Below are 57,671 nucleotides of genomic sequence, written 5' to 3'. Positions count from 1 at the left end.
ACCGCCGCCAGGAACGGCTGTGGCATCTGGCCATTCCGCTGCTCATGAGTGGTTTGGGACTGGTAGTGGCGGGGAGTGTCCTGTCTCACGTGGCATTGGCTTTGCCGGCCATGTGCATGGCCGTCATCGGCGTGACGTCCGCCGCCCCGATCCTGTGGGCAATGCCGGAACAATATCTGCCGCCGCGCAACGTTGCGGCCGGAATTGCCCTGATCAACTCGGTTGGCAATATCGCCGGTATTGTGTCGCCTGCCGCGGTCGGCACGGTGCGCGACTTGACCGGCGATTTTCACTTGGCGCTTATAGCCTCGGGCGCGCCGATGGTCCTGGGCGCCCTCTGCATTCCATTCATGGCATTGAGCCAGTCGCGAAGGCTAGTGCCGCGGCCGCGGTGAAAACGTTGGCATGGGCATCTTCCTTGTCCGACTGGGCACGGGCAAGGGACGTTTCCGATGTGACCAGTTCGGTGTAAGTCCCAACACCATGACGATAAGCTTCCAAGGCGGAATCATAGGCCGTCTGGGCCGCCTTGGTGAGGACCACGGCGGCCTGGTATTCGGCGAAGCTGGTCGTCAGCGCGTCATAGGCATCGATCACTTGTTTGGACGCGGCGTCGCGGGTTCGGTCGAGTTCCCAATGGGCGGTGGCCAATTCGGAATTGGCTTGCGCCACCTTGGCGTCGCGTACGCCGCCGTCATAAAGCGGCAGACTGATCCTCAGCAGAATGGAGGAACCGGGAAGATTGACATTGCTGTAGGGACGGCCCTGCGAACTCAACTGGCCGATGTTTTCATAGATCTTGGTATCGATCCCCACGGTCGGATAGTAGGTGGCCTTCGCTGACCGAATGCGCCCCTCGGCAGCCCGAACCTTTCCCAAGGCGGCCAGCATGTCGGGACGGGCATTCAATGCCTCGTGGATCATCTGCTCGATATCCCCCGAGGGCAGCGCCGGCAACGGCAGTTCTGAACTGTCGGTGGTCTGCAGCGGCTCTGACGGCGGCAGGCCCAGGCTGACCATCAACGCCGTGTAGGCGGCGCGCTCCGCGCCACGCGCACGTTCCAGATTGAAGCGTGTCTGGGCCGTTTCCCGTTCCGCCTGATGCAAGGCCACCACGGTGGCCAGGCCGTTGCTCTGCTTCCCTTGGGTCGCTTCCTGCACCACCAGCGCGTTGTCCAAAGCCTTCTGCGCTACTTTGAGCCGGCCACGGGTGGCGCCGAGGGCGAAATAGTCGCGGCTCACTTCATAGATCAGCCGCTGGTGGACGCCGTTGAAGGCGACATTGGTGACGAACGAATTGGCTTTGGCCTCGTCAACGGCGCCGGCACGCTGACCGAAATCGAACAGCAGCCATTTGGCGGTCAGCGCCGGAACCAGCTCTCGGCTGTTGCTGGTGAAATACCCTTTCGGGATCAAAGACGTGGGGGCCGGCAGCGGCGTGTGCTGGATCCCGCCGATCGCCTCCGCCGAAATCTGCGGCAGGTAGGCGGCTTCGGCAAGGCCAACCCCCAACGCCGCCTGGCGGGCCCTTTCCCAGGCGATGCGCGTGTCGGGATTGTTCCGCTGGGAAAGGTCGATCAGGGCTGGCAGATCGTAGCGCCGGGAGGGATCGACCATCACCGGTGACGGAACGACATCCGCGGCTTCAGGGCGCACGGTTGGCCCTTGTGCCGGCTGGGCCGAATAATCCGTCGACAGCAGAATGGGGCGATCCGGACTGGACGGCGCCAAATCCAGCCTGTCGGTGGCACAGGCGGAAGCAAGAAGGGGACAGAGTAGAAGGGCGGTGCGGAGGTACAGCACGGCTGTTAACTCCTGGCGTCGGTTGCGAGGGCAATTTGCTGCAGGAGCAATTTGCGGGCTTGGAGCGGGACGCGGTCGTCCGCCGGGGGTGCGGCGAGCAGCCCCTCGAGATCCGCAGCCGCCTGTGACGGCGGTGGCTGGACAGGGGCGCCACCCGCAACCCGGTCGGCGCTGGCGATTAGCCAATCCGCAGCGGCGGCATCGGCTGGTGCGGCGGCGGGACTTGCGGCCTGATCGGCAATGGTGAAGGTCGCCGCGGCGATGCGGTCGAGGGAATCGAGGGTCATCACTTCATGATTCTGGAGAGCACGTTCCGGAAGCGCCTTCAGTTCAAACAAGGCAAGGCCCGAGAAGCGGTGGGCGGCTCCCAACGCCCGCAGCGCGGCGAGCCGGGTACCGGGGGCGCCGGAACTCAACAGTCGGGCCAAGGCGCGCAAGGCCTCGGCGATGGAGCTTCGGACCCGGTCCGTGGCACTGACCGGCCACAACAGGCTGAAGACGAGGGACATCACCACGTTGCCAAGCAGAATGCCGGCGATGCGGTCGCGCGGAATCGTGAGATCGGTTGACGGGGCATAGCCCTGCAGCACGGTGAGGAAGAAGGCGAAGGCCAACTGCATGCCGGCGTAGGAAAGCCTGTCGCTGCTGGTTGAGATCCAGGCACCCAGTGCGGAGCCACCCAGAATGAGCAGCGACAGCTGGCCGATGTCGGTCATATGAGGCAGGATGAACACCACGCACATCCCACCCAGCAGCCCACCCAGAATCGCTCCGCTGAGGCGTAGCGTCAGCTTGTGCATGGTTTCGCCCAGGCTTCCGAGGGCCACGAAAAAGCAGGTGGTGATCGCCGTATCGATGCCGGGCCAATCCACCAGATTATAAGCGACGTAGCAGACCATGGCGGCCAGGGTGGTCTTAAGGGCAAAGCGCCCATGCGACGGGTTGGTGAAGGCATCGCCTACAAAAAGGGGCTTCCGTTGCCTCGGCGCGGCCGCATTTATTGAGCCGCGCTGAGACAGGCCGTCGCGCAGCCGCATCATCGCCGTGCGGAACGCGATCACGACCGTGGTCGCTTCAGGCGTCAACTCCGGCGTGGGTATTGCCAGGGCGTGGGGGAAGGGGGCCGGCAGTGCCCCTCCGGATAGGAACGTCGCGCAGTCTTCCGCCACCGCCGCCAAGGGCAGCCGGATCGCGGCGGGTGTCTGCCGGGGCAGCAAGGGACAAAGGGCGAGCAGTTCCGCCACAGTCTCGATCAGCATGCTGTCCAGGGCGTCGCGCCCGTGCAGGCCCGGGTTCAAAAAGGCGGCCTTGTGGCGCACTTCCATCAGAGTGACCGCTTCCTCCCGTCGTTGCGCCAAGCCCGAGAAATCTCCGCATCGGAGCGCATCCGCCAAGGCCTTGAGCAAGTCGTGGGCGGAGCGCCGCGCCAGGCGCGCAGGATCCACCCCGATCAGCAGATTGACCAGGATGGTCGCCACGACCGGGATCATCACCACGACCCACAACCACAGCACGGTATGGGTCAATGCTTCGAGGTTAGGGATTTCGTCGATCAGGGTCTGGGACAGGACGAGCACGAAGCTCGCCAGGAACATCACCGGACCCAGCGTCATGACCCGCACCAGATACATGCCCACGAAGGTGCTCAACGCCATCAGCGGAATGCGCAGTGCCGGCTCCGACGCGTCGAAGACGTAAAACAGCAGTGACAGCCCGACGGCGATGGTGAACGCGAGCGCCGCCACCAAGCCGACCATCACCGTGCTCGCCGCCTCGCCGCCACTGACCAGGAATACGGCGTATGCCATGTAAGGCGTCAGCGGCACCTGGAAGATCTGACCAATGATCACGACGACCGTGCAGGTGACGGCAATACGGCAGACCTGGCTTATCCTTCCCGGCCGCGGCGCCAGCTCGGTGCGCAGGACGCCCAGCAGAGAGGACCGGTCAGCGACGGTCATGCCGCACCATGACTGTCACCGTTTCCCCGATACGCATGCGTGAGTCCGGTGGGGCGGTCAGGCGGATGCGGACAGGGAAACGCTGCGCCACCACCACCCAGCTGAGGGTTCGGCCCACCGTCGGCAGGGATGGGCCACCGCCGTCTTCGGGCCGGACGCCCCAGCCGATGCTGTCCACCTTGCCTTGCAGGGGATGGCCATTGTCCATCATCATCCAGATCGTGGCGTCGTCGCCGGCAGCGACGGCGGATAGCTCGGTCTCGCGGAAATTGGCCACCGCATACCATTCATCCGCCTTGACCAGGGTGAACAGCGGATGGCCGGCGACCGCATAGGCGCCATCGGCGATATCCAGCCCCACCACCAGCCCGTCGAACGGGGCCACCACCGTCGACAGCCTCAGGTCGCGTTCCGCCAGGGCTTCACTGGCTTCAGCGCCGGCGAGTTGTGCTTCGAGGCTGTCGGTGTCCCCCACCATCTGACGGGCCTGCTGGGCCTGCTGGGTGGCGGCGGTCAACGCTGCCGCAGCCGTCTGCACATTGGTGCGGGCCTCATCCACTTGCTGCGCGGTGACATAGCCCTTGCCGAGCAGCGGGGAAAGCCGGTCAAGCGTGTCCTGCGCCAATTTGTATTGGGTTCGGGCGCGCCCCACCTGGGTGGCGGCGGCATCGGCGCCGGATGACTGGCCCGCCACCTGCCGCCCCGTCAGCGCGATCTGCGCCTTGAGCGCCGCCACCTGCGCGCGCGCTTGGCGGAGCCTCAGCTCGAATGGCTCCGGGTCGATCACCACCAGAACCTGTCCCTTTGTGACGCGTTGGTTATCGCGCACCTTAAGGCTGAGGATACGTCCGCTGACTTCAGGGGCCAGCCCCGCGCTGTCGGCGTACAGGAACGCGTCGTGGGTGCGTGGCCGGCTGTCGATGCGCACAAGGACAGCCGCACCCAATCCAATGGCCAGCAGCACCACGACTGCCGCGAAGGCCTTTCCCAACAGCCGTTTGACGGCGCTGGGCGGCCGCGTTTCGGCTTCTAGTCCTGCCATAGCAGCCACACCGCGAAGGAGACGGCGACCGCCAGGATCAGATGGACGAGCAGGGCGGCCGGCACTGCGCGCGCGAGCCCGACCGCGGAAAGAATAAGTCGAACGGCCACGGAGGCGATGGCCCCGATCAGGAAGCAAATCATCCAGGACGGGAAGAACGAGCCCAGAATGCTTTGGGTCGGGGCGGTGTTGCAACTGGACAGGCAACCCGCCAGGAGCAAGGCGCCGGCGGGAACCAGCCAGCGGTCCGGGGCGCTACGGGGATGGGGCATCGTGGGAACCGGGGGGCGAGGTGAATATCCGGCCTAGAAGCTATTCGCTGTGATTTCCCCGGGATTGCACCCCGTTGCGCCGGCTTGGAAATCCTTGCTTGCGTGTGCCCAGGGCATGCGCCGCCGCCAGCAACAATAACTCTCAAAGCATGGCATTGGGCTGCAATCCATTTGGGCACGATGTCGCCAGCATGCGGCCGGCGCACCATCAGGGGATTTGCGATGACCGATACAGAACGCTGGCGTGAGGTTTTCGACGGCGGGTCGATTGAGGCGGAAAAGGAAAGCTTTCAGCGCTTCGCTGAAGTCTTCCAGTCAATCCAGGAAGCGACCCGGCGAAAGTTCGGATGGAGCCACCCCCAAAGAACGCTCCATGCGAAGCAGACAGCCGGGATCGAGGATGCCCGTCTGCTGATCGATGACGACGCGCCCGCCCGTTTCTGCCAGGGCTATGTCCAGGCGGGCAAGGAATTCGGGGCGACCGTCCGCTTCTCCAATGCCAGCGCGGCACACCTGCCTGACGCATCGCCGGATCTCAGGGGGGTGGCGCTTCGTGTCGCGATCCCTGGCGGCGGCTTCCACGATCTGCTCATGACGAGCTTCCCCGTGTCGCACGCCCGCAACGCGCGCCAGTTCGTCGAGTTCGCCATGATCGCCTCAAGCGGCGACAGGGCCACGTTGCCGGAGCGGCTGGTCGAGCATTTCGGGGCGGCTGAAACGAGGCGAATGCTGGAAAATATCCAGCAAGGCGCCCGCAAATCACCCGGGCTCGCCCGCGAACGGTTCTGGAGCCGCGGCGCCTATCTTTGGGGGGAGGCGGGCCCGGTTCGCTTCAACCTGCGGCCCTGGTCCGATGACGACGCCAAGCCCGCTGAAGTGGAGCCTGACGACCTCAATGCCGACTTCTCGGCGCGCCTGGCCCAGGGGCCAGTGAACTTTAAATTGGCGCTGCAATCCTTCGTCGATGAAGAACGCACACCAATAGAGGACGGCGCCGTCGAATGGCGTGAGGCCGTCACGCCATCCATCGACATCGCCACCCTCGTGATACCTGGACGCCCAAGCATCGATGCGGAGGCGGCCGCCAGGGTGGATGGCCTGGCCTTTAATCCATGGAACGCGCCCGAAGGCTTCCGGCCGCTTGGAAATCTTAATCGTGCCCGCGGTGCGGTTTATAGCGCCAGCGCCGCACTGTGGCGCAAGTGACTTCTTCTGCAGAGGAGTATTCCTGGAATGAGCAAGAAAGTAGCCCAGATCATCGTCGAAACCCTGGAGCAGGCAGGCGTCAAGAACTGCTATGGCGTCGTCGGCGATACTCTCAATCTGATCGCGCACAATATCTCCACCAGCTCGATCAGTTGGATTCACATGCGCCATGAGGAGGCCGGTGCCTTCGCGGCGCAGGGCGAAGCGCTGGTGACGGGCAGGCTCACCGCCATCGCCGGCAGCTGCGGCCCCGGTAGCCTCCACTTTATCAACGGGGTGGTGGAGGCCAACCGCAACCGGGCCCCGCTCATCGTCATCGCCACCCAGGTCGTCCGCGACGAGTTGGGGTTCGACTTTCCTCAGGAAGTCGACTTCAAGGCCATTTACGGCAGTTGCAGCGTATATTGTGACATGATTCTCACGCCCAACCAGGCCAGGCGCAAGACCGTCATGGCCTGTCAGGCCGCCTTGGCCAAGCGGGGCGTCGCAGTCTTGATCGTGCCGGTCGATATCTCGCATTCCGATGCGCATGACGATGTGCCCTATGCCGTCCATACCAGCGATCCGCTGGTCCGCCCGATCGACGCCGATCTTGATCGTGCCGCCGCCTTCCTCAATAGCGGGCAGAAGGTGGCGATCTACGGCGGGTCGGGCTGCCGTGATGCGCATGATGCGATCGTCCGCCTCGCTGGAATTCTCAAGGCGCCGATCGCTCATACGTCGCGGGGCAAGGACGCGCTGGCTTACGACAATCCCTACAACGTCGGCATGACGGGAATCATTGGGACTGAAGCGGGCTATCAGGCGCTTCATGACTGCGACACGCTACTGCTGCTGGGGGCGGATTTCGCCTGGCGCCAATTTTACCCCAAGCATGCGCGCATCGTTCAAATCGACCTTGATCCGACGCATCTCGGCCGCCGTCATCCTATTGCCCTCGGCTTGACCGGCGACATCAAGGCAACCGTCGAGGCGCTAATTCCCAGGGTCCAGGAGAAGACGGACACGCATTTCCTCGATCGCCTGGTGAAGCGTTACCATGAGGTGATCGCGTCACACGTGGCCAAGGCGGCGCCTAAGCGGCGTGACAGTATTTCGGGCATTCATCTCACGGAAGTCATCGACCGCATGGCGGCCGAAGACGCGCTCGTAACCGGTGACGACGGCACGCCGACCGTCTGGATGCACCGCTATTTTACCGCAACGGCACAGCGCCGCTTCTTTGGAAGTCTGCTGCACGGCACGATGGCATCGGCGATGCCCACCGCCCTGGGCTTGCAGAAGGCGGCGCCCGACCGGCAGGTCATAGCCCTGTCCGGAGATGGCGGGATCGCCATGCTGTTCGGCGATTTGCTGACGGCGGTCCAGGAAAAACTGCCAATCAAGATCGCCGTCTACGATAACGGCAAGCTAGGCTTCATTGACATTGAGCAGAAGTCGGAAGGCCTGCTGCCGCTTTATACCCACCTGCACAACCCGGATTTCGGGAAGGTGGCCGAGGCGATGGGATTGTGGGGACGAACCGTTTCCCGCGCCGATGAGCTGGAGGAGGCGGTCGGTTCATGGCTCGCCCATCCCGGACCCGCATTGCTCAACGTCAAGGTGGAAAGCATGACGTTGGTGATGCCGCCGGTCATCGAGTTCGGTCCGGCATATGGCATGGCGCTCTATTCCGCCCGGGCCATTCTGGATGGGCAGAGCCAGGACGTCATTGAGATGATCCAGGAGAACTTTCTCTGATTTTTGGGTGATCGACGTGCGCTTTCATTGAAAGCGCACGTCAAAAATCTCAACGTCTAACAGGGAATTCGTGCCAAGGCGTCCATCCGCTTCGATGGCGCGGGCCCGCCGAAGGGTGGCAATGAGAATTCCATTGAAAGAGGCATGGGCCGATAGAATGTCCGCCAGAACACCGGGGTGGACATGCCGCATCTGATAGTCGCAGCGGTGGGCAATTCCATCGTCGGCGATCAGCAGCCGTCGATGGGGGCACAATGGATCGGCGCGATGAGGCAAGTGAATATCCAATTGCCCCACGCCGGTGGCGACGGTTCTCGCGCCAGGGAGAAGCCCGGCGAAAGGGCCGGCGATGGCGTTCCATAAAACGTTTCCAATAAGGAACAACCTCTCGATCTCGTCGAGGGGGCGACCGTTGGCACTTCCTGCCAGAGTGGCGTCCGGGTAGTCCACGCCAGTGATCAAAGCGTCCCTCCTGCTCCGGATCTCGAGCCGGTTGGGGCGGTATAGGAAATAGCGGTCCGCGTCGGTAGAGCCGAATAATTTCAGGCTTGGACTGCGGGGGTCTCCTTCAATGGCGAATTCCCGCGACAACGGACGGCCACCGGAGGGGGACGCAGAGCCGGGCCCCAATAATGGGCCGCCGATCGAGACATGGGCGGAAAAGGCTGTCAGTCGGTTCCAACGTCCTTTACCCCCGTAGGATCGGAAGACGTCTGAAGCGAGAGGCATGATTGATTCCCGGACTATGACGTCGCGGCGAGTCTAAGTCCTGGAAAATCTCTCTTCTTGAAACTCAGTGCGTCAATTTGCACCACTTTGCTTAATCGGACTTACAAATTCGCAATAATTTCTCGCAACGCCAAACAAGCGTTTGCGAGAGCGAACAATGCATCATCCCGACGTAATTCCGACGGGACTGGAAAGATGACTCAGCTGACCGCCGCCGTTGTTCCCGCTACGCCACTGAACGGGCTCGGGGAAGAGGCCCTTGTTCATAGCTTGCTTGAGCTGTTGGAGCGTGCCGAAGGCGACGTGGATTGGGACCCGGAATCCGCCAAGCGCGCGATTAACAGGGCGTCTGATATTCTAAAAGTTGAACTGGAAAGAACCTCCGTCATGCATGGCATGGATGGCGGCGGGCTTGCGCCTTGGCAGGTCCGCCGGGTCACCGCTTACATGGAGGAGCATCTGTCGGAACATATCTCCGTCAAGAAGCTCGGTGAGGTCGCTCGCAGAAGTGCGTCGCACTTCTGCAGGGCATTCAAGCGTACGATGGGCGAGACGCCGTATAGCTTCATTACACGGCGGCGCTTGGCGCTGGCCCAGCGGATGATGTTGACCAGCGATGCGCCGCTCAGCGAGATCGCCGTTGCTTGCGGATTTTCCGACCAGTCTCACTTCACCAACCGCTTTCGCGGAGCGACAGGACAGAGTCCGGCGGCTTGGCGGCGTGAACGCCGTGAGCGCGCGGGCCGATTCAGAGAGCGCCCCCCAATCGCGTCGCGCCCCCAAGGGCCCCCTCAAGGGCCCCCTCAAGGGCCAACGCCTGACCAGCCTGATATCCCTGGGGACGTAGCGACATCGGAAGCGGCTGGGTCGATCTGCCGCCCGACGTAAGCAGATGCTCCGGCGCCAGCCGGCGCCGGTGGTCTGGTTCGATGTCGGCCACACGACCGGCCGTGATCGCCGTCATGGGGGCCGGCCAGCGCTTTCGAATTTGCATTCACGGCGGAACTGAAATCCGCGGCGGTGGTTTCAGCCCTGGATGACTGGGCCTTGCCGTCCATCATCGTGTCTGCGGTTTATCCCCCGGGGCGTATGCCCAGCGGCAAGGCAAGGGCCTTTGTCACCTTCGTGGACAACTACCTGCGGGAAGGGTGGCACGTGAGGCGACACCTTTGCGGTGAGCTGTGGAGCAGTGACGTGTTTGCGGTTGGGCGGTGGCGGAGGGGACGATATGCGACATCATGGAAACGCCGACGTCAGCCGGCGTGGATTGCTGCTGGGGGCGGCGGCGTCCGCCGCCTTGACGGCGACGCCGCGGCACGGCCAGGCTATGCCGGCTGACGGCGATGCGCCGCCGGCCCCCCATCCCGGTCCGGCGCCCGTCATGAATCCTGTAATGAATCGCGTGTCCCTTACCGTGAACGGCACGGCGCAGACGCTGGAGGTGGACACCCGCACCACCCTGCTCGACGCGCTACGGGAGCATCTGCACCTGACCGGCACCAAGAAAGGGTGCGACCATGGCCAATGCGGCGCTTGTACCGTCATCGTCGATGGCCGGCGCATCAATTCCTGCCTGACCCTGGCCATCATGCATGAGGGCGGCAGCGTCACGACGGTGGAAGGGCTGGGCACGCCGGCCAGGCTGCACCCCATGCAGGCCGCTTTCGTGAAGCATGACGGGTATCAGTGCGGTTACTGCACGCCGGGCCAAATCTGCTCCGCCGTCGCCGTGCTGGATGAGATCAAGGCCGGCATTCCAAGTCACGTCACCGCCAGCCTGACGGACGCCCCCCAGCCCACCCATGCCGAGATGCGGGAACGCATGAGCGGCAACATCTGCCGTTGCGGCGCCTATTCCAACATTCTGGACGCCATGACCGACGTGGCGGGCCAAAGGACGGCGGGCCAACAGAACGGGAGGGATCCGGCATGAAGCCCTTCACCTATGAGCGCGCCACGTCCCCGGCCGATGCCGCGGCCAAGGCGGCCAGCATACCGGGCGCCCGCTTCATCGCCGGCGGCACCAATCTTCTGGACCTGATGAAGCTGCAGATCGAGACGCCGGCCCATCTGATCGACTTGAACGGCCTGGGCCTGGACAAGATCGAGGATACGCCGGACGGCGGCCTGCGCATCGGGGCCCTGGTGCGCAACACCGACCTGGCTGCCGACATGCGGGTGCGCCGGCACTATGGCGTGCTAAGCCGGGCCCTGGTGGCCGGCGCCTCGGGCCAATTGCGCAACGTCGCCACCACCGCCGGCAACCTGCTGCAACGGACCCGCTGCCCCTACTTCTATGACCCCAACCAGCCCTGCAACAAGCGCCAGCCCGGCAGCGGCTGTTCCGCCATCGGCGGTGTCAGCCGCCAACTGGGGATCGTCGGCACCAGCGAGGCTTGCATCGCCACCCACCCCAGCGACATGGCCGTGGCCATGCGGGTGCTGGACGCGACCGTGGAAACGGTGCGGCCCGGCGGTGCTTTCCGCGCAATCCCCATTGCGGACTTGCACCGCTTGCCCGGCGATACGCCGCATGTGGAAACGACGCTGGAGCAAGGGGAACTGATCACGGCCGTGACCTTGCCCAAGCCGGTGGGCGGCGTGCAGCTGTATCACAAGGTGCGCGACCGCGCCTCCTACGCCTTCGCGCTGGTTTCCGTCGCCGCCATCATGCAGCCCGGCGACACCAACGGGATCGCATGGGGCCGGGTGGCGCTGGGCGGCGTGGCGCCCAAGCCCTGGCGGGTGGAGGCGGCGGAGGCGCACATGAAGCAAGGCGCCAAGGCGGTCACTGCCGGCCTGCTGGCCGATGCGCGTCCGACGGCCGACAACCGGTTCAAGATCAAGTTGGCCGAGCGCACGTTGGCCGCCGTCCTGACCGAGGCGAGGGGGTGAGGCCATGAAGTTCGACACACCCGCCGCCACCAACCCCATCGACCAGCTGAAGGTGGTGGGGAAGGCCACCGACCGCATCGACGGGCCGCTGAAGACAACCGGCACGGCCCCCTATGCCTATGAGCGGCATGACGTGGTGGCCAACCAGGCCTACGGGTTCATCCTGGGATCCGCCATCGCCAAGGGCCGCATCAGCCGCATGGACGTCGCCGCTGCCAAGGCCGCCCCCGGCGTCATTGCCGTCGTGACGGCGGAAAACGCGGGCGCGCTGGGCAAGGGCAAGTGGAATACCGCCGCCCTCCTGGGCGGGCCGGAAATCCAGCACTACCACCAGGCGGTGGCCCTGGTGGTGGCCGAGACGTTCGAGCAGGCGCGCGACGCCGCCAGCCTGATCAAGGTGGACTATCAGGCGGAGGCCGGGGCCTATGACCTGGCGGCTGCCCGGAGTGGCGCGACGGTGGCCAAGGGCGAACCGGACAGCACGGTGGGCGATTTCAACGGCGCCTACGCCGCGGCGCCGGTGCAGCTGGACGCCACGTACACGACGCCCGATCAAGGCCACGCGATGATGGAGCCGCACGCCACCATCGCTGCCTGGAATGGCGACAAGCTGACCCTGTGGACCGCCAATCAGATGATCAACTGGGGCGTCAAGGACGTCTCGCAAACCCTTAACATGCCGGAGGAAAATATCCGCCTGATCTCGCCCTACATCGGTGGCGGCTTCGGTGGCAAGCTGTTCGTGCGCAGTGACGCGCTGATGGCGGCCCTGGGCGCGAAGGCGGCGGGCCGGCCGGTGAAGGTGGCGCTGACCCGGCCCCTGATGTTCAACAACACCACCCATCGTCCGGCCACCATCCAGCGTATCCGCATCGGCACCACGCGTGAGGGCAGGATCACCGCCATCGGCCATGAAAGCTGGTCCGGCGATCTGCCCGGTGGCAAGCCGGAGACGGCGGTGCAGCAGACCCGCCTGCTTTACGCCGGGGCCAACCGCCTGACCGCCATGCGTCTGGCCGTGCTGGACCTTCCGGAGGGCAACGCCATGCGGGCCCCGGGGGAGGCTCCGGGCTTGATGGCCCTGGAGATCGCCATGGATGAAATGGCGGAAAAGCTGGGTATGGATCCCATCCAGTTCCGCATCCTGAACGACACGCAAGAGGATCCGGAAAAGCCAGGCCGCCCCTACTCGCAACGCCAGCTGGCGGAATGCCTGCGCCAGGGGGCGGAGCGCTTCGGCTGGGCCAAGCGCAGCCCAAAGCCCGCCAGCGTGCGCGAGGGCCGCTGGCTGGTGGGCGTGGGCGTGGCGGCGGGCTTCCGCAACAACCTGGTGACCAAATCCGCCGCCCGCGTGCGGCTGGATGGCCAGGGCATGGTGACGGTGGAAACGGACATGACCGACATCGGCACCGGCACCTACACCATCATCGCCCAGACGGCGGCGGAAACCATGGGCGTGCCGCTGGACAGGGTAGCGGTGCGCTTAGGCGACAGCAGCTTCCCCGTCTCCTGTGGCTCCGGCGGGCAGTGGGGCGCCAACAACTCGACGGCGGGCGTCTATGCCGCCTGTATGAAGCTGCGCCAGGCCGTGGCGCGCAAGCTGGGCTTCAACGCCGCCGAGCCACAATTCGCCGACGGCCATGTCTCATCCGGCGGGCACACCGTGCCGCTGGCCCAGGCGGCCAAGGATGGGGAACTGGTGGTGGAAGACCTGATCGAATATGGCGACCTGGACAAGAAGTACCAGCAATCCACCTTCGCCGGCCATTTCGTGGAGGTGGCGGTGGACGGCGCCACGGGTGAGATCCGGCTGCGCCGCATGCTGGCGGTCTGTGCCGCCGGACGCATTCTGAACCCCAAGTCGGCCCGCAGCCAGGTCATCGGCGCCATGACCATGGGGGCGGGGGCGGCCCTGATGGAGGAACTGGCGGTGGACAAGCGCCGGGGCTTCTTCGTCAACCATGACCTGGCGGGATACGAGGTACCGGTGCACGCCGACATCCCGCACCAGGAGGTGGTCTTCCTGGACGAGGTCGATCCCATCTCCTCCCCCATGAAGGCCAAGGGGGTGGGCGAGCTGGGGATCTGCGGCGTGGGGGCGGCGGTGGCCAACGCCGTCTACAACGCCACCGGCGTGCGCGTGCGCGACTATCCCATCACCCTGGACAAGATCCTGGACCATCTGCCGGAAATGACCTGAGGAAAGCGCCCCGTCCACCCCGGGCCTGTTGGGTGGACGACACGGCACCATAATAAGGCTGGGTCAGTGCTTCACCTTGGCGGCGGTCACCTCGATTTCCACCAGGGCGCCGGGCAGCACCAGGGCCGCCACCTTCACCGTGCTGCGTGCCGGCTTGTTGGGCTGGGCCACCGTGCCGAAGTACTGCGTCCAGGCGGCCTGCAGGCCGGCGAAGTCGATGTCGCCGCCCTTATTGGGGTCGCCCGCCAGGAAGACGTGCGCCTGCACCACGTCGCCCATGCCATAGCCCAGGCCTTCCAGCGTGGCCTTCAGCTTGCCCAGCACGCTCAGCGCCTGCGCCTGGGTGTCGCCATAGGCCTGGACGCTCCCCTTGGGGGCATTGGGATCGATGACGGAGGCCAGCGTGCCGCTGAGGTACACCGTCTCCGCCCCGGCGGGCACTGTGACGGCGGCGGCGATGGGGCTGTCGGCGTTGGGGCCTTGCGTGCGGACAATGCCGGTTTCGGCCAAAGCGGGCGTGGCGGCCAGCAGGACCAGGGCGGGCAGCAGGACGGACAGGCGCATCTTCTTGAATCTCCTTCCGAGTGTTGGCTAAGCCGGGCCGGGGCGGGGCCTTGCGACGTCGCAAGGCCCTCTTGACGTTTAGACGGCGGGCTCGTTGCCGAAGGCTGCGACCTCGGCCACCAGGCCAGTCACCGCCAGTCGCACCAGTTGGCCACCCTTTTCCGGCGTGGCCAGCGCGGGATCGGAGCCCATGCGGCCGTCCGGATGCCGGGCGCGGAAGTCCAGCGCCTCCCGGATGGGGCCGGAGCCGGCGATCTTGGGCGTGTACTCGGCCGTCTTGATGGCGTCCGGATACGCCCATTGCGTCACCGCGATTTCCGACGGGGTGGCGTGGCTGCCGTGGCCGGCGGGGAACAGCTGCTGAGCCAGGGCGTTGACGCCCGGCAGATCCCACCAGTTGCGCAGCTTTAGGGCGAAGCCGGCGCGGCGCTTGGCGAAGCTGGCCTCGGCATACAATTCGGAGAAGGCGGCCTCGATGGTGGCGACGTTGCCGCCATGGCCGTTCAGGAAATAGATCCGCTCGAAACCGTGGACGGCCAGGGACCGGACCCAGTCGCCGATCGCCGCCATGAAGGTGGAGGGGCGCAGGCTGATGGTGCCGGGGAAGCCCAGATGGTGCTGGGCCATGCCGATGTTGAAGGTGGGGCCCACCAGGATGTCGGCGCCGCCCTTGTGCGCCTCATGCGCGATGATCTCGGGACACAGCCAGTCCGTGCCCAGCAGGCCGGTGGGGCCATGCTGCTCGTTGGAGCCGATGGGAATGACAATGGTCTTGGAGCGTTCCAGGTGGCGCTCGGTCTCCGACCAGGTGGACAGGTGCAACAGCATGGGTTCGTTCCTCAAAGCCTTATTGGCCGCCACCATAGGAGGGGCCGCCGGCAAAGGCACCCCAAAAGCGCCCGAGGGAACCGCGGCACCACCTTGGCGGTTGGCAGGGGATGGGGGATGAACGCCGGGCGTGCTGGAGGGGGCTTGCCGGACGGAACCTGCTTTACGGATTTGCGCCATGCGACGGGCATTCAAGATAATCGGCTGGTCCCTGGGTGTGCTGGTGGTACTGGTGCTGCTGGCCGGAACGGGGGTCTATTTCTTCGTCACGTCCGACTATGTGCGCGCCCAGCTGGAAAACCGGGCCGATGCTTTTTCCGGGCGCAAGACCAAGATCGGCAAGATCTCCGTTCATTGGGGCTGGGTCACCCACATCCTGCTGGACGACGTGCAGGTCTCCAACACCGACTGGGGCCAGGCGCCGCACCTGTTCACGGCCAAGCAGATCGAGCTGGATATCGAGCTCAAACCCCTGCTGCTGCACCGCGACCTGGTGTTCCCCCAGTTGATCCTGCGCCAGCCGGTGGTGGCGCTGGAAAAGAACGACCAGGAACAATGGAACTGGAGCCCGGCGGAAAGTCCGGTGGCCAGTGGCACCGTGAATCAGCTGAAGCCCGAGAGCCGGGATGAGGTGCCGTTGATCGGCCGGCTGGAGATCGACGACGGCCGCGTCAGCTATCGCGACGCCAAGCGCAAGCTGAACCTGGACGGCACGGTGCAGACGGCCACCGGCCAGGCCCCAGCCGAACCCAAGGCCGAACTGGATCTGAAGGGCAGCATCGAGAACCAGCCCCTGACCGTGCACTTCGTCGGCGGCAGCGTCCTCATGCTGCGCGACACGGACCAGCCTTATCCCGTGGACCTGAAGGTTGATTACGGGGCCACCAAGCTGACGGTGAACGGCACTTTGGAGGATCCCTTCCAATTCACAGGATCCAATGTGCAGGTGGCGCTGTCCGGCCCCAACCTCTCGGACATCTTTCCCCTGCTGGGCATTCCGGGCCCGCCCACGCCGCCGTACCGCATCACTGGCAAGCTGACGCATGAGCCCGGCGTCTGGCGGGTGGTGGACATGGCCTGGCATGCGGGCGACAGCGACCTGGCCGGGGACATCGCCATCGACCACCATGCCAAGCCCTCTTTCCTCACGGCGCATCTCACATCCGACCACCTGGCCTTCGCCGACTTGGCCCCCCTGGTGGGCGCCACGCCCGGCGCCAAGGGCAACCTCTCGGCGGAGCAGAAGAAGACCCAGGCCCAGCTGGAGGCGACGGGGGACCTGTTCCCCAACGTACCGCTGAAAATGGAACGGCTGCGCGCTATGAACATGGATGTCAGCCTGGACGCCCGCCACGTGGTGGCGCCGGACTACCTGCCGGTGCAGACGCTGAACTTCCGTGTGCGCGTCCGGGACGGGCAGGCGATGGTAGACCCGTTGCGCATGAGCGTGGCCGGCGGCACCCTGGCCGGCACCCTGGCGCTGGACGCCCGCACCGAAAACCCGCAGGCCCGCGCCAATCTGACCTACCAGGACGTGGACCTGAAGACCTTCTTCCGCGGGTCGGACTATTTCGACACCACCACGGGCAAGCTGAGGGGCCGCGTGCAACTGGTGGGGAATGGCCATTCCTTGGCAGAGGTCATGGGCTCGGCCACAGGCAACGTCGTCGTCACCATGTCCGGTGGTACCATCAGTTCCCTGATGGTCAGCCTGGCCGGCTTGCAGATCGCCGATGCCCTGGTGCTGTACATTACCGGCGACGACCAGATCCCCATTCGCTGCGCCCTGGGCCGCCTGAATTTCAACCATGGCCAGGTGGCTTTCGACCGCACCCTGATGGACACCCGCAAATCGGTTGTCCACGTCAACGGCGAGGTTCGGTTGAAGACCCAGGAGGTGGATACCGAGGTCACGGCCGACACCAAGAAGTTCGACCTTCTGGACCTGCACGCCCCCGTGGTGGTCAGGGGCAAGATCCGCTCCCCCCGCATCACCATTGGCCGCCTGATCCCCATCCCGCTGCCCGACTTCGGCGGCGCCGACGACGTGGATTGCGACGGCCTGACGCGGCAACTGTTGGCCGCCGATTAGCCCAGCCTGACCCGCATGACGCAGCCCGGCTGGCCGTCCTCGACGTCCAGGTGGAAGCCGTGCAGTTGCACCACGGCGGCCACCAGGCTGAGACCCAGGCCGTTGCCCGGCGTATGGCGGGCGTCGTCGCCGCGGGTGAAGCGGCGGAACATCATGTTCCGCTGTTCGGGCGTGATGCCGGGCCCGGTGTCGCGGACCATGAGCTCCGGCACCTGTCCCGTCTCCTGCCGCAGGGTCAGGCTGACGGCGCCGCCCGCCCCGCCATACTTGATGGCTGTGAACTTGATGGCATTGTCTAGCAGGTTGCCCAGCGCCTCGAACAGCAGGTCGGCGTCGCCGGTGACGGATCCGACTGGGTGGATGTCGGCGGTGAAGGCCAGGCCCTGGGCGGTGGCCAGCGGTTCATACAGCTCGGCGGCGGCGGTTGCCAGCGCCGCGGGGTCGACGGGGGCGAAGGCCGCGCGGCGGCGGCCGTCCTCCACCTCCGCGATGCGCAGCAGGGCGCGGAAGGTCGCCAGGATCTGGTCGGCGTCGCTGATGGCGTCTTCCATGGCGGCGCGATGGGTCTCGACATCGCCGCCCCGGCGCAGGGCACCCTCCAGCCGGGTGCGCAGGCGGGTAAGGGGGGTGCGCAGATCGTGGGCGATGTTGTCGCCCGCCGCCTTCACGTCGCCGATCAGCCCCTCGATCTTGCCCAGCATGGCGTTGACGATGGCGGCCAGCTTGTCGAAGTCGTCGCTGGAACCGCGCGTGGGCAGGCGCTGCGACAGGTCGCCTGCCATGATGGTGGCGCTGGCGCGATGGATGGCCTCGATGCGGCGCAGGGTGCCGAAGCTCAGTGCCAAGCCGCCCGCCAGGGCCAGGCCGACGCTGCCTACCAGGCCGGCCGCCATGGCGCGCAGGATCAATTCGCGCACCTCGTGCACCTCATCGGTGCGCAGGGCCAGCACCAGGACGCCCCCGTCCGGCAGGCGGTGTGCCAGTCCGCGTGCCTTGTGATGGTGCTCCGGCATCGGGCCGGCGCCGTGGGGCAGGGCGTGGACCTTGCCGTCGGCGTCCTTCAATTCCGGCGGCAACGCCGGCAGGTTGCCGGCCAGGACGTGACCGTCGGGCGCCAGCAGCAGGGCCTTCCAATACCCCCGGCCGTCGCTGTCCACCAGGCTGTCGATATGGGCGGATTGCTCCGGCACCGAGGTGCGCAGGAACTCCTCCGTCTCGCGCACTAGGGTGTCGTCCAGCCGGCGGGTCAGGAACACGCCCGTGCGCCAGTAGACGAAGCCCAGCACCAGCAGCACGGCGGTGATCATCAGCACGCCGAACAGCAGGGTCATGCGGAAGGCGGTGGTGCGGGGCAGGTCCGCCAGGCGGAACCGTTCAATCCGGGGCATGCAGGCGCCAGCCCCCGCCGCGCACGGTGCGGATCATCGGGTCCTCGTTATCCCAATCCACCTTGCGGCGCAGGCGGCCGATATGCACGTCGATGACGTTGGTGCCGGGATCGAAGCTGTATTCCCACACCGCCTGGTACAGCATGCTGCGGGTCAAGGTCTGTTCCGCGTTGCGGACGAAATATTCCAGCAAGCGGAACTCGCGCGGTGTCAGGTCCAGGTCCCGCGCCCCGCGCGTGGCCCGCCGGTTCATCAGGTCCATGACCAGGGGGCCCGCCTGCAGCAGGGTGCCGGCCGGCTTGTCCGCCCGGCGGCGGGCCAGGGCCATGACCCGCGCCACCAGCTCGGCCAGGGCGAAGGGCTTGGTGAGATAGTCGTCGCCGCCGGCGCGCAGTCCCCGCACCTTGTCGTCCACGCCATCCAAGGCGCTGACCACCAGCACGGGCGTGGTCACCCCCTCCCGCCGCAGGTCGGCCAGCAAGGTCAGCCCGTCCAGGCCCGGCAGCAGGCGATCCAGGGTGATGGCGTCGTAATGGCCGCTGCGCGCCGCCGCCAGGCCGGCGGGGCCGTCGGCGCGAAGGTCGACGGCATAGCCTTCGGCTTTCAGCGCATCGACGATCTCGCGCGCCGTCCGCTCCTCATCCTCGATCACCAATATCCTGGGCATGGGTGGGCAACTCTGGCAGGGCATTCTCAGGGCATCTCGGCGCACGATAGCGGCCTTGCCGCGGTGGGGCACCAGGGCAGACGCGGCCCTAACGCAAAAGTTAGCGTTTCCCCGGCCAGGATGCGGTTATTGAGCAGGGGTTTCATCGCTTGGACGTCCCGATCATGCCCTGCCGCCTTTCCCTCGCCGCCATCGCCTTCCTGTCCGCCGGCCTCGCCACCGTGGGGCCGGCCGGTGCCGCCGACGCGCCTTACCGCAAGGGCGCCAGCATCGCCGCACCCGATGGGCCGTGGGACTACGCCAGCGTGGACGCCGACGCCCGCCGGCTGTACGTGGCCCGGGGCGACGGCGTGCTGGCGCTGGACCTGGACAGTGGTCGGTTGACGCCCACCCTGGTGCCGGGCCAGCGGGTGCACGGCGTGTTGCCGCTGGGCGGCGGCATGGCGGTCAGCACCAACGGCGACAGCAACACCGCCACCCTGTTCAACACGGCCGACGGCGCCGTCCTGGCCAGCCTGCCCACCGGGACCAAGCCGGACGCCGTGGTCCGGGCCGGCAAGCTGGTCGCGGTGATGGACGGCAAGCAGGGCGACATCACCCTGATCGATCCGGCCGCCCGCACCGTCGTCGGCCACATCGCCGTGGGTGGTGCGCTGGAATTCGCCGCGGTAGACGCGCAGGGCCATCTCTACGTCAACGTGGAGGACAGGAACGAACTGGTGGTGGTCGACCTGCCCGGCCATGCCGTGCTGGCGCGACGGCCGCTGGCGGATTGCGACGGTCCCACCGGGCTTGCCTTGGACCCGGCCACGGGCATCCTGGTCACCGCCTGTTCCAGCGGCCGGGCCGTGGCCATGAATGCTGCCGACGGCCATGTCCTGGCCAGCCTGTCCATAGGCCAGGGGGCCGACGCGGTCATCCTGGATGCCAGGAACCACCGTTTCCTGATTCCTTGCGGCCATGACGGCGTGCTGACGGTGTTGAGCCAGGATGCCCGGGGCGTGCCCGCCGTCACCGCCATGGTGCCGACGGAGAAAGGCGCTCGCACTGGCGCCTTGGACCCTGTGACCGGCCGTGTCTATCTGCCGACGGCAACCTTCGAGGCTGCCAAGGCCGGGGGGCGTCCGTCCATGGTGCCGGGCAGCTTCCATGTGATGGTGCTGGAACCGGCCCAATGAAGGCGTCGCCATTCATGACAAATGCGTGAGTGTCGAAGACTAACTGAAAAGTCAATGGAGGGTAGACCCGTCTTCTGGCGTCGTGCATCCATGATTTCGCGACCTCTTCCTCCAGAACCTGCCGCATGATCCCACGCATATGGAAATCAAGGGGCTTGGGCGGCCTTCTGGCCCTGTCCAGCTTGGCCGGCTGCGCCAGCTACAGCCCGGCCCCCCTGGCTGATGCGCCCGACCTGGCGCAGGGCCTGGCGGGCATCACCGTAGACCCGGCGGCCATGCCCCTGCCGGCCCTGCGCCGCCACGCCGTCGATCCGGCCCGTCCGCTGGACGTCGATGCGGTGGCCATGGTGGCCGTGGCCCGCAATCCCGAGCTGAAGGCCGCCCGCGCCCAGCATGGCGTGGCGGTGGCGGAGGCGTTCACGGCGGGGCTGCTGCCCAACCCGCAGCTGTCGGTCGACTACGGCTTCCTCACCTCGGGCCCCGCGGTGATGGACGCCTTCACCCTCGGCCTGATGCAGGACGTCATGCCTTTCCTCACCCGATCCTCCCGCAAGGACGCCGCGGCGGCCACCCTGCGGGGGGCGGAGCTGGACCTGCTGTGGCAGGAATGGCAGGTGGTGTCCCAGGCGCGGCTGCTGGTGGTGCGGGCCCATGCCTTCGAGCGCCAGCGCGCCGTGCTGGAGGCCAATCGCGCCCTGTTCGCCGACCGCTATCGCCGCACCAGCACCGCCATGGGCCGGGGGGACGAAACCCTGCCCAACGTCGTCAGCGACCTGGCGGCGCTGAACGGCGTGGAAACCCAGCTGCATGACCTGGAGCAGCAGGCCTTGCGCAACCGCATGGACCTAAACGCCCTGCTGGGCCTGACGCCCGCTGCCACCCTGGCCCTTGCGCCCCTGACGGCCGGCGACCTGCCCCTGCCGCCGGCCGACCGCATCCGGGCCGATCTGCCCCAATTGGCCGGCCGCCGGCCCGACCTGCTGGCGCTGAGGGCCGGCTACCGGGCGCAGGAGCAGGCGGTGTGGCAGGCGGTGCTGGGCCAGTTCCCGGCCCTTAGCATCGGCAGCAACCGCGCCCGCGACACCTCCAACGTCAAGACGCAGAGTCTGGCGCTGTCCATCAGCCTGCCGCTGTTCGATGGCAACCAGGGCGCCATCGCCGTGCAGCGCGCGACACGGGAGCAGTTGCGCCAGGACTATCAGGCGCGCCTGGACGCCGCAGTGGCCGGCGTCGGCCAGGGCCTGCTGGCCCTGGACCAGCTGGAGGCCCAGGCGCGGGCGACGGCCGACAGCATCGCCACCCTGGAACGGGCGGCGGCCGACGCCGATGCCGCTTTCCGCGCCGGCAGCCTGGAGGAGCGCACCTTCGCCGATCTGCAGGGTGCCCTGCTGTCCCGCCGGCTGGAGGCGCTGAAGCTGGACCAGGCGGTGCAGGAACAGCGCGTGGACCTCATGACCCTGATCGGCGGCGATGTGCCGGAAAACCAGGCCACGGCCCCAGACGCGACCGAGAAAGCGACCCCATGACCACGTCCGCCCCGCGCGCCATGCTGCTGGCCGCGATCCTGCTGGCTGGTGGCGTCCATGCCGCCGAGGAGCCGGCCCCCGTCGTCACCGTGCGCGCCGCGCCCCTGGCCCGCCAGGCGGTCAGCGTCACCGTCGGCGGTTACGGCACCCTGACGCCGGACAGCGACGCCCTGGTCAATGTCAGCTTCCAGCGGGCAGGGCAGGTGGCCCGCGTGCTGGTGCGGCCTGGCCAGCCGGTTGTCAAGGGCACCCCCCTGGTGGACCTGGCGACAGACCCCACGGCCGCCGCCGGCTATGCCAAGGCGCGCTCGGCCCTGACCTTCGCCACCGGGGAGCTTGAGCGGGCGCGCGCCCTGCGCGATCAGCACCTCGCGACCAATTCCCAGGTGGCGGCGGCGGAGCAGGCCGAACGGGACGCGCGCAGCGCCCTGGAGGCGGAGCAGCGCCTGGGCACCGATCACACCACCGAAACCCTGGCCGCCCCCTTCGATGGGTATGTCGACAGCATCCCCGTGGCGCTGGGTGACCGCATCCAGCCGGGGGCGCCCGTGGTGCGGCTGGGCCGGGGCGCGGGTGTGCGCGTGGTGGCGGGTGTGGACCCGGCCGAGGTCGCCACGGTGAAGGTGGGCCAGCCAGTAACGGTGACGCCGCTGGTGGGGGCCGGCACTGCCCTCACCGGCACGGTGGCCGGCATTGCCGGCATGCTGAACCCGACCACTCGATGGGTGGACGTGACCGTCATCCTGCAGGCGGGCGGCGGCGCGCTGCCCGGCACCCCGGCCCGCATCGCCATCACCACCGACCGGCACGACGGCTATGTCGTGCCCCGGCAGGCGGTGCTGACGGATGAGGACGGCGCCTACCTGTTCCAATTGGCGGGGGCGAAGGCCCGGCGTGTGGGCGTTGAGACCGGCGTGGAGGGCCCCGCCGGCACGGAGGTCAGCGGCGACAAGCTGGACCCCAAGCTGCCGGTCATCGTCCTGGGCAATTACGGCCTGGAGGATGGCGCCGCCGTCAAGGTCGAGGCCGCCCGATGACCGGCTTCACCGCCTGGGTGGCCGCCCATCGCCGCTCGCTGTTGTGCCTGCTGGCGCTGCCGGTGCTGGCGGGCCTGATCATGGCGGTTCGCCTGCCCGTCACCCTGTTCCCCACCGTGACCTTCCCCCGGGTGCGCGTCTCGCTGGATGCCGGCGACCGGCCGGCGCCGCAGATGCTGCTGCTGGCCACACGGCCGCTGGAACAGGCGGTGCACCGCGTCCCCGGGGTGACGGACGTGCGCTCCACCACCAGCCGGGGCAGTGCGGAACTGTCCATCACCTTCGCCTGGGGCACCGATATGACCACGGCGGAGCTGCAGGTGAACGCGGCGGTGGGGCAGGTGCTGCCCACCCTGCCGGCGGGCTCCACCGCCACCGTGCGGCGCATGGAACCGACGGTCTTCCCCATCATCGCCTACAGCCTGACCTCCGATACCCTGTCGTCCACGCGGCTGCGGGACTTGGCGCAGTACCAGCTGCGTCCCCTGCTGGCCGGCATCGAGGGCGTTGCCGAGGTGGGTGTCGCCGGCGGGGCGGAGCAGGAGTTCCAGGTCATCGCCGATCCCGACCGCCTGCTGGCCCATGGCCTGGGGTTCGAGGACGTGGTCAAGGCGGTTGGCAATGCCAGCCTGGTGCAGGCCGTGGGCCGCATCGAGGATCATTACAAGCTGTTCCTGGTGGTGTCGGACAACAGCCTGGGCGGCCTGGATGCCGTGCGTCACGTTGTCCTGTCCAGCGGTGCCGGCGGCGTCGTGACGGTGGGCGACGTGGCCCAGGTGGTGGACGGCACCGTGCCGCAATGGACGCGGGTGACGGCCGGCGGCCGCGATGCCGTGCTGCTGAACGTCTATCAGCAGCGTGATGGCAACAGCGTGCGCATCGCGGCGGCTGTACGCGACCGCTTGGCGGCCGCCAGCCTGCCCAAGGGCGTCACGGTCAGCAACTGGTACGACCAGAGCCAGCTGGTGCTGGCCTCCGCCGCCAGCGTGCGCGACGCCGTGCTGATCGGCATCGTGCTGGCTGCTTTGGTGCTGTGGCTGTTCCTGCGCGACCTGCGCATCACCTTGATCGCCGCCCTGGTGGTGCCGGCGGCCCTGGCGGCCACGGTGGCGCTGCTGGGCGTCCTGCACCTCAGCTTCAACATCATGACCCTGGGCGGCATGGCGGCGGCGGTGGGCCTGATCATCGACGACGCCATCGTCATGGTGGAACACATCGTGCGCCGCCTGCGCGAAGGGCATGGTGATGGCGGCAGCGTGTTGGCCGCCGCGCGGGAATTCACACGGCCCCTGGCCGGATCCAGCGCCGCCACCCTGGTCATCTTCGTGCCCTTGGCCTTTCTGGACGGCGTCACCGGCGCCTTTTTCCAGGCGCTGTCGCTGACCATGGCCTCCGGCCTGGCCTTTTCCTTCATCATCACCTGGCTGGCGGTGCCCCTGGCGGTGGAACGGCTGGTGGACATCCATAAGCCGCACGGCGCTGGCAGGGTGCAGGCTTGGGTGGATGACCGCTACGGCCGCCTGTCGGCGCGCCTGCTGGCCCGGCCGTGGTTGGCGCTGGCCTGCCTGCTGCCCTTGATCGTGCTGGGTGGCCTGGCTTACCGCGCCGTGGGTTCCGGCTTCATGCCCGACATGGATGAGGGCGGTTTCGTCCTGGACTACCGCAGCGCGCCCGGCACGGCGATCAGCGAGACCGCCCGCCTGCTGCACCAAGTCGACGCCATCCTGGCCGATACCCCCGATGTCGCCACCTGGTCCTGGCGCATCGGTGCCGGTCTGGGCGGCGAGTTGAACGAGGCCAATCGCGGTGATTATTTTGTGCGCCTGAAGCCCACCGGCCGCCGCGATATCGATGAGGTCATCGCCGAGGTGCGGACCCGCCTTGCCCACGAGGTGCCGGGCCTGGAGGTGGAGATCGCCCAGCAGATGGAGGATCTGATCGGCGACCTGACGGCCGTGCCGCAGCCCATCGAGGTCAAGATCTTCGGCGACGATCCCGCCACCGTGCTACCGACGGCCCGTGCCGTGGCCGCAGCCTTGGCCAAGGTGGACGGCGTGGTCGATATCAAGGACGGCGTCAACCCGGCGGGCGACGCCTTGGACATACGGGTGGACGCCGCCCGGGCGGCGGTGGAGGGCATGGACGTGGCCGGCGTCACCGCGGCGGTGGCCGATTACCTGCAGGGGGCCGTGGCGACGCAGCTGCCGCTTCAGACGGCATTGGCCACCAAGCAGGTGGGCGTGCGCGTCTGGGTGCCGGCGGCGGTGCGTACCACCGACACCGACGTGGCCAACCTGCGCCTGCGCGCATCCGATGGCCATATGTTTCCCTTGAAGCGGGTGGCGGCGGTGGTGCCGGTGAGCGGGGAGCCGGAGATCGGGCAAGAGAACCTGCAAGGCATGGTGGCCGTCACCGCCCGCATCGAAGGGCGCGACATGGGTTCCGTCGCCGCTGACGTTACCGCCCTGCTGGACAGCCAGCACCTGGTGAAGGCGCCCTTGCGCTATGAACTCGGCGGGCTTTATCAGCAGCAACGCATCGCCTTCCGCGGCCTGCTGACCGTATTCGCCGCCGCCGTGGCGGCCGTCTTCGTCCTGCTGCTGTTCCTGTACGAAAGCTTCATCACCGCCATGGTCATCCTGGTCATGCCCTTGCTGGCAGCGGGGGCGGTGTTCGTGGGGCTGTGGCTGACACGGACGGAGTTGAACATCGCCGCCATGATGGGGATGACCATGGTCGTCGGCATCGTGACAGAGGTGGCGATCTTCTTCTTCTCGGAATTCGAGAGCCTGCCGGCGGGCATGCCGCTGGGGGAGCGGCTGTCCCAGGCGGGGCGCAACCGCTTTCGTCCCATCGCCATGACGACGCTGGCCGCCATGCTGACCCTGCTGCCGCTGGCCTTCGGCCTGGGCGAAGGGGCGGGCATGCAGCAGCCGTTGGCCATCGCCATCCTGTCCGGGCTGGCGGTGCAACTGCCGCTGGTGCTGCTGGTCATGCCCTGCCTGTACCGCCTCGCCGTGCGCGGTGGTGTCACGACTTGACCAGGCCCGCCTCCAGGATGGCGCGGGCGTCATCGGCGTCGCCCACGCCCAGGGGGCGGAAGTGCCGGCCCCGCCGGCGGTTGTAGTCGATGAAGAAGGCCTCGATGTCCTCCAGCAACTGGCGGGACAGGACAGGCACGGGATCATCGGCGATGGGCTCGCGCGCCTGGTCCGGCACGCCCAGCAGGCGATCGTTGCGCACCGTCTTGCCGTTCTGGTCCGTCCGCTCCGCCATGATCACGCCCAGCAGGCGCGTCTGGACCAGCAAGCCGGTGGGCAGGGGCATGTCCAATATCAACAGCAGATCCAGGGGATCGCCGTCCTGCCCTTCCGTTCCTGGGATGAAGCCGAAATTATGGGGGAAGACCTGGCCCGGGGGCAGCAGGTAACTGAGCGTGAACAAGCCCAGCCCAGGCTCATACTTCAGCTTGCCGGGACAGCCCTTGGGCGTTTCCAGCACCGTGTTGACCAGGCCGCTTTCCGGATCGAAGGCGGGCAGGTGGTCTGTGGCCGGAACAGGGCGGGCGGCCTGGTCCATGATCCCTCGCTCAGCCAAGGAAGGTCCAGGCCTTGGGCACGGCGTCCTCGGGCAGTTCGGTGACGATGTACAACGCCTCCTCCGCCTCCACGATGTCGATGACAGCTGCGTCGATGGCGGTGGCCGGGGTGGGAGCGGCTGGGCCGCCCAGGGCCCGGGCGATGGTGGTGCCGTGGTCGATGGAATAGTGGGCCATGGCGGGCGCTCCGTCGATGATGGCTGTTCATGGGGTCAAGAGCCGGGGCGGCCTTTCCGTTCCCGGAACGGCGCCGAAAACAATACGCCGCAGGGGCTGACGGGGGATGGGGCTGCCGGGCGGCGTGTGCTATGCTGGTCCCGCCACTCCATCCAGCGAGGGACCCGGTACCGTCTGCCCTGAGCCCACCTCAGGGGAGAGCGGTGCGGGGCCGCCATGCTCGCTTCGTTCGTCTCGCCCGCGGCACCGGGGCCTTGCCCGTGCCACCCGTGCCGGGGATCGCAACAGAGGGGAGGACGCCATGCCTGACGCCGTCAAAGCACCGTTTCCACTGAACGACCGGACCAACCAAGCCCTCTTCGGCACCATGCTGTCCGACAACGCCGCCTGGCTGGGTGACATCCAGCAGGTCTATGGCCGCATGGCCCAGGGGAGCATGGCTTTCTTCCAGGAAATGAGCCGCTTCTGGGAGTTGCGCATGCACGAGGACAGGGAGGCCTGCGCTGAGCTGATGGCCTGTCGCACGCCGCAGGAGCTGCAGGAATGCGGCCAGCGCTTCGCCCTGAAGGCCAGCCAGGATTATGCCGAGGGCCTCAGCCGCCTGCTGCAAGCCAGCATCGGCGCTTTGGAGGACGGGCCCATTGGCAAGGGCGATGGGGCGAAGCGGGATGACGTCGGGGGCGATGCCGCCGCGGCGCCCAAACAGGTCGCCTGACAGCCCGCGTCCTTGCCTGTCACGCAACAGATGCCGGTCGCGCAACAGACCTGTGCGTCGACGCCGCGTTCAAAGCGTGCGCCGGTGCCATTATGTTCAGGCGGTTCGCAATTCGGGCGGCCGCCCCACCGCCGGTAGACACCAGCGGCGGCCGCCCCACCGCCGGGACAGGACTTATGCGCCAGCACCATGACCTTTATTCCTATGAGCCGGCCAAGGGCCATGGGTTGCCGCACGACCCGCTGAACTCCATGGTGGGCCCTCGTCCCATCGGCTGGATCTCCAGCAGGGGGCGGGACGGCAGCGTCAACCTGGCGCCCTACAGCTTCTTCAACCTGTTCAACTACCGCCCGCCCATCGTGGGCTTCTGCAGCACCAGCGCCAAGGACAGCCTGCGCAACGCCGAGGAAACGGGCGTCTTCGTCTGGAACCTGGCCACACGCGACCTGGCGGAACAGATGAACGCCACCAGCGCCCCCGTGCCGTACGGGACCAACGAATTCGAGGCCGCCGGCCTGACCCAACTGCCGGCCGTGCACATAGACGTTCCGCGCGTGGCCGAAAGCCCTGTCCATTTCGAATGCCGGGTGACGGACATCCACCGCCTGCGCCGCCATGATGGCACGGCCGTGGATTCCTGGCTGGTGATGGGCGAGGCCGTCGCCATCCACATCGCCCGTCCCCTGATCGTCGACGGCGTCTTCGACACCTTCGGCGCCGGCATCATCCTGCGCGCTGGCGGTCCCTCGGCCTATGCCGCGATCACGCCCGATACCCGTTTCGACATGGACAGGCCCCGTGGGTGATGATTGGGCGCCGGCAAATGGCTGTTGAGAACTATTCAATTACGGGGCGGCGGGCCAGTGTGGTACCGCAGCGCACAGTCCTTTGACAAAGCGTTGATCCGCCTTGTCATCCCAGATGAAGCGGTGTCCTATTCCCACCGCTCGGGTCTTGTGCCGAAACATTGGGCTGGCAACACCATCACCGGCAGGTAAGGTGTGCCCGCTACCGCGCTGTCTATTGAGGCCTCATGTCCACGTCTTCCGCCCTTCCACCGCTCGATGACGCCGCCAGCATCATGGATGGCCTGCGCCAGGCCATGCGCCGCCTGGCGGCTTCGGTCTCCGTGGTGACGCTGCGGGATGCGAACGGGGCGGCGGGCGCCACGGTCAGCGCCCTGTGCTCCTTGAGCTTCGAACCACCCTCGGTCCTGATCGCGCTGAACCAGTCCGGCAGCATGCACGACCGCATCCTGGCGGTGGATACCTATGCCATCAACATCCTCTACGCCGACCAGGAAGAGGTCTCAAAGACCTTCGGCGCCCCCAACCGGACGGCCGACTGCTTCAGGCCCGACGCGTGGGAGGACATCATGGGTGCCCCCTGCCTGATCGGTGCCCAGTCCACCCTGGTCTGCCGCCGCGCCGCCGAGCTGCCCCACGGCAGTCACCGCGTCATCGTGGGGGAGGTGCTGTGGACCCGCAGCCGGCCCGAGGTCAACCCGCTGCTCTACGCCGACGGCGGTTACCGCCGGCTGGGGTGAAGGCCGGTAAAGTCGCCAAAGGAAATCCCCGGGAGACGGGCGCCCCCGGGGATTTTTGTTTTTAACTGCCAAAACTCGAGTTTGGACGGCCCCAGGGAAGGGAGGCCCCTGAGACCGTCGGGGGGACTGAACTGGGTCTTAGAACTTGGCGCGGGCGCCGAAGATCACCTGCACGCCGGGGTAATAGATGCTGTAGGGCGAGTTGGAGTGGCCGAACAGCGTCACCAGCGGCTCGTTGGTGACGTTCAGGGCGTCTACGGTCAGGCGGACGCTGTCGTTGAAGAAGGGCAGCTGATAGCCCATCGACAGGTCCAGCTGGCCATGCGCCTCGGCGATCAGCGGTTCGTTGATGTTGTTTTGGGGGGCGTTGGCGGCCGTGGACTGGTCGTTCCAGACATAGTTCACGCTGAGCGACACGCCGTGGCCTTCATAATAGGCCTGCAGGTTGTAGCTGTAGGGGGCGATGCCGGTGGCGAACAGCCCGCTGTCCGAGCTCTGCTCGATATGCGTGCCATTGGCGGAGAAGCCCAGGCCCTCGACGATGAAGTCCAGCGGCTGCACCCAGGTCAGCTCGATGCCCTGCAGCAGCAACTTGCTGAGGTTGACCGGCTGGGTCAGCGTGACGGTCGCCACGTTCGGGCCGCCGCGCAACAGCAGGGCCTGCTGTTGGCTGGTCTGCAGGTCGCTGAAATTGATGCCCAGGGCGGTAAAGGGCACCGTCTTCTGCGTGGTGACGGTGAAGCCGTCGATGTCCTTGCGGAACAGCGCCGCGCCGATATAGCCCAGGCCGCCCGTGTACCATTCACCGCCGATGTCGATGTTGTTGGAGGTGTAGGGCTTCAGGTTCGGGTTGCCGGCGCTGGCCACCTGCGCCGAGATGTCGGAGAAGGTGGTGCCGGGCAGCAGCTGGCTGGCGTCGGCGCGGGTGATGCTGCGCGAGGCCGAGGCGCGCAGTTTGATGTCGTCCGTCAGGCTATAGACCACGTTGGCGGAGGGCAGCACATCGCTGTAGCCCGTGCTCAGCGTCTGGTCCACCAGCGCGCCGGACGCGGTCACCAGCGGGCTGGTGACGGTCTGGTCGGTGTGGAAGTAGCGCAGGCCCATGTTGATGGCCACGTCATGGCCCAGCAGGGTGTCCTTGGCGTTACCCTCGGCATAGCCACCGAAGGTCTTTTCCGAGATGTTGCCGACGGAACCGCCGGTCACCGCGCTGCGGGTCTGCGGCGCCGTTTCCTTGTAGTATTCGTAGTTGGTGGCCTTCTCCAGCGCCGAGAGGTTGGTCATGATCCACTGGGTGTAGCCGACGTTGCCGCCGGCCAGGTGACCGAAGTCGCTGATGTTCATGGGCTGCAGGTACTGGCCGATCTGGGAATTGGGCACCGAACCCGACAGCCCGTCGCAGGTGGCGCCGCAGACGGAGGTCTGGAAGGCCGTGCTGTTGTCGTAGGCGCGGATGATGCGGCTGGCCATATCGTAGGCGCCGCCCACCTTCAGGTTGACGTTGTCGTCGCCGTACTGGGTGTCGATGTGGGCGCCGCGGGTCGTGGTTTCGCGGTACACGTTCTGCACGTTCACGCGGTACCACTTCCAACCCAGGTTCGGGTCGTTCAGGTCGCGGTTGGGCATAATGATGGGCTGGCCGTTGGCGCCGTTGGCCTGGTAGTTGACCACCAGGCCGGACTGCGCCGGCGTCTGCACGTCGAACTGCGGCTGCTCACGGAAGAAGGTGCTGTGGCCGTAGTTGACCTGGGCATCGACCTTGAAATCCTTGGACGGCTTCCAGGTCAGGGTGGGGTTGATGTTGTAGAACTCGGTATGCTGGTTGAAGATATCGTTTTCCAGGAAGAAGCTGGAATTGGCGAAGGTGCCCTGGGTCACGACGTTGTTGCTGTCGACGGTCAGGTTGAAGGGGACCATGCCGCCGGTCGAGGTGGGGCTGGTGCCGGGGCCGGAGTTGCGGACGTACCAGTTCATGTTCAGGCGCTGATAGTCGCGGTCGGACTGGGCCCACAGGCCGTCGATGGCGAAGTGCCACTCGTCGCTGGGGCGGTATTCCAGGGAGAGCAGGCTGGACACGCGCGAACGGTCGCCGAAGGTATAGCTGTTGCGGCCCAGGCGCGGGATCTGTGCGCTGCCCAGCTGCGGCAGGGTCAGGCCCGAGGTCTGCGCCAGGTTCACCGGCTGGCCGGCGGTGAGGCCCGCCACGTTGCGGGGGGCGGTGCTGGCATAGACGAAACCGTTGCCGGTGCCGACGTCGCCGCTGCCGGCCGGCAGGTTGCCGTCGGTCCAGCCGATGGTCTCGAAGCCGTCGATGCGGGTCGTGGTCTTCACGCCGGACACGCCGACCAGGATGCCGAAGGGGCCCCAGGTATGGCTGGCCACCATGGCGCCGCGCGGACTGACCTCGCCGTCGGCGTTGGTGTACTGGCCCTGGCCGATCAGGGTGACGTGGGTGCCCTCGTTATCGAAGGGGCGGGCGCTGTGCAGGTTCACCGTGCCGGCAATGCCGCCTTCCAGGGTGGAGGAGACCGGCGTCTTCTCCACGTCCAGGCGGGTGAACAGCTCGGACGGGAACAGATCCAGGTCGACTTCGCGGTTGGCATTGCCGCCGTTGGTGCCGCCGTCTGACGCCACCGCGATCTGGGTGTTGTTCAGCAGCACCTTGGAGAAGCTGGGGCCCAGGCCGCGGATGGAGACCTGAACGCCTTCGCCGTCGATGTCGCGGTTCAGGTTCACGCCGGGGATGCGGTTCAGCGTCTCGGCCAGGTTGGTGGCCGGCAGCTTGCCGATGTCCTCGGCGAAGATGCTGTCGCCAAAGGCGACGGAATTGCGCTTCTGTTCGGTGGCATCCAACAGGCTGCGCCGGATGCCGGTCACGGTGATTTCCTCCAGCGCGGCGTCGTCGCCCGCCGAGGCCGTCTGGGCGTAGGCCTGCATCGACATCATGCCCAGCAGCGCGGAGCCGGCCAGGGCGGTGGTCGTCAGCAATGCCTTCCAGTTCTTTGAATACACCATTTCTTTCCTCCCCTGATCGCCCGCGGCTCCCTCTCCGGATTGGGCGGTCTGTTGTTAAGACTCTGGTTTTGCGCGGGTTTTCCCCGCGCGGGTACGGGTCAGCGGTAGCGGTAGGGTGTCAGCGTCAACCGCCGGGTGTCTGTGTGCCGGCCAGTGGCCGAATGCAGGCGTCCCATTCCGCTCCCCTCCCTCAAGCAGCGCGTTCTAGGCGCTTTTAAATGGTAGCGTTACCATTTCCAGGAAACCGCAATATTGTCAATATATTTTTTGAACAATATTGACGGTATTTTGGAATTTTATTTTAAAAAACAAACGAATACGACATCGCCTCCAAAAATAAGGCGATCGTCTTAACGAAAATTACTTAATGAGATTTCTATACGCCTTTAGAATGCGGCACCTCCACTCTCCGGTATGGCGGGCCGCAGCTGGGGGCTCAATGTCTGGAGGGCCAGCAGCGCCAGGGGATAGGCCAGGGCCGCCGTCAGGAAGATGGGGCCATAGCCGCCTGTGGTCTGCAAAATCCACCCCGTGAACTTGGACATCACCATGCCGCCCACGGCCCCCGCCGTGCCGCCCAGGCCCACCACGGTGGCGACGGCGGAGGGGGGAAACAGATCGGAGGGCAGGGTCATCAGGTTGGCGGAGAAACCCTGATGGCCGGCGGTCGCCAAGCCTATGATCAGGACCGCCGCCACCAGCCCGCCGACCCAGGGCGCCACCAGCACGGGGACGACGCAGACGGCGCACGCCAGCATGGCGACCTTGCGCGACCGGTTGGCGCCCAAACCCCGCCGCATCAGGCGCGACGACAGCCAGCCGCCAGTCACACTGCCGACGTCGGACATCAGGTAGATGGCCACCAGGGGCGGGCCGAAGCTGGACAGGTCCAGACCGAAGCGGCGGCCCAGGAAGTCCGGCAGCCAGAACAGGAACACCCACCAGATGGGGTCGGTCAGGAACTTGGCCAGCACATAGGCCCAGGTCTGCCGCTGGCGCAGCACCCAGCGCAGGCGTGGGCCCTGAACGGCAATGGTGGGGGAGATGGCGTCAGAGCGGATGTGGGCCAGCTCTGCCCCGGTCAGATGCCGGTCCTCCTCGGGACGGCGATAGAACGCCAGCCAGGCGGCCAGCCATCCGAAACTGATGACACCGGTTACCACAAAAGCGGTGCGCCAATCGGCTATGGCGACGATGACGGGCACCACCAAGGGGGTGACGACCGCGCCGACGTTGGAGCCGGCGTTGAAGATGCCCACGGCCAGGGCGCGCTCGCGCCGGGGGAACCATTCGGCCACGCTCTTCAGGCCTGCGGGGAAATTGCCGGCCTCCCCGGCGCCCAGGGCCACGCGCGCCAGGGTGAACTGCACCAGCCCGCCGGCCAGGCCGTGGGCCATGTGGGCCAGGTTCCAGATGACGAAGGTCAGGGCGTAGCCCCAGCGGGCGCCCACCCGGTCGATGACACGGCCGAACACGATGTAGGCGACCGCGTACGAGGCTTGGAACCAGAAGATGATGTCGGCGTAGTCGGTATCGGACCAGCGGAATTCCTGCGACAGCAGGGGCTTCAGCAAGCCCAGCATCTGGCGGTCGACGTAGTTGATGACGGTGGCGGCGAACAGCAGGGCAACGACAATCCAGCGCCGCCGGCCTAGCCTGGCCGGCGGTGGGATTGGTGCACCTGTGGCTTCCGCGGGCCACGCCATGAACGTCTCTCTCCCATTCGTCACCGGCGGCTTTCACGCCCGCGCGGCGCTGTTCTTATGCAAGGGCGCGTTGAAGGCCGCGCCCAGTCCCAAACCAACTCACCAGTTCCAGAGCGTACCGTCCGTCAAGCGGGCCACCGGCAGGTAGGCGGGCTGATAGGGGTATTTGGCGGCCTCCGCCTCATCGATATCGACGCCGTGGCCCGGCGCCTCTCCTGGGTGCATGTAGCCCTGATCGAAGCTGTAGGCGTGGGGGAAGACGCTTTCGGTCACGGCCTCGTGCACCATGCGTTCCTGGATGCCGAAGTTGGGCACCCACAGGTCGAAGTGCAGGGCGGCGCCCATGCACACCGGCGACAGGTCGGTGGCGCCGTGGCTGCCGGTGCGGATTTGGTACAACTCCGCCAGGTTGGCGATGCGGCGCAGGTGGGTGATGCCGCCCGCGTGCACCACCGTGGTGCGGATGTAGTCGATCAACTGGTTCTGGATCAGATCCTTACAGTCCCAGATGGTGTTGAACACCTCACCCACCGCCAGGGGCGTCGTGGTGTGCTGGCGGATCAGGCGGAAGGATTCCTGGTTTTCCGCCGGGGTGGGGTCTTCCATCCAGAACAGGCGGTAGGGTTCCAGCGCCTTGCCCAGGCGCGCCGCCTCGATGGGGGTCAGGCGGTGGTGCACATCGTGCAGCAGATGCAGGTCCCAGCCGAAACGGTCGCGGGCGGCGGCGAACAGGCTGGGGGCGAAATCCAGGTAGGCCTCCGTGGACCAGGCCGATTCCGCCGGCAGGCCGCGTGTGGCCGGCTCGTAATTGATGCCTTTGGCCACGCCGTACACGCCCTTCAGGCCGGGCACGCCCGCCTGGACGCGGATGGCCTTGTAGCCTTGGTCGACATAGTGCTGCACCTGGTCCATGGCGTCATCGACGGTTTGGCCATTGGCATGGGCGTAGACCATGACGCCGTTGCGGCTCTTGCCACCCAGCAACTGGTACAGCGGCAGGCCGGCCACCTTGGCCTTGATGTCCCATAGGGCGGTGTCCACCGCGGCGATGGCCGACATGGTGACGGGACCGCGGCGCCAATAGGCGCCCTTGTACAGGTATTGCCAGATATCCTCGATATCGTGGGGATCACGGCCAATCAGGCAGGGGATGACATGGTCGGTCAGATAGGACGCGACCGCCAGTTCGCGCCCGTTCAGGGTGGCGTCGCCGATGCCATAGACACCTTCGTCCGTGCGGATCTTCAGGGTGACGAAGTTCCGCGCCGGGCAGGTGACGATGACGTAGGCGTCCGTGATCTTCATACTTTCAGCTCCGAAGGCGGGTCCAGGTGGGCGCGGGGGCCGGCCATAGGCGGGCGGCGGGTCCGGCGATGGTCTTCGATAAGGCCCCCGAGGCGGTCTTGGGGACTGTGTTTCTCTCCCTGCGCGAGCGGCTCATGCCGTTCGTCGGTTACCATTCATGTATACTACCATACCAGTATGGTCAACAGGCCAGTGCGCGGTCATCGGGAAGGGGGAGGCGCCGCCGTGTGAAACGTGCCCCTCCCATTTTCCGGCCGCCATCGCGGCCTTGTTTGTCATCTAGTATGGTAGTATGTATGGACTGTGAGAGCAACGACGTTCGACAAAAATGCGTTTCCTTGGGGCGAAGCCCTCTGGAACACGCGAGCCGAATGTCGCAGGGTGGAAATGGGGATGGGCGGTGTGCCGCAAGGGTGCTCCCGTGCCGGGACCGTTTCGGGCCCGGGTCCGTGCGACTCTAATGGGGTGCGTCTGGTGTTGGCGGAAAATGACCGTGTCGTCCTGAACCGTATCCAGGCGGACAGTGCGGAGCCTGTGGCCCGCCGCGTGTTCCGGGAACTGCGGGGCGCCATCGTCGCCATGAAGTTCCGCCCCGGCCAAGCCATCTCCGAACAGGATATCGCCGACCAGCTGGGCGTCAGCCGCCAGCCGGTGCGTGAGGCCTTCATCAAGTTGAGCGAGGCGGGGCTGCTGTCCATCCGGCCGCAGCGTGGTTCCTTCATCGTCAAGATTTCCGTGCGCCAGGTGTTCGACGCCCGCTTCGTGCGCGAGGCGGTGGAACTGGCGGTGGTGCGCCGCGCGGTGGCGGAGATGAAGGGCCGCGACATCGACCTGCTGCGCGACAACCTGCGCGCCCAGGCCAACGCCGCCGAGGACCGCGACCACGCCGGCTTCCTGGACCTGGACGAGCGCTTCCACCGTGACATCGCTCTGCATGTCGGCTGCGAATATGCCTGGCGGGTGGTTGAGGAAACCAAGGCGCAGATGGACCGCGTGCGCTATCTCAGCATGCCGGAGGCGACGCCGTTTTCCCTGCTGATCACGCAGCACCATGCCATCGTCGACGCCATCGCCGACCGCGACGCGGACAGGGCGGAGGCGGCGATGCGCCAACACCTGCAGGAAATCCTGACCTCTCTTCCCCGGTTGGCCACCCGGTTCCCGGACCTGTTCGCCGACGACGCGCCCTTATAACGATTTGGCTGTTTGGTGGGGCAGGCCCCGGCCGGCTCAAGCTTTTGTGACCATGGTAACGGTACCATGGCGGCCCTGACGGGGCGGGGTGTCCGGGTCCGGATGCCTGAAAGAATAACGATAGGGAGAAGCCAGCGTGCGTATACGCCATGACTCCATCCATCATCGGATCGGCCATCGGATCGGCCGCCGCCTGATCCTGGCCGGTGTCGCCGCCGTGGCCATCAGTGCCGCCGCCCATGCGGCCGACAAGCCCGCGATCTACAAGGACGCGGGCGCGCCGGTGGCCGCCCGGGTCGACGACCTGCTGGCCCGCATGACGCTGGATGAGAAGGTGGCCCAGCTGATCGCCGTGTGGGATCACAAGCCCGCCATCTTCGACGCGGGCATGAACTTCGACCCGGCCAAGGCCAGCGGCGTATACCCCAACGGCCTGGGCCAGTTCACCCGCCCCAATGATGAAAAAGGCTCCGGCTCCCTGCGGACCCAGCATTGGCGTGACACAAGGGGCACGGTCGCCATGGTGAACGCCGTCCAGCATTGGGCGGTGGAGAAGACGCGGCTGGGCATCCCCGTCCTGTTCCATGAGGAAGGCCTGCACGGCTACCCCGTCATCGGCCCCACCAGCTTCCCCCAGGCCATCGCCCAGGCCAGCAGCTGGGACCCGGAGCTGATCCGCGAGGTCGACAGCGTCGTCGCCCACGAGATCCGCGTGCGCGGCGTCAGCCTGGTGCTGTCGCCGGTGGTGGACGTGGCGCGCGACCCGCGCTGGGGGCGCATCGAGGAGACCTTCGGCGAGGATCCCTACCTGGCGGGGGAGATGGGCGTGGCCGCCGTCCAGGGACTGCAGGGCGACAGCCTGCCCCTGGCCGACGGCAAGGTCTTCGCCACGCTGAAACACCTGACCGGCCACGGCCAGCCCGAAAGCGGCACCAACGTCGGCCCCGCCTCGGTCGGAGAGCGCACGCTGCGGGAGATATTCTTCCCGCCGTTCGAACAGGTCATCCACCGTACCAACGTGCGCGCGGTCATGGCCTCCTATAATGAGATCGACGGCGTGCCCAGCCATGTGAACACGTGGCTGCTGCACGACATCCTGCGCGGGGAATGGGGCTATAAGGGCTCCATCATCAGCGACTATTCCGCCATCGACCAGTTGGTCAGCATCCATCACGTGGTGCCGGATCTGCCGTCGGCCGCCATCCGCGCCATCCAGGCCGGGGTGGATGCCGACCTGCCGGACGGCGAGTCCTATGCCAGCCTGGCCGATAGCGTGCGCGCCGGAAGGATCAAGGAAGAGGTGATCGACCGCGCCGTCCGCCGCATCCTGGAACTGAAGTTCCAGGCCGGCCTGTTCGAGCACCCCTACGCAGACGCGGACAAGGCCGAGGCCCTGACGGCGAACGGCGAGGCGCGGGCCGTCGCGCTGAAGGCCGCGCAGAAAGCCGTGGTGCTGCTGAAGAACGACGGCGTGCTGCCGCTGGACGCCGGCAAAGTGAAGACTCTGGCCGTCATCGGCCCCAACGCCGCCAAGGCGCACTTGGGCGGCTATTCCGGTGAGCCCAAGCAGACCGTCAGCATCCTGGACGGTATCAAGGCCAAGGTGGGCTCACGCGTGAAGGTGACCTATGCCGAGGGCGTGCGCATCACCAAGGATGATGACTGGTACGGCGACACCGTCGAACTGGCCGATCCGGCGGAAAACGCCCGGCTGATCCAGCAGGCCGTTGCCGTGGCCAAGGCCGCCGACCACATCGTGCTGGTCATCGGCGACAATGAACAGACCAGCCGTGAGGGCTGGGCCAACAACCATCTGGGCGACCGCGACAGCCTGGACCTGGTGGGCCAGCAGAACGATCTGGCCAAGGCCCTGTTCGCCTTGGGCAAGCCGGTGGTCGTGGTGCTGCAGAATGGCCGCCCACTGTCGGTGGTGGACGTGGCCGCCAAAGCCAACGCCCTGGTTGAAGGCTGGTACCTGGGACAGGAGGGGGGCACCGCCATGGCCGACGTGCTGTTCGGCGATGTGAACCCGGGCGGCAAGCTGCCGGTGACCGTCCCGCGCTCCGTCGGGCAATTGCCCATGTTCTACAACAAGAAGCCCAGCGCGCGGCGCGGCTATCTGTTCGACACCACCGACCCACTGTTCCCCTTCGGCTACGGCCTCAGCTACACCACCTTCGACCTGGGCAGCCCGCGCCTGTCCACGCCGACGATTGCCAAGGATGGCGCCGTCACCGTGTCGGTGGATGTGAAAAACACCGGCAAGCGGGCAGGGGATGAGGTGGTGCAGCTGTACCTGCACCAGCAGGTCGCCTCCGTCACCCGGCCGGTGAAGGAACTGAAGGGCTTCCAGCGCGTCACCCTGGCCCCGGGCGAGAGCCGCACGGTCACCTTCACCATCGACGGCCAGGCGCTGGCCCTATGGAACCAGGACATGAAGCGGGTGGTGGAGCCCGGCGCCTTCGACATCATGGTCGGCGACAATTCCGTCGACCTCAAGACCGCCGTCCTGACGGTCACGGAGTGAGGACCATGAAGCGTTTTATCCGTTCCCTTCTGCTGGCCACCGCCACGGTCGCGCTGGCCCCCCAGGCCTGGGCCCTGGGCCAGCCCCGGTATGTCGAGGCGCAGGCCACGCCCGGCGGCTTCGCCATCGTGCAGGGCGGTGTCGCCGCCCGCCTGCATGTCGACGCCCAGGACTATGCCGGCGTGCAGCGTGCCGCGCGGGACTTGGCGGCCGACATCGGCAAGGTCACCGGCGTCACGCCCGCGCTCGGCCAGGACACGGATCTGGGCGCGCTGCCCATCCTGGTGGGCACTCTGGGCCACAGCCCGACCATCGACAGGCTGGCGGCGGAGGGCAAGATCGACGCTGGCGTCCTCAAGGGCAAGTGGGAAGCATTCCGCATCCAGGTGGTGGCCAACCCGGCGCCCGGCATCGCCAGCGCCCTGGTCATTGCCGGCAGCGACAAGCGCGGCACCATCTACGGCCTGTACGACGTCTCGGAACAGATTGGCGTATCACCCTGGGCGTGGTGGGCCGACGTGCCGGTGTGCCACCGCGACAGCCTGTACGTGAAGGCCGGCACCTATGGTGAGGATCCGGCACCGGTCAAGTACCGCGGCATCTTCCTGAATGACGAGGCGCCGGCCCTGACCGGCTGGGCCAGGGAGAAGTTCGGCGGCCTGAACCACCAGTTCTACGAGCATGTGTTCGAGCTGATCCTGCGATTGAAGGGCAACTACCTCTGGCCCGCCATGTGGGGCAATGCCTTCAACGAGGATGATCCGCTGAATCCCAAGATCGCAGATGAATACGGCGTGGTCATGGGCAATTCCCATCACGAGCCCATGCTGCGGTCGCAGCAGGAATGGAAGCGCCACGGCACTGGCCCCTGGGACTATGCCCAGAATGGCGAGGTGCTGCGCCAGTTCTGGTCGGACGGCGTGCGCCGCAACAAGGATTACGAGAGCATCGTCACCATCGGCATGCGCGGCGACGGCGACATGCCCATGACCGGTGACGCCGCCGCCGCCAACACGGCGCTGCTGGAAAAGATCGTGGCCGACCAGCGCCAAATCCTGGCCAAGGAGGTCAACCCCGACGTCACCAAGATCCCGCAAATCTGGGCGCTCTACAAGGAAGTGCAGGAGTATTACGAAAAGGGCATGCGCGTGCCCGACGACGTGACCCTGCTGTGGTGCGACGACAACTGGGGTGACGTCCGCCGCCTGCCCACGGCAGAGGAGCGCAAGCGCCCCGGCGGGGCCGGTATGTATTACCATTTCGACTATGTCGGTGATCCCCGGAACTACAAGTGGATCAACACCAACTCCATTCCCAAGGTCTGGGAACAGATGAACCTGACCTTGGAATATGGCGCGGACCGGGTGTGGATCGTGAACGTGGGCGACCTGAAGCCCATGGAATTGCCCATCGAGTTCTTCCTCGATTACGCCAGAGACCCCAAGCGCTGGCCCAAGGAGAAACTGCCGGAGTTCATGGCCGCCTGGGCCGAACGCGAATTCGGGCCCGAGCACGCCGCCGAGATCGCGACCCTGGTGACCCGCTACGGGATGCTGATCAGCCGCCGCAAGCCGGAGCTGCTGGACGCCAACACCTTCAGCCTGACCGATTACCGCGAGGCCGAGCGGGTGGTGGCTGACTACCGGGACCTGGTGGCGAAGGCGGAAGCCATCTATCAGGCCCTGCCGGCCGACGCCCGCGATGCCTTCTTCCAGCTGGTGCTGCACCCGGCCAAGGCGGCGGCCCAGGTGACGGAGCTGTACGTCGCCGTCGGCCGCAACCGCCTGTATGCCGACCAGGGCCGCGCGTCCGCGAACGCGGAGGCCGTCAAGGCGCGGGCCCTGTTCCAGGCCGATGCCGACCTGACGAAGCAGTACCACGCGCTGAACGGCGGGAAGTGGGACCACATGATGGACCAGACCCACATCGGCTACACCTCTTGGCGGGAACCGCTTGCCGACATCATGCCGGAGACGCGGGAGCTTGCCCTGCCGGCCGAGGCGAAGCTGGGCGTCGCTGTGGAGGGCAAGACCCAGGCCTGGCCGGCCCTGGATGGCAAGCCAATGAAGGACGCCGCCGTGTTGCCGGACCTGGATGTGGCCAATAAACCAAGCCGTTACATCGATATCTTCAACCGGGGATCGAAGCCCTTCACCTACACCGCCAAGGCCAGCGCCCCCTGGATCATCCTGAGCCAGGCCAAGGGTACGGTGACGCAGGAGACCCGCTTGCAGGTGGCGGTGGACTGGGCCAAGGCGCCGGTCGGGATCAGCCCCGGCAGCGTCACCATCAAGGGGGCCGGGGGCAGCGTCACCGTGCATCTGCGGGCCCTGAACACGCCGGTGCCGCAGGATGGCCAGCCGGCCTTCATCGCCGCCGACGGCTATGTGTCGATGGAGGCGGAGCACTACACCGCCAAGGCCGACGCCGGCGGGGCCGCCTGGGAGAAGATCCCGAACTATGGCCGCACCCTGTCGGGCCTGGCGCCCTTCCCGGTGACTTCGGCCAGCTTCGCGGCGGGCCAGGGGCCGCGCCTGGACTACCGCGTGTACCTGCCGGCGGCGGGCCCGCTGACGGTGCAGGCCATCGTCGGCCCCACCCTGAACTTCGTGCCCGGGCGCGGCCTGCGCTATGCCGTCGCCATCGATGACGAGGCGCCGCAGGTGGTGGACATCCTGGCATTGAATGGGGTCGCCGACTGGTCCAAGTCGGTTGAGGATAACGCACGCAAGCCCATCAGCCACCACACCGTGGCCAGTGCCGGCTATCACACCCTTCACATCTGGATGGTGGATCCGGCGGTGGTGCTGACCAAGCTGGTGGTGGATCTGGGCGGGCTTAAGCCCAGCTACCTGGGCCCGCCGGAAAGCGCCCGCCAGGCCGCGCGATAAAAACAGACGGGGAGGAATTCATGCGCCTGAAACGACTGCTGGCCCTGGCCGCCGGCCTGATGCTGACCACCGTGACCGCGTGGGCCCAGCAAGGGCCCCCGCAGGCTGCCCAAATGCAAGTGGCCCTAACCATGGACGACCTGCCGGTGCACGGCCCCCTGCCACCCGGCCTGACCCGGGCCGAGGTGGCGCACCGCGTGCTGGCGGCCTTCAAGGGTGCCGGCGTGGCGGAGGTCTACGGCTTCGTCAACGCCAAGGGCCTGGCGGACGAGGGCGACGATGCCGCCCAGGTGCTGGCCCTGTGGCGCCAGGCCGGTTACCCGCTGGGCAACCACGTCTACGCCCATGACGACCTGCATGGTCACGACGTGAACGCATTCACCGCCGCTGTCACGGCGGATGAGGCGGCACTCACGCAGTACATGGGTCCAGGAAGTGGAAAGAACACCGACTGGCACTGGCTGCGCTTCCCCTATCTGCACATCGGCGAGACGCCGGAAAAACGGCGGGAGGTCGCGGCCTTTCTGAAGGACCACGGTTATCGCGTGGCCGAGGTGACGCTCAGCTTCAACGACTACATCTACAACGCGCCCTATGCCCGCTGCATGGCCAAGGATGATCAGGCGGCGGTGGCGCGGCTGCGCAAGAGCTACCTGGACCGGGCGGCGGAATCGCTGACCATCGGGCGGCAGCAGGCCCAGGCCGTGTACGGCCGCGACGTGCCCCACGTCATGCTGCTGCATATCGGCGGGTTCGAGACGGTGATGCTGCCGGAACTGCTGTCACTGATGAAGGCCAAGGGCGTGGCCTTCGTGCCGCTGGCCAAGGCCGAGGCAGACCCAATCTACGCCACCAACCCCGACACGCCATCCAATGGCACGGGCAGCCTGCTGGATCGGGAAATGACGGCCCGTAACCTGCCGCAGCCGGCGCACAGCGCCGACCCGTCCACCTGGCTGGATGGTCTGTGCCGCTGACCCCCTCCTAGATTCAGGAAACGCCTCATGCGCCTCCGTTCCCTACTCCTGGCTGGTGCCCTGCTGGCCTCCACCACGGTTCATGCCGCCCCCCAGAACGTTGACCAGTTCACCACCCAGTGGGTGGGCAGCTGGATGGCGTCCGCCCAGGCGGGCGGCGCCGATTCCACGCCGCCGGCGCCCGGTTTCACCGACGCCACCCTGCGCCAGGTTGTGCACCTGACCTTAGGCGGTGCCCGCGTGCGCTTCCGTCTGTCCAATGCCTTCGGTACGGCGCCGCTGACCATCCCCGGCGCCCATGTCGCCCTGTCGGCGAAGGAGGGAAAGACGCCCAGCGCCGCCATCCGCGCCGGCAGCGACCACGCCCTGACCTTCAACGGCCAGCCGTCCGTCACCATTCCGGCCGGCGGCATGGTCTGGTCCGACCCGGTGGACATGGCCGTGCCCGACATGGCGGACCTGGCCGTCAGCCTGCGCCTGAAAGACGTGCCGGCCACGGTCACCGGGCATCCGGGATCCCGCGCCACCAGCTACATCGCCACCGGTGACGCGTTGGACGCTGCCGATCTGCCCAACGCCGCGACGGTCACGCACTGGTATATCCTCACCGGCGTGGACGTGCAGGCGCCGGCCACGGCCAATGCCGTGGTGGTGCTGGGCGACAGCATCACCGACGGACGCGACAGCACCACCGACGGCAACGGCCGCTGGACGGACGCGCTGGCCCGGAACCTGCTGCGAGGCAAAAGCCCCGTGGGCGTGCTGAATGCCGGCATCGGCGGCAACCGCCTGCTGCTGGACGGCATCGGCCCGCGCGCGCTGGACCGGCTGGATCGCGACGTGCTGGACCAGACGGCGGTGCGCTGGGTCATCGTGCTGGAGGGCATCAACGACCTGGCGACGGCCCTGAAGGCGGCGGAACGCAAGGAGGTGGGGGCGACGCCGGAAGCCATCATCGGGGCCTACCGCCAGATCATCGCCCGCGCCCATGCGCGCGGTCTGCTGGTCTATGGCGCCACCATCCTGCCCTGCCAGGGCATCGGCTATTGTGATCCGGCCATGGAGCCCAACCGCCAGAAGGTGAACGCCTGGATGCGCGGCAGCGGCGCCTTCGATGCCGTCATCGACCTGGACCGCACGCTCCAGGATCCCAAGAATCCCGGCCATCTGTTGCCGGAGGCCGATGGCGGCGACCATCTGCATCCGGGCGACACCGGCTATCGCCTGATGGCGGAAGGCACGGACCTGGCGCTGTTCGCGAGGTGAGCGCTTACAAGCCCGGCGGAATCTTCGCCAGGATGCCGGAGCGGAAGGGGCCGGGGCGGTCGCCGCGCATGAGCACGCCGGTGTCGCTGGCGGCATACTGTGCCGCCAGGTCCAGGGCGGCGGCGGCGGTTTCGGGCGTCGGCGCCTTGTCGCAGAACAGGTAGCTGGGCTTGCCCGCGCCGGACAGGGCCACGGTGCAGGCGCGGTCGCAGCCGCTCATGCATTCCACACCGTTCAGGGCCACTAGGTCGCGGCCCGGCCAGTCGGCGTGCAGGGCGGCCACGGCCTCGTACAGCAGGCGACCGTCGCGCACGGCCTCCGGCGAGGCGCCCTTGGGCCGGCAGGTGACGCAGATGTGCAGGGTGTGGGCAGGGACGGGGACGGTCGGGGACGCTTCGCTCACCGGGGACTTCCTCAAGGCTTGAACGCGGGCGACTATGGGCCCGGCCGGGCGGCGGGCGTCAAGGGGATACGCCGTATATTCATCACAGGCGCGGCAGTCGTTGATGGGTATAAGACGGCTTCCATGCCCCCGAGGATTCGGCCTGATGCCCAGCACGCCTGTCGAGATTTCCGCGTCCCGCGCCCGCCACCTGTGGCTGGCGGCCCAGCGCCTGCTGGAACCGGCACCGTTCGGCGCGGGGCCGGAGGCGGTGGCGCGGGCGACACAGCATCTGGGCTATGTCCAGATCGATACCATCAACGTCATCGAGCGCAGCCACCACCACATCCTGCAGACGCGCATCCCTGATTACTCCCGGGCGGACCTGGCGGCGGCGCAGTCGGTGGACAAGTCGGTCTTCGAATACTGGGCGCACGCCCTGGCCTATATCCCCACGGCCGACTATCGCTATTTCGCGCCGGACATGCGCCAGATGCGCGACAACCCGCCGGCCAACTACGCCGCCATCAACCGGCGCGATTACAACGCCCTGCTGCGGCGCATCGGGGAAGAGGGGGCGCTCAGCATCCGCGACATCGACGATGAGGTGCTGGTGGAGAAAGAGCACCTGTGGGCCAGCCGCAAGCCGTCCAAGCGCTTGCTGAACTTCGGCTTCTACAACGGGGACCTCACCATCTCCCGCCGTGACGGCATGCTGAAGGCCTATGAGCTGACCGACCGTCATTTCGGTTGGGAGCGGCGGCCCCGCCCGGCGACGCCGGGGCAGGTGGCCGACTATCTGTTGAACCGCGCGCTGCGCAGCCAAGGCGTCGTCAGCCTGGATTCCATCTGCTACGGCAACCTGGGCCTGAAGGCCCAGGTCCTGCCCCTGATCGAGAAGGCGGTACGCGCCCGCCGCCTGGCCCAGGTGATCATCACCGGCGCGGAGAAGGTGCCCCACTGGGCCGAGGCCGCGGTGCTGGAAAGCGCGCCGCCGCCGGTGCCGGCCGGCCAGGTGCACATCCTGTCGCCCTTCGATCCCCTGGTCATCCAGCGTAAGCGGCTGGAGGCCATCTTCGGCTATGTCCATCGGTTCGAGGCCTATGTGCCGGCGGCCAAGCGGGTGCTGGGCTATTTCGCCCTGCCGGTGCTGGTGGGGGATGAGATCGTGGCGGCCCTGGACCTGAAGACCGACCGCCAGGCCGGCCGCCTGCTGGTACAACGCTGGACCTGGATGGTGCCGGAAGGGCCGGACCTGAAGGCCGCCATCGAGGAAGCGCTGGGCCGGTTCCAGCGCTTCCAGCTGGCGCCCTCACTCCTGCCGGCTTGAGGGCAGCGTTTCCAGTAGGGGCCGGGCCAGCTGCAGCACCTGATAGGTCACGGCTGTGGCCGGCGGGTTCGGGGGCGCCTCCGTAGCCAGGCGAACCCGGGTCAGGGTCCAGGTGCGGGTGTCCACCCCCACGGCGGCGGCCACGATGTCGTCCCCCTCCGCCACCTCACGGTTGAGCGCGATTTCATCGGCCCACAGCCCGCCCAGGGCGGTGTCCATCGAGATGGGTATATTATCCACCACGGCATAACGGGCGTCGCGGGCGCGACCCTTGCGCGCGTCCAGCGCAACCCGCACATCGATATCCGCCCGGCCGAAGGTGTCGGTGACGGCCTTGTAGCGGTTGTGCACCAGGAAATCGCGGAAGGCCGCGTCCTGCCGCCACAGGTACAGGGAGGAATAGGCGTTGGCGATTGCGCCGTGCCTGCCAGCCTCCCGCAGCAGGAAGCCCTTGAAGTGCAGCTCGGGCATGGCGGCCCAGCGGGCGGCGTTGGTCTCGGCCCGCTTGCGCAGGGTGTCCAGGTCGTAGTCGGCCGTCAGGCGGTGGCTATAGTGCGCGATCAGCATCGGTTGTCACTCCCGTGGTGGCGATGTCCGGGAGGATAGCCGCGCCTGGATGATCACATAATCACATGAATTTCTATTTCAGTAATTGCTGTTTGAAATGACTAAGCTGTCGGCTCTTGCGCCGTGCGCCGCAGGAAATCCACCAGCGCCCGCACCGCCGGCGGGGTGTGGCGCTGTTTAGGGTAGTACAGGTACCAGCCGGGGAAGGGGGGTGAGTACTCCTGCAACAGCGGCACCAGGGCACCCCGGTCGATCAGCGGCTTCATCCACCGGTCCGACCAATAGGCGAAGGCGATGCCCACCCCCTGCGCGGCGGCGGCCAAGGCCGTGTCGCGGTGGGACACCACCAGCGGTCCCTCCACCGCCACGGCGAACCAGCGGCCGTCGGCCTGGAATTCCCAATTGTACAGCTTGCCGCTGCCGGGCTTGCGCCAATTGATGCAGCGATGGGCGTGCAGGTCGGCGGGTGTGCTGGGCTGGCCGTGGCGGGCAATATAGTCGGACGAGGCCACGGCCACCTGATGCAGGTCGGGTCCCAGCTTCACCGCCACCATGTCCTTGGCCAGCAATTCGCCCAGGGTGATGCCCACGTCGAACCCGGCTTCCACGATGTCTACCACCGCGTCGTCGATGGCCAGTTCCAGGACGATGTCGGGATATGCTTCGTGGAAGCGGCCAAGCACCGGTTCCACCAGCGTGGCGGCCGCCAGCCGGGGCAAATGCAGGCGCACCGTGCCGGTGGCTGCGCCGCGCATAGTGCCGACGTCCGCCACCGCCGCTTCCATCTGTTCCAGGGCCGGCTTGAACCCCGCCAGCAGCCGCGCGCCGGCTTCCGTCAGGGCGGTGCTGCGGGTGGTGCGGTTGAACAGGGCGACGCCCAGCCGTTCCTCCAATCCACGAATGGTCTGGCTGAGAGCCGATGGAGTGACCCGCAATTGGGCCGCGGCGCGGGAGAAGTTCCCATGTTCGGCGATCATGGCGAAGGCCCGCAGGTCGGCGAATTCACTGCCGCGCATTCTATCTTCCCAGCTAATAGGCGCATCGAGTTTATGTAGCATACCGCAGATCCGGCGGGTGTGGCCCACTCCCGCGCATTCTCAAACCAGCGCTGGGGTGTCTCCATGGCCCAATCCAAGATTTTCCTGATCACCGGCGTTAGCAGCGGCTTCGGCCGCGCCTTCGCGGAAGCGGCGCTGGCGGCCGGCCATACGGTCGTGGGCACCGTTCGGCGTGCGGCGGACGCCCAGGCCTTCACCGCCTTGCACGATACCCGCGCCCACGCCATCCCCTTGGACATCACCGATACCGACGCCATCGCGCCAGCCGTGGCGGGGGTGGAGCGGGATGTCGGCCCCATCGCCGTTCTGGTCAATAACGCCGGCTATGGCCATGAAGGCATTCTGGAGGAATCGCCGCTGGCGGAAATGCGCCGGCAGTTCGACGTCAACGTCTTCGGCATCGTGGCCATGATCCAGGCGGTGCTGCCGTTCATGCGCCGGCGGCGGGCCGGGCACATCGTCAACATTACCTCCATGGGCGGCTTCATCACCATGCCCGGCCTGGCCTACTATTGCGGCAGCAAGTTCGCACTGGAAGGCGTCAGCGAGGTGCTGGCAAAGGAGGTGCGCGACCTGGGCATCCGGGTGACGGCGGTGGCGCCGGGTTCCTTCCGCACCGATTGGGCCGGCCGCTCCATGGTCCGCTCGGCCCGAAGCATCGCGGACTACGACAGCCTGTTCGACCCGGTGCGCCAGGCGCGGGAGGAGAAGAGCGGCCGCCAGGCCGGCGACCCCGCCAAGGCGGCGCAGGCGCTGCTGACCCTGGTGGAGGCCGAGGCCCCGCCAACACATCTGCTGCTAGGCACCGACGCCCTGGCCCTGGTGCGCGACAAGCTGACGGCGCTGGAGGCCGAGATCGCGGCCTGGGAGCACCTGACGCGGTCGACGGATTTCGCTTAGGCGGCGCAGCCGTCCTTGCCCGATGCCGTTTCGGGGCCCGACGCCGTCTCGGGAAAGGTCGCCGCCAGGGTGGCGAGCGCCACGGCGGCGGCGGCGCCCAGCGCCAGGAAGGTGAGGCGATAGCCGAAATGGTCGACCAGCATGCCGGCGGCCAGGCCGCTGACAGCCGCGCCCACGCCCTGCACGGTGGCGATGACGCCCAGCGCCAGGTTGTAGCGGCCGGTGCCGCGCATCAGGTCCGCCGCCACCAGGGGTGTCAGGGCGCCATGGATGCCGGCGCCCACACCGTCCAGCAATTGCACCGCCACCAGCCAGGCGCTGTCGTCCGACAGGGTGTAGAGCACGGCGCGGATGGGCAGGATGGCGAAGCCCAGCAGCAGCAGGGGCTTGCGTCCCCAGCGATCCGCCCGCCAGCCGCTGACCAGGGCCACCGGCAGCATGACCAGCTGCGCCGCGATGATACAGGCAGACATCAGGGCGGTGGCCCAGGTTGGGTTGGCGGCGGCCAGCTTTTGCCCCACCAGCGGCAGCAAGGGGGCGTTGGCGAAGTGGAACAACAGGGCGCAGAAGCTGAACACCATGAGCGGCCGACATCCCACCACGGTGCGCCAGGCGGGTAGGCCGCCCCCGGCCTCATTCCCCTCGGCCCCTTTGGCGCGCTGATGGTCAATGGCGCGCCCGGGAATGGACAGGACCGCGATAATGGCCAGGACGGCGAACACCGGCCCCAAAAGGAAAACGGACCGCTGGCCGAACAGCCGGCCGACCGCCCCGGCGACCAGGGCGATGAAGACGTTGCCGGCATGGTCCCAGGCGGCGTTGCGCCCCATGCGGGCCGCCAATTGCTGCCGCGCGAACAGACCCAGGGTCAGCGCCGCGACGGCGGGGCCCAGCACGTCACCGACGGCGGCCAGGACGCTGTTGGCCACCAGCACGGGCCAGAAGTCCGGCCAGGCGTAGATAACGCCGGTGCCGGCCGCCAGGACGACCAGGGCCGCCACCATCACGGCGCGCTTGGCCGTGGTGGCGTCGATCGCCGCCCCCGCCGGCGTCTGCGCCACGAGACCGACCAGGCCGCTGACCATGGTCATGGCGCCAACGGCCGACTGGCTCCAGCCCTGCTGGGTCACCAGGAAGACGTTGAGGAAGGGACCCAAGGCGCCGCGCACGTCGGCCAGCAGGAAATTGATCGCGTCCAGGGAGGCGGGATGGAAGCGGCGGGGGGAGGCGTCGGTCATCGTGGTCCTGGGCCGAAGGAAGCCGGATTGGAACCAGAAACCTGGGGGCGTCGTCGCCGCCTGACCATCGAACCTTGGACTGAGCCTTGGCGGCGGACGACCTAGGCGGCTGACCAGCGGCCCCGACCGGCGGCCCTAAGGCTGAAGGATCAGCACCAGATAGGTGCAGGGCCGGTCGCCCCGGTTCTCGAACACGCAGTCGGCCGGCGGGCCCAGTTCCAGGCTGTCGCCGGCCGCCAGGTGGTGTTCGATGTCGCCCTCGGTGAAGGTCAGCTCGTTGGTCAGGACGTGGATGATGTGGCGGGTGAAGGCATAGGCCGAGGCGGGGAAGGGCACGCGCGCACCGGCCGGGAGGTCGATATGCACCAGTTCCAGGGGCATGTCGGACCCCGGTGGCGGCGCCACCAGGCGGCGGACATAGCCGGTGGCGGGGTCGCGCCAACTGCGCTGCTCCCCCGCGCGCAACAGGCGGCGGCGGCCGTCATCCTCCGCCCGGGCCAGCAGGGCCGACAGGGTCAGGCCGAAGGCGCCCGACAGCCGGCCGAGCAGAGAGGCGGTGGGGCTGCTTTCCGCCCGCTCGATCTTGTTGATCATGGCGCGCGACACGCCGGCGCGATCCGACAGGTCGGTCAGCGACCAGCCGCGCGCCTCACGCTCCACCCGGATGCGGGCGCCCAGCCGCGCGTCCAGCTCATCACCGTTTCCCGTCATATGCCTACCGAACCCCCCTTGCCGACATCGGCATCGTATCACATAGTGGACGCGATGAAACTATAGTGAACGGATCGCCATCATGACCCAGACCGTTACCATCCGCCCGGCCACCCTGGACGATCTGGAAGGCATCCGCGTCATCTACAACCACGCGGTGGTACATACGACAGCCATCTGGAACGACGTGCAGGTGGATCTGGAGAACCGCCGCCAGTGGTTCCAGGCGCGCATGGCCCGGAACTTCCCTGTGCTGGTCGCGGTGGCAGAGGGGGAGGGGCAGGGGCAGGTGGTGGGCTACGCCGCCTACGGCGACTGGCGCCCCTTCGATGGCTTTCGCCACTCGGTGGAGAATTCCGTCTATGTGGCGCCCCAGGCCCAGGGACGCGGCGTGGGGGAGACGCTGCTGCGCGCCCTGGTGGCCTGCGCGCGGGAACGCGGCATCCACCGCATGATCGCGGCCATCGCCAGCGAGAACGCCATCTCCATCGCGCTGCATGCCAAGGTCGGCTTCCGCACCGCCGGGGTCTTCTCCGAAGCCGGCACCAAGTTCGGCCGCTGGCTGGACCTGACCTTCATGGAACTGTTGGTCGGCGGGGGCCAGCCGACCTGAGGCCGGCCCCCATCCTTGCATAAGCCTCAGCTCATCGTCGGGATCACGAAGCTGACGCCTTCCTTGGTGCCGGAAGGCCAGCGCGAGGTGACCGTCTTGGTCTTGGTGTAGAAGCGGACGCTGTCCGGACCGTGCTGGTTCAGGTCGCCGAAGCCCGAGCGCTTCCAGCCGCCGAAGGTGTGGTAGGCCAGCGGCACGGGGATGGGCACGTTCACGCCGACCATGCCCACGTTGACCCGGTTGGTGAAGTCGCGCGCGGTGTCGCCATCGCGGGTGAAGATGGCGACACCGTTGCCGTAGGCATGCTCGTTGGGCAGGCGCAGGGCCTGCTCATAGCTGTCGGCCCGCGCCACGGACAATACCGGGCCGAAAATCTCGTCCCGGTAAATCCTCATGTCCGTTGTGACGTGGTCGAACAGGCTGCCGCCGATAAAATAGCCGTTCTCGTGTCCCTGCATCTTGAAGCCGCGCCCGTCGACCAGCAGCTTGGCGCCTTCCTTGACACCGGTATCGATGTAGCCGCGCACCCGCTCCAGCGCGTCGCGGGTCACCAGGGGGCCGTAGTCGGCGCCCTCATCGGTGGACAGGCCGACGCGCAGGGATTCCACGCGCGGCACCAGCCGTTCCACCAGGGCCTCGGCCGTGGCCCGACCCACCGGCACGGCCACGGAAATGGCCATGCAGCGCTCACCCGCCGAGCCGTAGCCGGCGCCGATCAGTGCGTCCACCGCCTGGTCCAGGTCGGCATCGGGCATGATGATCATGTGGTTCTTGGCGCCGCCGAAGCACTGGGCCCGTTTCCCATGCTCCGCCGCCGTGGCGTAGATGTAGTTGGCGATGGCGCTGCTGCCGACGAAGCCTACGGCCTGGATGCGCGGATCGGTCAGCAGCGTGTCCACCGCTTCCTTGTCGCCGTTCACCACGTTGAAGACGCCCTCGGGCAGGCCCGCCTCCAGGAACAGTTCCGCCAGGCGCAGCGGCACCGACGGGTCGCGCTCCGACGGCTTCAGCACGAAGGCGTTGCCGCAGGCGATGGCGGGGGCGGCCTTCCACAGCGGGATCATGGCCGGGAAGTTGAAGGGCGTGATGCCGGCGACCACGCCCAGGGGCTGGCGCATGGAATAGACGTCGATGCCGGGGCCGGCGCTGTCGGTGTACTCCCCCTTCAGCAGGTGGGGGATGCCGATGGCGAACTCCGCCACCTCCAGCCCACGCTGGATGTCGCCCTTGGCGTCGGCGATGGTCTTGCCATGTTCGGAGGACAGCAGCCGCGCCAGGCTGTTCATGTCGCGGTTCACCAGGTCTACGAACTTCATCAGCACGCGGGCGCGGCGCTGCGGGTTGGTGGCTGCCCAGGCCGGCTGAGCCGCCTCGGCGGCGGCGATGGCGGCCTCCACCTCGCTTTTCGAGGCCAGCGGCACCTTGGCCTGCACCTCGCCGGTGTTGGGATCGTAGACGTCGCCGAAGCGGCCGGACGTACCCGGCACAGGACGGCCGTTGACGAAATGGGTCAGTTCCCGGGTCATGCGCGTTCCTCCTGCTGTGGTTGTTTTGCGCCAGTTAAGCATTCATATTCCTGCACGTACAGGGTGCTGATTTCGCCCTCGGCTGTGCGGGAATTCCCATATGGAAAGCTCATTTGACTGGGACGCCCTGCAGTCCTTCCTGGCGGTGGTGCGGGCAGGCAAGCTGACGGCGGCGGCCCGGCGCCTGGGCGTGGACCATTCCACCCTCAGCCGCCGTATCGCCGACCTGGAACGCACCCTGCAGACCCAGCTGTTCACCCGCAGTGTCCAGGGCTATGCCCTGACACCCCAGGGGGAAAAGCTGCTGGCCTCGGCCCAGGCCATGGAGTCCGTGGCGCTGGGCATCCTGGGGGAGGTGGCGGGATCCAGCCTCAAGGTGGCGGGCAGCGTGCGCATCGGCGCGCCCGACGGCTTCGGCACCGTGTTCCTGGCGCCGCGCCTGGGCGATCTGGGGGCGGCCCATCCGGATTTGCTGGTGGAACTGGTGACCACGCCCCGGCTGTTCAGCCTGACCAAGCGCGAGGCCGACATCGCCATCGGCCTGGCCCCGCCGCGCGAGGGCCGGTTGCACGCCCGCAAGCTGACGGACTATCAGCTGGGCCTGTACGCGGCGCAGGACTACCTCGACCGGCGGGGGGCGCCGCAGCGGCGGACCGACCTGCGCGACCATCGCCTGATCGGCTATATCGGCGAGCTGATCTACGCGCCGGAGCTGGACTACGTGCCCCTGATCGAAAAGGATCTGGCGCCCAGCATCACCAGTTCAAACCTGCTGGCCCAATACCAGATGACCCTGGCGGGGCAGGGGTTGTGCGTTCTGCCCTGCTTCATGGCGGGGCAGGAGCCGCGCTTGCGCCGGGTCTTGCCTGAGACGGTATCCCTGACCCGGTCATTCTGGCTGATCGTCCATTCCGACCTGCGCGCGTTGGCGCGGGTGCGCATCACCTCCGACTTCATTGTCGAGGCGGTGAAGGCCGCCCGCGCGATGTTCATGCCGGACGCGTAGTTCCGATGGCCGGGTCGGTGCTGGCCGGCCAGTCACCGTCGGCGCGACCGGCCAGCCGGCGTTGGACATGGTCGCCGGTGATGACCAAATCGTACCAGCCGCCCGTGGGGCGCAGAGGCCAGCGCATGACTCCGCCCTCCTGCCCCGGCGTCCAGGGCCGGTGGTGGTCGAGATAGGCCCCGGGCTGGACGCTCACGCCCGTGCCGGGGGCCACGGTGACGCGTAGGGCGTCGCCCTCCACCGCCCAGCTGATGCCGGCGCTGCCCGCGCGGGTGCCGGTGAAGGCGCGGTGGAAGCCATTGGGGCCACGCACCCACAGGTCATAGGCGCCCTCCGGGCCGATCAAATGCCAGTCGCCCGACAGGCTTCGGCCGGCTTCCACCGTGTAGCGGCACGGAATGGCGTCCAGCCGCAGCCGGTCATAGACATGGAACACGGCGCCCTGGCCCGCCCCGGCAGAGAAATCCAGGCGCAGGGTGCCGGCGGCCGCGTCGACCTGGCCGGCGACCTCCAGCGCGTAGCGCAGCCGGCGCGACGGCCGGGTCCCGGCCTCCTGCACCGGATGGGGCGGGGCCACCGGCGTTTCCGGCACCGTCTGGCCGACGATGGCGCGGGCGCGGTCGCGGGTGGGCACCGTGTCCGGCAGGGCGGCCAGCTTGGCGTTGGGCGTCTTGAAATCGAAGGCGGTCAGCAGGTCGCCGCACACCGCCCGCCGCCAGGCGGAGATATTGGGCTCCACCACGCCGAAGCGCCGCTCCATGAAGCGGATGATGGAGGTGTGGTCGGCCACCTCCGAATGCACCCAGCCGCCGCGCGACCAGGGGGACAGGATGTAGCAGGGCACGCGCGGACCCAGGCCATAGGGCCGGCCGCGCAGGTTCAAATCATCGCCATCGGCACCGGGGGCCTTCAGGCGGTGGTAGTCGTCGTCCGTCGCCGCCGTGCTGGCCCCGGCGAAGCCGCCGGGCGCGTCCGGGTCGGGAGAGGGCGGGGCCGGCGGCGGCACATGGTCGAAGAAGCCGTCATTCTCATCGAAGGTGATGAACAGCACGGTGCGCGCCCACACCTTGGGGTTGGCGGTCAGCGCGTCGATGACCTGGGCGGTGTAGGCCGCCCCCTGCGCCGGGCTGGAGGGGCCGGGATGCTCCGACCCTTCCTCCGTGCCCACGACCCAGGAGATTTGCGGCAGCCGGTCGGCCAGCACATCTTCGCGCAGCTTGTCCAGCGCCCGGGTGGACAGGCCCTTGTCCCGCAGCACGGCGCGCGAGCCCGGATCGCCGCGGTAGGCGGCGCGGTATTGCAGGAAATTGGCCAGCGGGTTGTCGCCGAAATTATCGGCCATGTCCTGGTAATGGCCCCAGCTGATGCCCGCCGCCTCCAGCCGCTCCGGATAGGTCGTCCAGGAGAAGCGCGGGGTGCTGGCCGCGTCCGGCTTTTTCAGATCGTCATCGGGGTTGTCGAGGGCCGGCCCGCCGCCCTTGCCGTGCGGGTCGTTGGTCCCGGTCCACAGGAACAGGCGGTTGGTGTTGGTGCCGGTGTGCATGGCGCAGTGGTAGGCGTCGCAGATCGTGAACGCCTCCGCCATGGCAAACTGGAAGGGAATGTCCTCCCGCGTGTAATAGCCCATGGCGCGTTGGGTCTTGGCCTCCGGCCAATGCGCCATGCGGCCGTTGTCCCAGGCGGCCTGGGCATTGGCCCATTGGTGCGGCGTGCCCAGCATGCGCATCAGGTCGAAATGCGCTTTGGTCGACAGGTGGAAGGGATTGACCAGGCGCGGGTGCGGGTCGGTGCGGTCGCGCTGGTCCCACACGGTCAGGGGCTGGCCATCCGGACCCGGCGGCACCGGTATGGGGAAGCGGTCGCCGAAGCCGCACACGCCCGACAGCGTACCGAAGTAATGATCGAAGCCCCGGTTTTCCTGCATGAGCACGACGATATGGGCCACATCCTCGATGGTGCCGGTGCGCACGTCGGCGGGGATGGCGGCGGCGCGGGCCAGGGCGGGGGGCAAGCCGGCCAGGGCGGCACCGCCCAGCGCATGGCGAAGAAGCGAACGGCGATCCATCATGATGGGCGGTCTTTCCGGGGCGGGAGATCAGGGGGCGACCGACAGCTTGTCGGTCACGGTCTTCACGGGGCACAGCGCGCCGCAACCGGGCAGGGGCAGCACGGCGCTCCAGGGCGGGCTGGCCAGGCTGAGGGGGGCCAGATTGCGCACCTGGTCCGGCGTCTGGGCGACATAGGCGACGCGGACCAGGGCCTGGCCGGCAGCGTCGCGCCACAGCTCCAGCCGCAGGCCGCCGCCCACGGGCGGATCATCCTCGCCATAGCCCTGGACCTGGAAGTGCACGCCCAGCAATCCCGCGACGGCGGCGATGTTGTCGTCATGGCCGACCAGCAGGGTGACGGGCGGCTGGCCGGCGCCGGTCAGCGCCTCCGCCAGGCGCGGGGCCAGGGCCACGGCCTTGCGCGGCGCCATGTAGGCGTTGCGGGCGAAGACGTCGAACTGCAGACCGTGCAGGCGGGAAATCTGCGCCAGCGCGTCGCTCAGGCCTTGGCCCGCGCCGAAGCGGCCCCAGGCTACCTGGTCCGGCGCCATGCCCTCCAGATACTCCAGGATGAAGATTTGGGCGGCCCCGGCGGTCAGGGCGACAGGCCCGCGCAGATCGACGCTGCGGTTGTCGGCGCTGGGGCTGATGACCGTGCGTTCCTGCACCAGGTCGCAGGCCGGCAGGGTCTTGTCGCAGCCCAGGCCGCGGATGGTGAGCGCGATGGCCGGCACCAGGTAGGTGGAGGCGTTGCGCACGTTGTCCATCTCCGGTTCCATGGCCTTCACGGCGGCGGCGGCATCCACGGTGGCGGCCCCGGCCTCGAACGGATCGAACAGCGGGTCCAGCGTGCCCGGCGGCTTGTGTCCCACGGGCAGGGGGCAGTCCGGCGCCAGGCCTTGGGCCATGGCTTCGCCCGTGCGGATGGTACGCTCCGCCGAATTGGTCCAGATCGCCACCTGGTTTGCGGCGGGGCAGCCTTGGGCGGGCAGCAGGCCGTTGGCGGCCAGCCACTGGCGCTGATAGGTGCCCATCAGAGTGGCCGCCGCGGCGCCGTGGGGCGTCAGGTGGCTGGGCACCACCGGCCAAGTGGGCCACGGTCCCTGCGCCAAGCCGGGGGCCGCCTCGGTGTCCAGGGGGGCCCGCACGCCGTGGCGCACCAGCATGACCACCCGCTCCAGCGTCAGGGGCTGGCCATTCGCGGCGCGGGGGGCCACGGTGGCGTCGGGTGCCGCTTGGGCCGGGGCGGTCGCCAGCATCAGGCCGGCCAGGAAAAGAGGAAGAAGGCGGGTCACAGGCATCTTTCCAGCAGCAGGGATCAAAACACGCCTTGGGCGCGCAGTTGGGTCAAGGCTTGAGCGAGGGCGTCCAGTCCGCCCTGGGCCGCCAGCGACTGTACACGGGCCGCCCCCAGGCGGCTCAGCACCGCGTGGCGATAGCCCCAGGTGTAGCGGGCGGGGTCGTCGGCATCCACGCCGAAGCGGGGGGCCAATTGGCGCAGCAGGGCGTCGGCATCCTCCACGGCGGGCTCGGCGTAGACCCAGTTGTGGTCGGACTGGGCGTGGATCAGGCAGGCGGACCACCAGCGCGGTACGGCGCCGCTCTCGGTCATGCCGGGCAGGGTCAGGACGCCGGTCGACGTCAACGCCAGATATCCAGCGGCCACCGGATCCACCTGGGCGATGATGGCAGCGGCCCGCAGCCAGTGCACCAGCCGATCGGGCTTGCCCCGTTCCGGCGCCTGGTGGGCGCAGGCCTGGACGATGACCAGGTCGGCCGGCAGGCGGCGGGCCATCGCCTCCGCCAGGCCCAGGATATGGTGGGCGCCGGTGCGATAGTCGCCATCGGCACCATGCCCGCCCAGGGACACCTCGGATGGCAGCCCACCATCCGGGCGCCAGACGAACAGCAGGGCCTTGGCCCAGTCATGCCACAGCGGGGCGGCGGCGATCAGATCGTCCTGCCCATCCAGGACGACGCCGTCGATGGCCCGGTAGGCGGCGGCGAAGTCCTTGGCGCTTTGGGCGTTGAACGCTTCATGCAGGGGCAGGCCGCCGGGCCAGGAATGATGGCTGCCGGCATTGCCGCCGGGGGCGGCGGCGAAGGGTTGGGGCAGATGGGGGCAGGGGCCGCCCTCGCCGGGCAAGGCCGGGAACAGTCCATCCGCCAGGCCGTCGCCGGGATCGGCCAAGCTCTCGGCCACCAGCCGATCGATGATGGCCCGCTTGTCCGCCTGGCCCAGGTTGG

Annotated in this window: 47 protein-coding genes (2 of these 47 cut by a window edge); 24 read left to right on the top strand and 23 right to left on the bottom strand. The window is 67.5% G+C overall.

What is annotated here, in order from left to right; genetic code table 11:
- Positions 1–395, top strand: the 3' end of a protein-coding gene (locus FBZ88_RS23730; RefSeq protein WP_186464581.1) for an MFS transporter. It extends 862 nt beyond the left edge of the window; only the last 395 of its 1,257 coding nucleotides appear in the window; the start codon falls outside the window, past its left edge; it ends in the stop codon at positions 393–395.
- Here FBZ88_RS23730 and FBZ88_RS23725 read toward each other — a convergent pair.
- The 4 genes from FBZ88_RS23725 to FBZ88_RS23710 are packed head-to-tail and all read right to left on the bottom strand — an operon-like array spanning position 349 to position 5,078.
- Entirely contained in the window at positions 349–1,803 is a 1,455-nt protein-coding gene (locus FBZ88_RS23725) for a TolC family protein (protein ID WP_145619562.1), read from the bottom strand. The genes FBZ88_RS23730 and FBZ88_RS23725 overlap by 47 nt on opposite strands.
- Positions 1,804–1,808: 5 nt before the next feature.
- Entirely contained in the window at positions 1,809–3,764 is a 1,956-nt protein-coding gene (locus FBZ88_RS23720; RefSeq protein WP_145619561.1) for an FUSC family protein, read from the bottom strand.
- On the bottom strand, positions 3,751–4,806 hold the full coding sequence (gene mdtN, locus FBZ88_RS23715) for a multidrug transporter subunit MdtN (protein ID WP_145619560.1): 1,056 nt from the start codon (positions 4,804–4,806) through the stop codon (positions 3,751–3,753). The genes FBZ88_RS23720 and mdtN overlap by 14 nt, the downstream gene beginning before the upstream one ends.
- Entirely contained in the window at positions 4,794–5,078 is a 285-nt protein-coding gene (locus tag FBZ88_RS23710; protein ID WP_145619559.1) for a YtcA family lipoprotein, read from the bottom strand. The genes mdtN and FBZ88_RS23710 overlap by 13 nt, the downstream gene beginning before the upstream one ends.
- A 222-nt stretch (positions 5,079–5,300) precedes the next feature.
- Between FBZ88_RS23710 and FBZ88_RS23705 the strand changes: the two genes are divergently transcribed.
- Together FBZ88_RS23705 and FBZ88_RS23700 are read left to right on the top strand one after the other, a co-directional pair.
- Positions 5,301–6,284, top strand: a complete 984-nt coding sequence (locus FBZ88_RS23705; protein WP_186464580.1) for a catalase family protein — start codon at positions 5,301–5,303, stop codon at positions 6,282–6,284.
- Positions 6,285–6,311: 27 nt separating this feature from the next.
- On the top strand, positions 6,312–8,024 hold the full coding sequence (locus FBZ88_RS23700) for a thiamine pyrophosphate-dependent enzyme (protein ID WP_145619557.1): 1,713 nt from the start codon (positions 6,312–6,314) through the stop codon (positions 8,022–8,024).
- 24 nt (positions 8,025–8,048) lie between these two features.
- Here FBZ88_RS23700 and FBZ88_RS23695 read toward each other — a convergent pair whose 3' ends face one another.
- Positions 8,049–8,486 (bottom strand): hypothetical protein, encoded by a 438-nt coding sequence (locus FBZ88_RS23695; RefSeq protein WP_145612477.1) that lies wholly within the window; start codon positions 8,484–8,486, stop codon positions 8,049–8,051.
- A 462-nt stretch (positions 8,487–8,948) separates the two neighbouring features.
- Here FBZ88_RS23695 and FBZ88_RS23690 point away from each other — a divergent pair, with 462 nt between their 5' ends.
- The 4 genes from FBZ88_RS23690 to paoC all read left to right on the top strand — a co-directional run bounded on the left by FBZ88_RS23690 (position 8,949) and on the right by paoC (position 13,848).
- Positions 8,949–9,641 (top strand): helix-turn-helix domain-containing protein, encoded by a 693-nt coding sequence (locus FBZ88_RS23690; RefSeq protein WP_145619556.1) that lies wholly within the window; start codon positions 8,949–8,951, stop codon positions 9,639–9,641.
- 340 nt (positions 9,642–9,981) lie between these two features.
- Complete coding sequence (gene paoA, locus FBZ88_RS23685; protein ID WP_145612479.1) at positions 9,982–10,686, top strand: aldehyde dehydrogenase iron-sulfur subunit PaoA; 705 nt, start codon at positions 9,982–9,984, stop codon at positions 10,684–10,686.
- Complete coding sequence (locus FBZ88_RS23680) at positions 10,683–11,648, top strand: FAD binding domain-containing protein (RefSeq protein WP_145612480.1); 966 nt, start codon at positions 10,683–10,685, stop codon at positions 11,646–11,648. Before paoA ends, FBZ88_RS23680 begins: the two co-directional genes overlap by 4 nt.
- Before the next feature lie 4 nt (positions 11,649–11,652).
- On the top strand, positions 11,653–13,848 hold the full coding sequence (gene paoC / locus FBZ88_RS23675; protein ID WP_145612481.1) for an aldehyde oxidoreductase molybdenum-binding subunit PaoC: 2,196 nt from the start codon (positions 11,653–11,655) through the stop codon (positions 13,846–13,848).
- Positions 13,849–13,911: 63 nt separating this feature from the next.
- Here the strand turns inward: paoC and FBZ88_RS23670 are convergent, their stop codons facing one another.
- On the bottom strand, positions 13,912–14,412 hold the full coding sequence (locus FBZ88_RS23670; RefSeq protein ID WP_145619555.1) for a RidA family protein: 501 nt from the start codon (positions 14,410–14,412) through the stop codon (positions 13,912–13,914).
- 78 nt (positions 14,413–14,490) lie between these two features.
- Positions 14,491–15,240, bottom strand: a complete 750-nt coding sequence (locus tag FBZ88_RS23665) for a creatininase family protein (protein ID WP_145619554.1) — start codon at positions 15,238–15,240, stop codon at positions 14,491–14,493.
- 178 nt (positions 15,241–15,418) lie between these two features.
- Between FBZ88_RS23665 and FBZ88_RS23660 the strand changes: the two genes are divergently transcribed.
- The gene (locus tag FBZ88_RS23660; RefSeq protein WP_145612484.1) at positions 15,419–17,332 is read left to right on the top strand and encodes an AsmA family protein; all 1,914 of its coding nucleotides are present in this window, start codon (positions 15,419–15,421) and stop codon (positions 17,330–17,332) included.
- On the opposite strand, the gene FBZ88_RS23655 is transcribed toward FBZ88_RS23660, so the two are convergent.
- Complete coding sequence (locus FBZ88_RS23655; protein WP_145612485.1) at positions 17,329–18,720, bottom strand: ATP-binding protein; 1,392 nt, start codon at positions 18,718–18,720, stop codon at positions 17,329–17,331. The genes FBZ88_RS23660 and FBZ88_RS23655 overlap by 4 nt on opposite strands.
- The gene (locus tag FBZ88_RS23650; RefSeq protein ID WP_145612486.1) at positions 18,707–19,387 is read right to left on the bottom strand and encodes a response regulator transcription factor; all 681 of its coding nucleotides are present in this window, start codon (positions 19,385–19,387) and stop codon (positions 18,707–18,709) included. Before FBZ88_RS23650 ends, FBZ88_RS23655 begins: the two co-directional genes overlap by 14 nt.
- A 164-nt stretch (positions 19,388–19,551) precedes the next feature.
- On the opposite strand from FBZ88_RS23650, the gene FBZ88_RS23645 reads away from it, so the two are divergent.
- From FBZ88_RS23645 to FBZ88_RS23630, 4 genes are all read left to right on the top strand, one after another.
- A complete protein-coding gene (locus FBZ88_RS23645) occupies positions 19,552–20,565 on the top strand; it encodes a YncE family protein (RefSeq protein ID WP_145612487.1) in 1,014 nt (337 codons plus the stop codon).
- A 155-nt stretch (positions 20,566–20,720) separates the two neighbouring features.
- Positions 20,721–22,091 (top strand): TolC family protein, encoded by a 1,371-nt coding sequence (locus FBZ88_RS31415; RefSeq protein ID WP_186464579.1) that lies wholly within the window; start codon positions 20,721–20,723, stop codon positions 22,089–22,091.
- Positions 22,088–23,128, top strand: coding sequence for an efflux RND transporter periplasmic adaptor subunit (locus tag FBZ88_RS23635; protein WP_145619552.1), 1,041 nt, complete (start codon positions 22,088–22,090; stop codon positions 23,126–23,128). Before FBZ88_RS31415 ends, FBZ88_RS23635 begins: the two co-directional genes overlap by 4 nt.
- Complete coding sequence (locus FBZ88_RS23630) at positions 23,125–26,169, top strand: efflux RND transporter permease subunit (protein ID WP_145619551.1); 3,045 nt, start codon at positions 23,125–23,127, stop codon at positions 26,167–26,169. Before FBZ88_RS23635 ends, FBZ88_RS23630 begins: the two co-directional genes overlap by 4 nt.
- On the opposite strand, the gene FBZ88_RS23625 is transcribed toward FBZ88_RS23630, so the two are convergent.
- Both FBZ88_RS23625 and FBZ88_RS23620 read right to left on the bottom strand, forming a co-directional pair.
- Entirely contained in the window at positions 26,159–26,707 is a 549-nt protein-coding gene (locus FBZ88_RS23625) for an inorganic diphosphatase (RefSeq protein WP_145619550.1), read from the bottom strand. The two genes, FBZ88_RS23630 and FBZ88_RS23625, sit on opposite strands and share 11 nt — an antisense overlap.
- A 10-nt stretch (positions 26,708–26,717) precedes the next feature.
- A complete protein-coding gene (locus FBZ88_RS23620) occupies positions 26,718–26,903 on the bottom strand; it encodes a hypothetical protein (protein WP_145619549.1) in 186 nt (61 codons plus the stop codon).
- A 301-nt stretch (positions 26,904–27,204) separates the two neighbouring features.
- Here FBZ88_RS23620 and FBZ88_RS23615 point away from each other — a divergent pair, with 301 nt between their 5' ends.
- From FBZ88_RS23615 to FBZ88_RS23605, 3 genes are all read left to right on the top strand, one after another.
- Positions 27,205–27,618, top strand: coding sequence for a hypothetical protein (locus FBZ88_RS23615; RefSeq protein WP_145619548.1), 414 nt, complete (start codon positions 27,205–27,207; stop codon positions 27,616–27,618).
- Positions 27,619–27,794: 176 nt separating this feature from the next.
- Positions 27,795–28,424, top strand: coding sequence for a flavin reductase family protein (locus tag FBZ88_RS23610; RefSeq protein ID WP_145619547.1), 630 nt, complete (start codon positions 27,795–27,797; stop codon positions 28,422–28,424).
- 227 nt (positions 28,425–28,651) lie between these two features.
- Positions 28,652–29,164, top strand: a complete 513-nt coding sequence (locus FBZ88_RS23605; protein WP_145619546.1) for a flavin reductase family protein — start codon at positions 28,652–28,654, stop codon at positions 29,162–29,164.
- 138 nt (positions 29,165–29,302) lie between these two features.
- Here the strand turns inward: FBZ88_RS23605 and FBZ88_RS23600 are convergent, their stop codons facing one another.
- From FBZ88_RS23600 to manD, 3 genes are all read right to left on the bottom strand, one after another.
- Positions 29,303–32,179, bottom strand: a complete 2,877-nt coding sequence (locus FBZ88_RS23600) for a TonB-dependent receptor (protein ID WP_145619545.1) — start codon at positions 32,177–32,179, stop codon at positions 29,303–29,305.
- A gap of 386 nt (positions 32,180–32,565) precedes the next feature.
- Positions 32,566–33,885, bottom strand: coding sequence for an MFS transporter (locus FBZ88_RS23595; RefSeq protein WP_145619544.1), 1,320 nt, complete (start codon positions 33,883–33,885; stop codon positions 32,566–32,568).
- A gap of 99 nt (positions 33,886–33,984) precedes the next feature.
- Entirely contained in the window at positions 33,985–35,190 is a 1,206-nt protein-coding gene (manD, locus tag FBZ88_RS23590; RefSeq protein ID WP_145619543.1) for a D-mannonate dehydratase ManD, read from the bottom strand.
- A 474-nt stretch (positions 35,191–35,664) separates the two neighbouring features.
- On the opposite strand from manD, the gene FBZ88_RS23585 reads away from it, so the two are divergent.
- The 5 genes from FBZ88_RS23585 to FBZ88_RS23565 all read left to right on the top strand — a co-directional run bounded on the left by FBZ88_RS23585 (position 35,665) and on the right by FBZ88_RS23565 (position 44,045).
- Positions 35,665–36,384 carry a GntR family transcriptional regulator gene (locus FBZ88_RS23585; RefSeq protein WP_246138824.1) on the top strand — a complete coding sequence of 240 codons (720 nt, stop codon included), beginning with the start codon at positions 35,665–35,667 and terminating at the stop codon, positions 36,382–36,384.
- 136 nt (positions 36,385–36,520) lie between these two features.
- The gene (locus tag FBZ88_RS23580; RefSeq protein ID WP_246138823.1) at positions 36,521–38,911 is read left to right on the top strand and encodes a glycoside hydrolase family 3 N-terminal domain-containing protein; all 2,391 of its coding nucleotides are present in this window, start codon (positions 36,521–36,523) and stop codon (positions 38,909–38,911) included.
- A 5-nt stretch (positions 38,912–38,916) separates the two neighbouring features.
- A complete protein-coding gene (locus tag FBZ88_RS23575) occupies positions 38,917–41,802 on the top strand; it encodes a glycosyl hydrolase 115 family protein (RefSeq protein WP_145619541.1) in 2,886 nt (961 codons plus the stop codon).
- A 20-nt stretch (positions 41,803–41,822) separates the two neighbouring features.
- Positions 41,823–42,779: a polysaccharide deacetylase family protein gene (locus FBZ88_RS23570; RefSeq protein ID WP_145619540.1), complete on the top strand. Its 957-nt coding sequence runs from the start codon at positions 41,823–41,825 to the stop codon at positions 42,777–42,779.
- Between the two features lie 27 nt (positions 42,780–42,806).
- Positions 42,807–44,045, top strand: coding sequence for an SGNH/GDSL hydrolase family protein (locus FBZ88_RS23565; RefSeq protein WP_145619539.1), 1,239 nt, complete (start codon positions 42,807–42,809; stop codon positions 44,043–44,045).
- 4 nt (positions 44,046–44,049) lie between these two features.
- On the opposite strand, the gene FBZ88_RS23560 is transcribed toward FBZ88_RS23565, so the two are convergent.
- On the bottom strand, positions 44,050–44,448 hold the full coding sequence (locus tag FBZ88_RS23560; RefSeq protein ID WP_186464578.1) for a DUF1636 family protein: 399 nt from the start codon (positions 44,446–44,448) through the stop codon (positions 44,050–44,052).
- A 145-nt stretch (positions 44,449–44,593) separates the two neighbouring features.
- Here FBZ88_RS23560 and FBZ88_RS23555 point away from each other — a divergent pair, with 145 nt between their 5' ends.
- A complete protein-coding gene (locus tag FBZ88_RS23555) occupies positions 44,594–45,757 on the top strand; it encodes a winged helix-turn-helix domain-containing protein (protein WP_186464577.1) in 1,164 nt (387 codons plus the stop codon).
- Here the strand turns inward: FBZ88_RS23555 and FBZ88_RS23550 are convergent.
- Together FBZ88_RS23550 and FBZ88_RS23545 are read right to left on the bottom strand one after the other, a co-directional pair.
- Complete coding sequence (locus FBZ88_RS23550) at positions 45,740–46,324, bottom strand: DUF4865 family protein (RefSeq protein ID WP_145619536.1); 585 nt, start codon at positions 46,322–46,324, stop codon at positions 45,740–45,742. The two genes, FBZ88_RS23555 and FBZ88_RS23550, sit on opposite strands and share 18 nt — an antisense overlap.
- Before the next feature lie 101 nt (positions 46,325–46,425).
- Positions 46,426–47,340, bottom strand: coding sequence for a LysR family transcriptional regulator (locus FBZ88_RS23545; protein ID WP_145619535.1), 915 nt, complete (start codon positions 47,338–47,340; stop codon positions 46,426–46,428).
- A gap of 105 nt (positions 47,341–47,445) precedes the next feature.
- Between FBZ88_RS23545 and FBZ88_RS23540 the strand changes: the two genes are divergently transcribed.
- The gene (locus FBZ88_RS23540; protein WP_145619534.1) at positions 47,446–48,282 is read left to right on the top strand and encodes an oxidoreductase; all 837 of its coding nucleotides are present in this window, start codon (positions 47,446–47,448) and stop codon (positions 48,280–48,282) included.
- On the opposite strand, the gene FBZ88_RS23535 is transcribed toward FBZ88_RS23540, so the two are convergent.
- Together FBZ88_RS23535 and FBZ88_RS23530 are read right to left on the bottom strand one after the other, a co-directional pair.
- Entirely contained in the window at positions 48,279–49,520 is a 1,242-nt protein-coding gene (locus FBZ88_RS23535) for an MFS transporter (protein WP_145619533.1), read from the bottom strand. The genes FBZ88_RS23540 and FBZ88_RS23535 overlap by 4 nt on opposite strands.
- Before the next feature lie 135 nt (positions 49,521–49,655).
- Positions 49,656–50,231 carry a helix-turn-helix domain-containing protein gene (locus FBZ88_RS23530; RefSeq protein WP_145619532.1) on the bottom strand — a complete coding sequence of 192 codons (576 nt, stop codon included), beginning with the start codon at positions 50,229–50,231 and terminating at the stop codon, positions 49,656–49,658.
- Between the two features lie 82 nt (positions 50,232–50,313).
- Between FBZ88_RS23530 and FBZ88_RS23525 the strand changes: the two genes are divergently transcribed.
- Positions 50,314–50,844 (top strand): GNAT family N-acetyltransferase, encoded by a 531-nt coding sequence (locus FBZ88_RS23525; RefSeq protein WP_145619531.1) that lies wholly within the window; start codon positions 50,314–50,316, stop codon positions 50,842–50,844.
- A 26-nt stretch (positions 50,845–50,870) separates the two neighbouring features.
- Here the strand turns inward: FBZ88_RS23525 and FBZ88_RS23520 are convergent, their stop codons facing one another.
- Entirely contained in the window at positions 50,871–52,370 is a 1,500-nt protein-coding gene (locus FBZ88_RS23520) for a CoA-acylating methylmalonate-semialdehyde dehydrogenase (protein ID WP_145619530.1), read from the bottom strand.
- A 100-nt stretch (positions 52,371–52,470) separates the two neighbouring features.
- On the opposite strand from FBZ88_RS23520, the gene FBZ88_RS23515 reads away from it, so the two are divergent.
- A complete protein-coding gene (locus FBZ88_RS23515; RefSeq protein WP_088874597.1) occupies positions 52,471–53,376 on the top strand; it encodes a LysR family transcriptional regulator in 906 nt (301 codons plus the stop codon).
- Here FBZ88_RS23515 and FBZ88_RS23510 read toward each other — a convergent pair.
- The 3 genes in view from FBZ88_RS23510 to FBZ88_RS23500 are tightly spaced (at most 27 nt apart) and all read right to left on the bottom strand, a layout consistent with a single transcriptional unit that may run on beyond the window.
- Positions 53,360–55,444 (bottom strand): phosphocholine-specific phospholipase C, encoded by a 2,085-nt coding sequence (locus FBZ88_RS23510; protein WP_145619529.1) that lies wholly within the window; start codon positions 55,442–55,444, stop codon positions 53,360–53,362. The two genes, FBZ88_RS23515 and FBZ88_RS23510, sit on opposite strands and share 17 nt — an antisense overlap.
- 27 nt (positions 55,445–55,471) lie before the next feature.
- On the bottom strand, positions 55,472–56,719 hold the full coding sequence (locus tag FBZ88_RS23505; protein WP_186464576.1) for a histidine-type phosphatase: 1,248 nt from the start codon (positions 56,717–56,719) through the stop codon (positions 55,472–55,474).
- A gap of 23 nt (positions 56,720–56,742) precedes the next feature.
- Positions 56,743–57,671, bottom strand: partial view of a hypothetical protein gene (locus tag FBZ88_RS23500; protein WP_145619527.1) — the 3' portion only. The gene runs 217 nt beyond the window's last position; 929 of the gene's 1,146 nt are visible here — the last part of the coding sequence; the start codon falls outside the window, past its right edge — the gene reads right to left on this strand; its stop codon occupies positions 56,743–56,745.

The organism is Nitrospirillum bahiense (genome assembly GCF_007828025.1).
Classification (GTDB): domain Bacteria; phylum Pseudomonadota; class Alphaproteobacteria; order Azospirillales; family Azospirillaceae; genus Nitrospirillum; species Nitrospirillum amazonense.
Note: the sequence above shows the minus strand (reverse complement) of the source record. Positions and strands in the feature narration are given on the sequence as shown.

Bases quoted from the DNA above. Each gene is read 5' to 3' on its own strand.
- FBZ88_RS23720 (WP_145619561.1), bottom strand. From the start codon at position 3,764: ATGACCGTCGCTGACCGGTCCTCTCTGCTGGGCGTCCTGCGCACCGAG.
- mdtN (WP_145619560.1), bottom strand. From the start codon at position 4,806: ATGGCAGGACTAGAAGCCGAAACGCGGCCGCCCAGCGCCGTCAAACGG.
- FBZ88_RS23710 (WP_145619559.1), bottom strand. From the start codon at position 5,078: ATGCCCCATCCCCGTAGCGCCCCGGACCGCTGGCTGGTTCCCGCCGGC.
- FBZ88_RS23705 (WP_186464580.1), top strand. From the start codon at position 5,301: ATGACCGATACAGAACGCTGGCGTGAGGTTTTCGACGGCGGGTCGATT.
- FBZ88_RS23700 (WP_145619557.1), top strand. From the start codon at position 6,312: ATGAGCAAGAAAGTAGCCCAGATCATCGTCGAAACCCTGGAGCAGGCA.
- FBZ88_RS23690 (WP_145619556.1), top strand. From the start codon at position 8,949: ATGACTCAGCTGACCGCCGCCGTTGTTCCCGCTACGCCACTGAACGGG.
- paoA (WP_145612479.1), top strand. From the start codon at position 9,982: ATGCGACATCATGGAAACGCCGACGTCAGCCGGCGTGGATTGCTGCTG.
- FBZ88_RS23680 (WP_145612480.1), top strand. From the start codon at position 10,683: ATGAAGCCCTTCACCTATGAGCGCGCCACGTCCCCGGCCGATGCCGCG.
- paoC (WP_145612481.1), top strand. From the start codon at position 11,653: ATGAAGTTCGACACACCCGCCGCCACCAACCCCATCGACCAGCTGAAG.
- FBZ88_RS23670 (WP_145619555.1), bottom strand. From the start codon at position 14,412: ATGCGCCTGTCCGTCCTGCTGCCCGCCCTGGTCCTGCTGGCCGCCACG.
- FBZ88_RS23665 (WP_145619554.1), bottom strand. From the start codon at position 15,240: ATGCTGTTGCACCTGTCCACCTGGTCGGAGACCGAGCGCCACCTGGAA.
- FBZ88_RS23660 (WP_145612484.1), top strand. From the start codon at position 15,419: ATGCGACGGGCATTCAAGATAATCGGCTGGTCCCTGGGTGTGCTGGTG.
- FBZ88_RS23655 (WP_145612485.1), bottom strand. From the start codon at position 18,720: ATGCCCCGGATTGAACGGTTCCGCCTGGCGGACCTGCCCCGCACCACC.
- FBZ88_RS23650 (WP_145612486.1), bottom strand. From the start codon at position 19,387: ATGCCCAGGATATTGGTGATCGAGGATGAGGAGCGGACGGCGCGCGAG.
- FBZ88_RS23645 (WP_145612487.1), top strand. From the start codon at position 19,552: ATGCCCTGCCGCCTTTCCCTCGCCGCCATCGCCTTCCTGTCCGCCGGC.
- FBZ88_RS23635 (WP_145619552.1), top strand. From the start codon at position 22,088: ATGACCACGTCCGCCCCGCGCGCCATGCTGCTGGCCGCGATCCTGCTG.
- FBZ88_RS23630 (WP_145619551.1), top strand. From the start codon at position 23,125: ATGACCGGCTTCACCGCCTGGGTGGCCGCCCATCGCCGCTCGCTGTTG.
- FBZ88_RS23625 (WP_145619550.1), bottom strand. From the start codon at position 26,707: ATGGACCAGGCCGCCCGCCCTGTTCCGGCCACAGACCACCTGCCCGCC.
- FBZ88_RS23620 (WP_145619549.1), bottom strand. From the start codon at position 26,903: ATGGCCCACTATTCCATCGACCACGGCACCACCATCGCCCGGGCCCTG.
- FBZ88_RS23615 (WP_145619548.1), top strand. From the start codon at position 27,205: ATGCCTGACGCCGTCAAAGCACCGTTTCCACTGAACGACCGGACCAAC.
- FBZ88_RS23610 (WP_145619547.1), top strand. From the start codon at position 27,795: ATGCGCCAGCACCATGACCTTTATTCCTATGAGCCGGCCAAGGGCCAT.
- FBZ88_RS23605 (WP_145619546.1), top strand. From the start codon at position 28,652: ATGTCCACGTCTTCCGCCCTTCCACCGCTCGATGACGCCGCCAGCATC.
- FBZ88_RS23600 (WP_145619545.1), bottom strand. From the start codon at position 32,179: ATGGTGTATTCAAAGAACTGGAAGGCATTGCTGACGACCACCGCCCTG.
- FBZ88_RS23595 (WP_145619544.1), bottom strand. From the start codon at position 33,885: ATGGCGTGGCCCGCGGAAGCCACAGGTGCACCAATCCCACCGCCGGCC.
- manD (WP_145619543.1), bottom strand. From the start codon at position 35,190: ATGAAGATCACGGACGCCTACGTCATCGTCACCTGCCCGGCGCGGAAC.
- FBZ88_RS23575 (WP_145619541.1), top strand. From the start codon at position 38,917: ATGAAGCGTTTTATCCGTTCCCTTCTGCTGGCCACCGCCACGGTCGCG.
- FBZ88_RS23570 (WP_145619540.1), top strand. From the start codon at position 41,823: ATGCGCCTGAAACGACTGCTGGCCCTGGCCGCCGGCCTGATGCTGACC.
- FBZ88_RS23565 (WP_145619539.1), top strand. From the start codon at position 42,807: ATGCGCCTCCGTTCCCTACTCCTGGCTGGTGCCCTGCTGGCCTCCACC.
- FBZ88_RS23555 (WP_186464577.1), top strand. From the start codon at position 44,594: ATGCCCAGCACGCCTGTCGAGATTTCCGCGTCCCGCGCCCGCCACCTG.
- FBZ88_RS23550 (WP_145619536.1), bottom strand. From the start codon at position 46,324: ATGCTGATCGCGCACTATAGCCACCGCCTGACGGCCGACTACGACCTG.
- FBZ88_RS23545 (WP_145619535.1), bottom strand. From the start codon at position 47,340: ATGCGCGGCAGTGAATTCGCCGACCTGCGGGCCTTCGCCATGATCGCC.
- FBZ88_RS23540 (WP_145619534.1), top strand. From the start codon at position 47,446: ATGGCCCAATCCAAGATTTTCCTGATCACCGGCGTTAGCAGCGGCTTC.
- FBZ88_RS23535 (WP_145619533.1), bottom strand. From the start codon at position 49,520: ATGACCGACGCCTCCCCCCGCCGCTTCCATCCCGCCTCCCTGGACGCG.
- FBZ88_RS23530 (WP_145619532.1), bottom strand. From the start codon at position 50,231: ATGACGGGAAACGGTGATGAGCTGGACGCGCGGCTGGGCGCCCGCATC.
- FBZ88_RS23525 (WP_145619531.1), top strand. From the start codon at position 50,314: ATGACCCAGACCGTTACCATCCGCCCGGCCACCCTGGACGATCTGGAA.
- FBZ88_RS23520 (WP_145619530.1), bottom strand. From the start codon at position 52,370: ATGACCCGGGAACTGACCCATTTCGTCAACGGCCGTCCTGTGCCGGGT.
- FBZ88_RS23515 (WP_088874597.1), top strand. From the start codon at position 52,471: ATGGAAAGCTCATTTGACTGGGACGCCCTGCAGTCCTTCCTGGCGGTG.
- FBZ88_RS23510 (WP_145619529.1), bottom strand. From the start codon at position 55,444: ATGATGGATCGCCGTTCGCTTCTTCGCCATGCGCTGGGCGGTGCCGCC.